Raw genomic sequence first — 51247 nt, forward strand, 5'->3', positions numbered from 1 at the left:
AAAGTTGTTGATTCAACGAAAGCCGGCGATTTACTGGAGCGTATTACTTCAATCAGAAAACAGTTTGCTCTTGATATGGGGATTTTAGTTCCGAGCATTCACATCCGCGATAATTTATCGTTAGCGCCGGGTGAATACCGTTTTATGATTAAGGGTAATAAAGTCGGCGGCGGTCACCTTAAGCCGGATATGTTAATGGCAATGGATCCGGGAAATGTGACGGCTAAAGTTGACGGCATACCTACAAAAGAGCCTGCGTTTGGTTTAGATGCTCTATGGGTTAGCCAGAACAATAAAGAAACAGCTGAGATGGCTGGTTATACAGTAGTTGATCTTCCGACTGTCATTGCAACGCACTTAACGGAAATGATCCGCACACATGCATTTGAATTACTTGGCCGTCAGGAAGCATCGACGCTTATCGATAATTTCAAGAAAACTCACCCGAAAGTGGTCGAAGATCTTATTCCAGATACATTATCACTTGGCGGTGTGGTTAAAGTTATGCAGAACCTTCTTAAAGAGCAGGTTTCCGTGCGCGACTTATACACGATCTTTGAAACTCTGGCTGACGAAGGCGCAAGAACAAAAGATCTTGATTTATTAACAGAAGCTGTTCGTAAACAGCTATCGCGCTCAATCACGGCCAAATATATCTCTGAAGACGGTGCAATGTCGGTGATGACATTAGACCCGCGTTTAGAAGAAATGGTTTCAAACGCACTACTGCAAACTGAGCAGGGAGTACAGCTGGTGATGGATCCGCAATCAGCATCGAAAATGATTTCAAACATCGCACAGCAGATCGAAACCCACCCTGAAATCGCAGGGCAGCCGATCTTGTTAACAAGCCCTACGGTTCGCCGTCATTTATTTAAATTATTATCGCGATTTATTCCGCAATTGATTGTGCTTTCGCACAGTGAAGTCGCTCCAGAAGCGCAAGTGCAGTCAGTCGCGTCTGTCGGTTTAGCTTCATAAGGAAAAGGATAGCAAATGCAGGTTAAAAAGTTCGAAGCCAGATCAATGAAAGAAGCCCTAGAGTTAGTAAAAACTCAGTTAGGGCCTGATGCCGTTATCCTGTCAGCACGTGAAGTGACTAAGGGTTTTGGTTTAGGCGGTGAAAAGTCGATTGAGATCACTGCCGCCTACTCTGAAAGTGTGCTGCAGCAAAAAAAATACGTAGAATCAAAAATGCCGGCGCATTTAAAAGAAAGTTTTTCTAAAGCGCCCGCTAAGACGCAAAAAGAGACGATGCAAAAATCCATCGAATCAAGATTAAAAATGATGCAGGCCGAAGAGCACCGTAAAAAGCCGGTTTTTCCTCCGACGATGACTCAGCGACGCTATGTTGATATCGATCGTGATGAAGAAGCGGCTCAGGCGCCGGTAGAAGCGGTAGCCCGTTACAACGGCACAACGCCGTCAAAATATAATCCAACTCCTAAACTGACCCAGCAGGCTCAAGCTACTTTCAACAACCTGGAAGTTGACCAGTTAAAGTCAGAGATCGACCAGTTAAAAAACCTTTTAGGCCAGTTTAAACAAATGCCGCAGGGCTTTGTACAGGCTCACCCGGGTGCAGAGTACGGTGTGAACTATAATTTAAGTTCGCATTTTAGTACACTGACGCATAGAGGGTTATTGCCGGAAGTTGCAGCCGAAATTTTAATTCAGGCACAAACCCAGATTACTCCGGATAAGCAGAATAACAAAGCCGTCGTAGAAGCGTATATCGCCCGCTATATTTTAAAATCTATTTCGGTAGCTCAGGAAAACTTTGAGCAGTTTCATTTGTTTATGGGTCCATCAGGCTCAGGTAAAACATCGACGATGATTAAATACGCAAGCGACTTGGTGTTAAATCACAAAAAGCGCGTGGCTTTGATTTCGACTGACACCATTAAAATCGGCGCCGATGAACAGATGAAGATCTTCGCACAGATTTTAAATCTGCCTTTTATTTCGATCCGCTCCGAAGCCGACTGGTTTAAGATTATTCCTTACTTAAACCAGGTTGATCATGTGCTGGTTGACTTTGCTTCGTTGAATTTAAAAGCGTCGGACGAGCTTCGTTATATCAAGAAAATGATGCCGCCGACGACCGAATCTGTCCGCACGCACTTAGTGTTATCGGCTACGGCTAAAGATGCGGATTTATCAGAGGTTTACAAACGTTACCAGGTATTGAATGTTTCGGATGTGATTTTTACATCTTTAGACGAAGCTTCGATGCACGGTAATATCTATAACTTAACCCAAAAAACCCAAGCTCCGTTATTTGCTTTCGGAATTGGCTCACGCACACCGGAGGACTTCGAGCGCGCGACTGCAGAACGCGTTCTGGATTTAATTTTAAACATTACCGGTGCGCGCACAGACGCAGGAATTAATTTATGAGAATTATCGCAATCAGTTCAGGCAAAGGCGGCGTCGGTAAAACAACCTTGTCTTGCAATTTAGGTTTGGCCATCGCAGAACAAGGTAAACGTGTCTTAATGATCGACGGCGATCTGGGCTTAGCAAATATTGATATTCATTTTGGTGTGCGCCCGATGCATCACTTAGGTGATGTCTTACAGGGCAGATCGATCAAAGAATGTATTACACCGTTGTTTAAAAACTTAGACCTGATCGCCGGTGGCAGCGGTCTGGTAGAATTAACTCACTTAAATGCTTTTCAAAGACGTGAGTTGATCAACCAGGTGCAGGATCTGCAGTTTTCTTATGACTACGCCATTATTGATACCTCGTCGGGTATTTACGAACACGTTTTACATTTAAACGCAGTTGCTGACGAGTGCATTATTGTACTGACGCAAGATCCGTCAAGTTTTGCCGATGCCTATGCGATGATTAAGGTTTTACACCAGAAATATAAATTGCAGAATTTTAAAGTGGTGTGCAATCAGATGAAGGGTATGCGCGGCGAGCAGTTGTTCATCAAGTTTGCCGAAGTTGTAGAAAGATTTTTATCGGTGCGCTTAAGCCTGCTGGGTTCGTTGCCATTTGATGAAAACCTGCAGAAGGTGCAGCAACAGCAGCGTACCATTATGAAACAAAGTTCAACGTCACCGTCTGCACAGATTTTCAGGCAGATGGCTGTCGAAGTGTTAGCCGAATCAGCACTGGGTGGGGCGCATAACTCATTTTCAGCGCATTTGGGGCAGGTTGGTGAGCCAACCAGCCAAACGACTAGTGGCTTAGCTGCGATTTTCAGACCAGCCACAGGTCATGCTTAGGTCAGGATTTAATTATTGGACTATCGAAAACATAAGATTTTTCGGTAAACTAAATGTGTTACGTTACGAGGGGTAAAAACTAAATGTCTAAAGCAAGCTTACTTAAAAAATACGCTAAAGATGAGCCAAAAAAAATCAAGCGCGAGCAAAAAGAAGAGCTTATCAAAGAGTATGCCCCGTTAATTCGCTTCGTAGCGCAAAAAATTGCCGTACGCCTTCCGCCGAATATTGATATCGATGATTTAATTTCTGCAGGTGCAATCGGTTTAATGGATGCCATTGATAAATGGGATCCGACCCGTGATAACAAATTTAAAACTTACGCTGAATTCCGTATCCGTGGCGCCATCTTAGATGAATTACGTTCGCAGGATTGGATCCCGCGTTCTGTGCGTGATAAGTCTAAAGCCTTAGAAAGAACAATCACGGCTTTAGAATCAGAATTAGGCCGCGCGCCGACCGACGAAGAAATCTCAGGTCGTTTAAATATGCCGATCGAAGAGTTTCATGATTTAATCAATCAGGTGCGCCCGGTAAGTCTTCTTTCTATTGATGACCAGCCTTCTTTCAGCGATTCGGATAAAAAATCTATCGTGAATCTACTAGAGGGTGCAAAATCGCATAATCCGTTTAACCAATTAAACGTCAAAGTCGTTAAAGATGTTGTTGCCAAAGCCATCGAAGATCTGCCAGAGCGCCAGCGGTTGGTGTTATCATTATACTACTTCGAAGATCTGAACTTAAAAGAGATCGGGCAAGTTTTACGCGTGACTGAGTCGCGTGTATCTCAGCTGCATGCGCAGGCGGTGTTACGCTTACGTGCAAAGCTTGCAGCTTCGATTGAAGCCGGCGAATTAGAAGCGATTTAATTGGCCAAAGTCCAGTTAATTGTAAGAGTTGTTTCGTTCTGAAACAACTCCCGCTGATCAGAGATCTTTGTCATTTTGAATGACGCAAATTGATTTTAATTTTGCGTCCACAATCTTCATAAAATCGTCAAAAAATCCGACAAGTTAAGAGTGAATAAGGTCAGAACGACGAGCTTTCAAGTTGTGATTATATGCGTGTTTATACTGTTAAACGCGATGGCTGCATTTGCTGCCCCATCGCGTACGACCTATCAAGCGCGTATTGTTAAACCGGATGGTTATCCACTCGAAGCCTCTAATGTCAATTTTCAATTTACCATTTTAGATCCATCAAGTAGCTGTATTCTCTACACCGAAACTTTTTCAGCCGTTAATATGGGTTCAAGTGCAGGCTTTGTTTCATTTTCGCTCGGTTCAGGAGTGCGTACTTTTCCGGTCAGTGGCAGCACGTTTGAACAAGTCTTTTCTAACAGCACGGCCTCACTCACCTGTAATGCCGGTGGCCCTGGAACCTATTCGCCACAGGCCAATGATACCCGTCGTATCGTTATGCAGTTTAATGACGGCGGTGGTTGGCAAACATTACCGGCCATGACTATAAATGCGGTACCGTATGCAATGTATGCCAATGACTCATTAAAATTTAACGGTCGTGATGTAACTGATTTTGTTCAGGTAGCCAGTTTAGAGATCTGTGATCCGGGTGAGGCTATGCACTATAACGGCGCAGGATTTACTTGTATTACTGCAACTGGTGGTAGTGTTACTTCAAGTTCTGTGATTACAGCTCTTGGTTATACCCCTGCAGCTGCAACGAGTTTTACATCCGTCGCTTCGGGTTTAAATGATGTGTCGGCAACGGTGTTTTCAGTATCAAGCACGGTCGCCTCGCTGACCGGTGATGTTTCAAGTTTACAATCCAGTGTAGCTGCAAGTTTTGCGGCAGTTACGAGTTCGCAGTGGGTTACCAGCGGCACCGGCATTTATTATAATTCAGGCAGTGTGGGTATTGGAACCAGTACTCCAGTGACTCTGCTGGATGTGGGTGGCTGGCCTGAGGCACCTGCAGGATTATCGACTGGTGCAAACGTTACCGGTAATTTGTATGTGGGTAATGTTGGCTCCGGTGTCGCTCGCGTTCGTTTGAGCAGTAATATCGGTGGTGGTTTTCTACAATGGAACCGCATATTAACGGCATCTGGGGCTATGCAGATTGATTCGACGAAACCTTCATTTAGCTTTGGTTTAAACGGTAACGGTGACAATTTTAATTTTCAACGATCTCCAGCTGCGAGTACAACATTAGTAAGTCTTATGACATTGACTGGCTCAGGTAGCTTAGGGATAGGTATTACAACACCCGTAACAACTCTGGATGTGTCGGGGGGTGTGCGCATCGGATTAGAATCGGCAGGTTGTACAACTGCTTTGGCCGGAACACTTCGTTATAACGGTGGTGCTGTTGAATACTGTAACGGAGTAACTTGGTCAGCTTTTGGAGTGTCGGGTTCGGGTTTAACCTTGTTAAACGGTTCGGCCAGTAACACACAGACTTTTGCTACTGGCTCGTCTGGTGTAGCACCGCTATTCAATACTGCTAATGGTGTACACACATTAAATATTCCTTTTGCTTCACAAGCTACAACTACGGCGGGATTGATTTCTCATTCTGATTATTTAAATTTTTCTAATAAACTAGAAGCAACTAGCGCCGCAGTTAATGCTGCATTAGGTTTTGCACCAGCTAATGCAGTCAGTGTAACAACCCTTACCTCGACGGTTGCAAGTTTATCGACAACAACTGCAGCAAGCTTTGCCGCTATTACCAGTTCGCAGTGGACAACCAGTGCTTCGACGATTTTTTATGATATCGGCAATGTCGGTATAGGGGTGAGTAATCCAACAGCAAGACTTGATTTAAGATCAGAGTCTAGTGATAAAATCATACGTTTACAATACAGCGGAACATCGTTTGGAACACAACCAAATATGGAAATGTTCAGATCTCGGGGAACAATCAATAACCCGACAGGCGTTTTAGCTAACGACACACTTGGTAGCATTTCGGCTGGCGGCCATGATGGGAGCTCATTTGGCCCAGGCTCTGCTGCTGCGATACAATTTAAAGCTAATAATATTTTTACACCGACAAGTCGGGGTTCTTTTATATCATTTTGGACTACAGCATCTGGTTCTACAACTAACTCTGAGCGCGTACGAATTTCTGATTCGGGCAATGTCGGTATCGGTGCCACCGTACCCACAGCGGCCTTACATGTTAAAGCGGGCACTTCCACAACCGCGCCGGTCAAATTAACTACGGGCCCGCTGCTGGCGTCTCCTGAAAATGGCGCGATCGAATATGACGGAAGTTATTATTATATTACCGATAGCACGAATTCCCGTCGGGTTATTGCCACAGTGGCAGCGCCGGGAGCTTTTGATGGGACGAATACGATTTCAAATTCATCGGGCAATATTACTTTGTACCCTAACTCTGGAGCAGGGAGTGTGATTGTGTCAGCCACTACAGCTTCAACAAATTCATCCACTGGGGCGTTGATTGTTAACGGCGGTGCCGGTATTGCCGGCGCGCTAAATGTGGATGGTAACGTGGCAGTTTCAGGTTCAATCATTTCATCGTACGGTTTGGTGAGTACGACTGCCCTCGGGCAAAATCAAGGTGATGTCGTGGAAATGCAGCGCTGGGCAGGGCAAAACGGTAATATTAATTATTTAGATGTTCGTCATCTGCGAACTGTTTCGGGCACAACTTGGTTTTCTGCAGCGTCGCGCATTCAACAAAAAGTTGATTCAACCTGGATGGGTTATCTGCAGTTCAACGGTGATGATAACTTATATGGAATATCTTTCGGTACCGGCTCCACCACCGCGGCACCTGGCAATACACCAGAGAGATTGCGAATAACCAGTACCGGAAATGTCGGTATAGGAACGAGTGCTCCAACTGCCAGGTTAGAGGTCGCAGGAAATTTAAAAGTTAACAGCAGTGGGGCTAATTTATTTAATACTGTTCGCAGTGTCACAAACTCTGGAAACTCTGTTCCTTTTGATAACGGCCTTTTTCGAATTCAAATGACAAATACGAAAGACTCAGCTGGAACCTCGAATACGATTATGGGGTATGTTCTTCACAGTACAGATGAGTTAAATGGTTCACCCATTACGAGTTTTAAATCAAGATTAGGTGGGTTCTACGGGCAATCTCACAGGGGTTTTGAGTCAGAAGTTCATTATAACGATACGAACGCTTATCACTTTTTAGGCCGCAATGGATTAAATGCCGAAGATACGTTTTGGGTAACGGCGGGATATACATCAAATATGTATGTTAAAGGCAATGTCGGTATCGGTACCAGTAGTCCTACAATGAAGTTAAATGTAAATGGTCGGGTAATGGCTGAAGGGTTGAATAATGGTTATTGGTGGAGTTCGGATGGAACTGAAGATGCTTGGCATGCACATATAGATTCAAGCCGTAATTTCAAAATAACAGAGTCGGGTGTTACAGATCGGTTTGTTATTTTAAAGGGTGGTAATGTTGGTGTGGGAACAACTACGCCGACTGAAAAATTTTCAGTTGCAGCGAGTGCAACAAATAACACGTACAACCCTGCTATCGCAACAGGAGCTGGTACGGGATTATCACAAGGTGGTACTATTGGTTCTCGAATGGCATCGTCAAATGTACGTCAAGGATTAAAACTTTATTCTCCGGTGAATCTTTCATTACATGGCCGCGGCAGTGGTGGGATTGCAACAAATCCGGCTATCCAGTTTCAAACAGGAACATTGGGAGATGAATCTACGGATGCAAATACAGTTATGACAATTTTGAATAGTGGAAACGTCGGTATCGGCACGACAGCGCCTACCGGAAAATTATTTGTAGGATCTGATTGGCGTACTACACACGGAGGCGCATCACTTTACTTAAACGCCACTCGTCCTGGCGGGGCAGCAACTCCAAACCTTGGAATCACGTATTCTGTTTCTAATTCGGGAACTACCGATCCATTAATTCCAGGTATGACGTTATACAATGACGATGTCACGGCTGGTGGTTGGACACCAATGTTAACGTTTGCAAAAGCTGAATCCGGTGTGACGCCTTTCAAAACTGCAACAGCAGCGATTGGCTCTCGATCGCCTACAGGCACAGCTAATTCAGATTCTTGGATAGACGGAGAATTATACTTTTATACTTCAGGTGCATCAACACAGGGGTTGACGCCACGAATGATCATCAGCTCGTCTGGCAACGTCGGTATCGGTACAACAACACCAACTGAAAAATTTAGTATTGCTAGCGGTAACATTGATTTAAACAAAAACTACGGTATTGGTGAATCGATCGGAACTAGCTCAGAGTATATGATTTACCCATACCGATCTGCGATTACCTCTATGGGCACGTACGGTCTATATGCGCCGTATGAATTCGGAATGTCGTTAGAAAGTGATGGTATAATTGCTTTAGTTGAAACAGATGCCAATGATCTACGCGGCTATTTTGATGTGAACGCCAATGAATTTATTTGGTCAGGAAAAGTCGGTTTTGGTACGGCGGCACCAAGCGCATCCTTGCATGTGAGCGGCACAATGAGATTAACTGACGGTAACCAGGCTGCCGGACGTGTGCTTGCATCTGATGCGAACGGTAATGCGGCCTGGAAACAAGTGATTGTAGCAAAAACCGGTACGCTCGTCGCGAACAGTTCAACAGCATCCGGGCAAAGAGTAAGTGCTGGATATTCCCTCACACTACCTCCCGGGCGCTGGAAAATAGAAGGTATGGGTATTACCACAACGACATCGTGCCGTGCTAATTTCGGCATTCGCACAACGGGTGACTCGGTTGTGAAATATACGATGTTTCCTGCTGCAACTGGTGATTTTCAAACTGCTTCAGTTATGGCGTACGTTGATATCAGCACAACGACATCGTATGAGTTGTATATTTCTTCCCGCGACAATTGCACATCGCAAATTCACACCGACCCAGCTCTTTGGGAATTCGTCGCCACCGGTGTCGCATACTAAGACTTTTGTCCAAATCCTCTACCTTAGTTTTTAAATAAAAAATAACCTAGTCCCATTGTCTCGATCTAAGACCCATGAAATTGGAGCAAAAAAAAATCTGTCGACAATATAACCAACTTTGGTCGGTTTATTAAATTGAGATAACACCGATAAGCAACTAGGGGAGATTCTCTATGAATTCATCGGTATTACTGGGTGTTGTCGCATGTGCTGTGGTCGTATACTTTGGTATCGTTCACGGTTTAAGTGCGCCAGGCATGTTACTCAACTCGCATGCCATTATTCTTGTTATAGGTGGAACAGTTGCCATCACACTGTTTTCTTATTCAATAGAAAAAATTTCTGAGGTTTGGAACTTCGTAAAAAACGGATTCTTTTTTAAGAAAACAAAAAAAGAAACTGCAATGATCGAAGATTTACTTGTCACAGTTAAAAACTGGTACAACGGAAGCTGGTATCAAAACTCGTCGAATCACCCCTTTGTAAACGACTCATTCAGAATTTTAAATGAAGGCGATATCTCCGCATCTGATGTTACGCATATTTTAAACGCGCGCCGTGAAGCGGTTGCCAGAAAATATTTCGAAGATGCCAAAGTTTTAAATAATATTGCCAAGTACCCTCCGCATTTAGGTCTACTTGGAGCTTCGGCCGGTATGATCCAGATGATGATGGGCTTAGGTAAGGGCGGTATCGAAACCATCGGTAGCGCCATGGCGGTGGCCTTAACAGCCACTCTTTGGGGTATCTTTTTAAATAACTTTATCTTTTTACCATTATCAGATTCAGCAACGAAAGCTGCTGAAGATGAAATGTATATTCGTAACATGATCGTTGAAGCCGTGATCTTAATTAAAAAAGGTCACCCGGAAAAAGTTGTAACCGAAACAGTTGTTTCGCGTCTGTCAGCTCCGCAACGTATTGCGCTTAAACATAAATTCAGACAATTGGCTAACGGTGGCGCTATCCCGGTTTATAAAGGCAAAAAAAGCTCACAGGATAAAGCAGCTTAATTATGAATTACGATGATAACAAACCTTCAGACGAACAAAGCCGGATTTCGGTAGAATCAGCAGAAGCTATGCAAGCAGCTGAAGCTGATACTTCATCGGGCTTTGAATTTGATCCGAAGCCGAAATTCGAAGTGCATGAAGGTGGCCATGGTCATCACGAGGGCCATGACGAAATTCACTTCGGCGGCGGTCATGGCGGTGCCGGTGCACACGGTGCGGGTGGCAGTCATGGCACAGAGATGGGTTGGTTAGTATCGTACGCCGACATGATGACCTTATTATTCGGTCTTTTCGTTCTGTTATACACTATGTCTTCTACGACATCTAAAGGTCAGATGGAAGAACAGATGAAAAAAATCTCGCAAGAGGCTTTTGGCGGTGCGATCAGTGCTGTTGAATTAGAAAAAGCGTCTCCGGATGAAATGATCGAAAAGCTTTTAGATAAAAATAAACAAATGGCCAAAGACTTACAAAAGTCTCAGGAAGAAATCGAAAAGAAAAAAGATCTTACTGTTTCTGAAACTGAAAAGAAAATGCTAGAGCAGAAAATCGCTGAGCTGCAAAAACGTATGGAAGAGCAGCAAACGATTGAAAAAGAGCAGACGGCTAAAGTTGAAGAACAAAAGCGTCAGATTGCATCTATCAAAGAAAACAGCGTAACGATTCAGTCGATTACTTTTGAAAACCAAAAGATCAAAGAAGAGTTAGAAAAAACCAAGCAAAAACAAAAAGAGCTTGTCGAAAAAATGAAAGACATGGTTCCGAAAGAAGATAAAAAGGTTGTTGAAAATCCGAATAACTTCTTAATGATCTCTACAACGTGGGCATCTGAAAAGCACGATATCGATTTAGAAATCGTGGATACCAACAATAAAAAATTCAACTTTAAAAAGAAAAGCTATGGCGGCATTGATGGTCAATTCGAGATCGACAGCCGTTACGGCCCGGGTTTAGAGATGTGGAAAACACCTAAACTTCATCCAGGCCAGTACAAAATCAAAGTTACACTTTACAACTCAAACGGTAATGATGCACCTGCAGAAGTGCAAACAAACGTTATCACGGTAACCGAAAACTTTAAATTTCCTGTAATAACTTTATCAAAAACAGACAAGACCAGAGAAGTCCGTTTTAGTGTAGACGAAAAGGGTAAAATAACGCTTGAGTAACGAAAGAACCATTCTTTCATTAAAATCACCGCTTTGGCAGAAGTTAAAAATTTCTGCCATCTGCCTTTTATTGGCGGTGACATCGGCTTGTTCGAACAATGCTTCAGAAGAAGAATTGTCGGAGGCCCAAGAGCAGTTGGATTGCGTGAACGTTTTAAATGGCACATCAGCGACCACCGTACTTTGCATTAACCGTACGGCGGGACACTTTGTCTACGATGATCAGTACGGCGGCCGTTACACTGCTGCTTCAACGACTATCAATGCAGCCAACGGTGCTGCGAGCGTAGTTATCCCGACCGGTTGGTATGATATCGGTGGCGGTAACGGTGGTACGGTTAACTTTGCAGATTCTAACATCGCATCGGGTGTTATTGCGGATACGGTCAATTTATTCGGTACCGTCGGTGTCGTTGTAACGGCCGCAGAAGCAGCCTGTATTTTAGTAAGTGGCGGCGGTTTACGTTCGGTAGATTGTTCGGCGGCCCGTGATGATTATTTTTATACGACAGCGTTCGGCGGTCGTTCATTAGACTGTACAAATGAAGGTCAGGCCACAACCAACACTCAGCCGTGCTGGGTTGATGCTAACGGCTATCGTATCACTACCAGCTTACCGGCAGGTGGTGGCGGTGAAGCGGCGTGTGCCGTGCAAGGTCAGCAAGGTGTAGCGTGCCGTGGTAATGCCACAACTTACTGGTATAACGATCCTTACGGTGGACGTGACCTGTTATGTACGATCGGATTTAATTCTAATGCTTGCTGGTTAGAACCAACCGGTTATTATATTACGACCTCTGCCAGCGGCAGCACTTGTGTTGACAATAACTTAAATACTGTAGCCTGTGATACGCTGCCGGGTCGTTATGTTTATAACGATGAATACGGCGGACGCGCGGCAGAATGTACGAACAATCTTTCGGGTGACTGTTTTGTGACCGGCAGTACCAAGCAGACTTTAGATGCAAATTTAGTTTCTGATAAAATCGCTAAAAACGTTTCGATCTTCGGGATCGTAGGTTCTTACTCAGGTAACGGTGACTGGGGATCTGGTGCCCACCGTAATATCGACACGTCACAAATCGGTTCAGCGGCCGAAGCAGGTACATACGCGGCCAATGGTTCTTTACCAAACTTACCGGCTGGGTATCGTTCGGTTCCTAAAATTGCGACTGATGATGACGGTTATGATACTTCAAACTTAAATGTTGAAACTGTAGATCGTAGCGGTTGGGGCACAACTACGTGTGGCCTTACACAAGCTACCGTGATCGACCGTATCGAAGATTGCAGTGATGTGTTCGGCGCAAATGCCAGATGGAACGGTACCCTTAAAGGAAATGCCGGTCAGGGAATCTGGAATTTAGTGAGCCGTTCGGGTGCTAAATCTGGAAATAAAGCCCGCGAAGTCTGGCGTGATGAACGCACGGGATTATTATGGAGTTCAGTGATCGGAACTGCGGTAAACTGGTGTCGTGCAGCGGGTAGCAGTAATGCAACTAACGTATCTGCCGGTATCAAAGAAGCCGATCCATCAAGTATCTGTGATTCAGCAACTTATCAAAATCAAACAACAGCGATCAGCGGTTGTTTCGAAGGCACTGGTTTTACGACCACTGATGCCGCAATTGATAATGCCGGTAAAGTCGGAATGAACTTGGCCGGTTCGGGTACGTCGCCAAAAGTAGCTTGGCGTTTACCAACTCTGTATGATTATGAAGTAGCTGATTCTAACGGTTTACGTTTCGTTCTGGCCGATATCGGCGCAAACGGAAACCTGGACGAGTGGACAGCGACACTTTCTTCTTCTATTCGTTCACGTGCGTGGATTTACAACGGAGCACAAGGTGTGCATTCGACAAAAGCGCGTACATTAACTTCAGCTTTCAGATGTGTGGGTAGGTAATATGAAAATTAATATATTACTTTTATCTACCGCCTTAATGTTTACGTTCTTTGGATGTTCTAAATTCCAGATTGATGAATCATCATTAGCTGAAATGACTGAGTGTGCAGAAGGTGTTGCTACAACGACTGAGCCATGCGTGGTTATGCCGAACCATTTCGTTTACGATGCAGCCTACGGCGGACGTTCAACTTTGGGAGCTAACCAAACGACAGCGAATGGATCATTATCACGTACTTTCCCGACCGGTTGGTACGAGGGTAATACCGCAACTGTGGTTGATTCTGATTTATTATCTACTAACATTACCGTCGGCACGACGATCTTCGGAGTAACCGGTGACGTCACGGGCATAGTTTACCCGTTATGTACTGCCCCTGGCCAGGTCGATGGCGAGGGCAAAATTTTAAATTCATGTGAAGCCTCAACCGGACAGTACGTTTATGAAGAATCCTACGGTGGCCGCGGCAACATCTGTGTGGAAGAAACTGTATTAAGTGCGCCGTGCTGGTTGCCGGCTACCGGTCGCTATATTATTACAGATACATTGACCGTAGCCAACTGTACGACTGAAGGTATAATCAATACGGCCTGCGTAGTGGCTGCAAATAAATACTGGTACACGTCACAGTACGGCGGAAGAACAGCCGCGTGCCCGATTGATGCCGGCACAAATGGTACCTCATGCTGGACCGGACAGCCGAATACGTACATCCGTAACGGTAATTCCTGCAGCTTGGGTTACAACGGGGCTTCGTGTTTTGTTGACGGTGATCCGGATCAATATGTCTATACAACTGAATTCGGCGGCAGAAACGTACTTTGTACTTCTAATAACGTAGGTAGCTGCTGGTTCGCCCAGCCTAAAAACGTAGTTGAAACAAATTTATCTGCAGCCAATATCAAACTTGGCGAAACAATTTTCGGTATCAACGGTACATTTACGGGAGTTCTTACGGCCTGGGGTTCAGGTATGTCGCGTACAACGTCGACTACGGTGAACGTTATTTCATATACTTCAGAGACTACAACTTACTCAGCAGTTTCAGCAACGGCGCTTCCGAGTGATTATCATCCGGTGCCGCGTATCAGTTCAAGTGATGATGCCTACAATTTAACGACACAAGTATCACTGGTAAACCGTACCGGCTGGGGTGCAACAACCTGCGGTACCGCGCAGGCAAATATCGGCGCAAGAATCGCTGATTGTGCAGTGGTCTTCGGTGCCAATGCAACGTGGGATGGCCGTCAAAAGGGACATAACGGTGAAGGTGTTTGGCGTCTTGTAACCCGTACCGGTAATGCATCGGCGGGCAAAGGCCGCGAGGTATGGCAAGATCAATCAACAGGTTTAATGTGGAGTTCGGTTGTGTCCAGCGGATTAAACTGGTGTAAAGCCTCTGGAAGTTCTAACAGTACAGAATCAAATATCATCGCCGGAAATTTCAATGAAGATGACCCGAATGATATTTGTGATAATTCTTTCTATCAAAATCAAACCACAAGCCCGATCAGTGCCTGTGAAGATGCGGTCGGATTTTCCAGCACTGACCCGGATATCGATAACGGCGGTAAAGCCGGTCTAAGCCGTTCATCAACACCAAAAGTGGCTTGGCGTATTCCTACTATTTACGATTACATGGTGGCCAATCACGACGGTCTTCGTTTTGTGATGCCGGACGCCCTCAATGCAAATACCACCGGACAGGAATGGACGGCGACAATAGACTCAACTGATCGTTTAAAAGCATGGTTATTCGATCCGACAACTGGCACGCGCAGCAAGGATGAACGTAGTTTCAATTATGCAGTTAGGTGTATAGGAAGGTAATTATGAAAAAGATACTTGCGATCTGCTTTTTATTATCTTTGTTATTCGGTTGTCAGGCTGAAATCACTGATCCTGTCATTCAGGAATCAAATACGCCTGTGGGTGATTCTGATTTTGATGAATGGGATCCAGGGCAAATCTTAGTGCCAGGGCTAAATCTGATCACCTTTACCGAAGGTGACCGTGAAACGTCATGGCCATACTACAAAGCCAATGCCTCTTATAAAGTAAAATTCCAGATCGTTTCTGGTACATCAGCGGTCGAAGGCGCAGTCGATCCGGGTTTATACTCTGTTAAATTAGAAGTTTCTGCCAACAATGGTTCGACGTGGACCACATTACCGGCTGCCGGTGCCTTACCGGCAACCGCTGGAGCGCAGGCTTCTTATGACTGGGCAATTCCGCAGGCGCAACCTGAAGGAACTCAGTACTTACTGCGGGCCACAGCGACGAATGCCGCGGGCAAATCCATTTCAATTCAATCAGCACGCACTTTTACAATCGATGGTCAGGCTCCAGTGATTAATTTCTTTGGTCTTACCGAAGGTGCCCTTGGTGTTGTGAGCGTGGGTAGTGTGAGTAATCCGGCAAAAGTGGTTAACCGTAGTTTCTTTGAAACGCGGGTGTCAGCCTCGGATACGACGACGGTGATTAAATTTATCTGCGTTAAGGCTTTTGATACAATTCAGCCGGATGTTGACGATAGCTGTTGGCAGGATCTTGAAGACGAGGCCTCACAGAATTTAGTTAAAACCGATATTTCTACTTTCGTCGGTTTCGTACAAGACACTTATAAAATCAGTGTCTGGGCGATGGACTTTGCCGGAAATATCTCAGGATTAACGGCTGGTGCAGGTCAGGAAAATAAAGATCAGGTTACAATTGCCTACAATCCGGCCGTAGCACCGACGGTAACCAACATGATCGCATCGACAAATGATTCATCTTCGTTATCACCTTCAAAAATAGAAACCACTTTTGTCGCAAACCAAGATGTTTTCGTACGCTGGAAAGTTACGGATACTGATCTGTTAACAGCGCCGATCAGCTTGTATTACACTTTAGATGAAGAAACGTTCACTGAAGTGCCGAATATGTAGAATATTACCAATGCACCGGTCGGCTGTAGCATAGACAGCAACTATACCGGTTGCCGCCGTATCCCGGCGCCGAGCTCAGGTTATTTTAAAATTCAGATTAAAGTCAAAGATCAATCAGGATTAGTTTCACTGTCAGCGACGCCGGCTTTAAACACTGATAAATTTTCGATTGTTGCCGGTAACACTGATTTAGGTATTAACGGCTCTGCGAACAAAGCCATTTTCTTATCACAAGTGCGTGCGGCCGACGTTCCTGGAGATTTTGGAACACTGGCGGTCTCTTCAAAAGGAAAAGTATATTTCATGGATGCATCACGCGGGGTTTTATTAGTAGATCCTGTTGATGGTGTACAAAAAGTTTTTATTAAAAAAGGCAATAAATCCGGTGATAACGGACCCGTTGAATCGGCGCAAACTGTTGGTAACGGTAAAATCACCATTGATTATCAGGACCGTCTATTAGTTTTTGATGGTGACCGTATTCGCCGTGTTGATCATGATGGGATTATCAGAACGATTATCGGCGGCGGTACGATTAACACGTACACCAAAGCGGTGGCCGCAAAAAGTTTAAAGTTTTCAACGACCATGAATATGTATTCGTTATTTCAGGTCTTACCGAACGGCAATATCTGGTTTACTATCGGATCGCCGACAGCGCGGGTGTATGATTACATGATCGGTATCTATAAAGCGGCCGAAGACAAAGTTTATTTCATGAAGTTATCTGGTAAAGGGCGGTACGGTGATCCAGAGTATGTTTATACGACGGATTATGTGCGTACGATCGCACTTTCATTTAACTATCGTACGTCACAACCAGAATTTTTAACATCGTATATCTGTTTTCCGGTGCCGGGTGGCTGTGGTCACTATGTGGCAAACTTCAATGCACGTAATGGTGTAGCGGTCGGTTACGGCACTCATGCGCCAAACTTCGCGTACTGGGAAACACAGATGTTTGCTTCCCGCCGTGGCGCTGTTTACTGGTTAGGAGCCCACTATCCGTTTAAATTAGGTAAATATAATGCAGCGACCAACCAATGGAACACTGTGCTCGGCGGTCATACGCAAGGATTCTGTCCTGATGGTTCAGTCGCTGCGAATTGTTTAATCTCGGGTATCGATGCGTTCGTTGATGCAACCAACACCGTATACTTTAACGATGCCGGTGTGATCCGGGTAATTTTACCGGATGGCAAAGTAAAATCTCTGTTCGGTGAAAGAAAATCCGCCGGTGACGGAGCCTCGCCATTAGCTGCGCGTATGAACGCTGTTAACTACATGGGAGTGTGGGGTGTCAGCGATACCGTTGTGGCTGCAGATAACAAAGAGTTTAATGTGCGTGAAATCACGCAGGGTTCATCAGGTCAAATCAATCGATTGGCCGGTAACTACACCGATCAAGGCGTTTCATTCGAAGCACCGTCAGCGAATCGTTATTCGCTAAGCGTTGCAACAGAGGCTTCATTTGCCAATGAATTCTGGGGTGGTATCCAGGGGGTGCAAGTCGATCCTCGTGACGGAACATTCTATGCATCACTTACGCGTAATGGAATAGTGGTTAAGTTTGAGAGAGATGCTGGAACCGGTAAAGCAAACAAGTGGAAGCTTGTGTTAGGCGCCGGAGGAACAGCATTCTTAAGTGATGCTGCTAATGGTGTTGAAGGCCGTAATATATCTATGAATGGTTACCCACTGGTATTAAATGGTATATTAGTGCCAGAAGGCAGTACGGTATCATCGTATGCCGTTGAAAACGGGACTTCGCAGGCCTACTTAATGGCATTCACTCAACGCTGGAATGGAAGCTGCCATGTGGATCCATTTTTTAAAATATTCAGTTCAACCAGTGGCACAGTTCGCAGGTTTATGGGAGCCTCAACAAATCCAACATGTGTAGGGCATCCAATTTTTGAAGAAGGTGTAGATATCAGCTCAAGTATATATATGCCTAATTGGGGATATCAGTCGACTTCATCGATTTATTTAAAAGAAGAACGGGCCGTGTTAATGGCCAACTTAAATGCGACAAAAATTATTAAAGCACCTCTGACCCGCAACGGATCGGATCAAATCACCGGTGCCGGTGTATCTTCGGTCTGGGCAACTACCGCTAAGGCCGTTCGTGCGTTTAATTATAAAAAGAATGCTTCAGGCGAGAATGAGCTATTCTACTGTGCCTCGGACGGTACGTTAAACAAAAAGAATTTAACTACAGGAGTAGAAACTGTTTTACCACTTCCGACCAGTACTACGGGTAAAAAGTTTTTTACTTGTGACGGATTATCAATTTCTTGGGATTATAATAAGCAGCAATTGTATTTCCCGTTCAGACAAAATGGTTTGTCTGGCGTGGGTAAATACTGTGTGACGACAACAGGAATATGTCCATGACGATGAGAACTTTTTTTGCAGGAATGACTATTATGATGATGTTATCATCACAAGCTATAGCCGCAGTTACGATGACCGACGAAAGAGGTCAGGCTATCGCATGGCCTGCAAAAGAGGGATTTTTCACCAACACCGAAGGCTACCGCCAGTATGGCGTAACTATCGAAGTGCCGGATGTTGCAACGGGAACAGAACTGATTACCGAAAACGGAACGACGTCACAAAATGGCGAAGCCACGACGTGGTTCTTATCGAACTTCGATGACACCCTGACTTACACAACCAAAGCCGGTGCTGAAAAGAAAATCACGGCCAAGTGGGTTCCGGTTGCAAAAAATATCGTGGTTGAGCGCTGCCAGAAAAATTCGGTGCGTTTACAGTTAAAAGACCCGAAAAAGCCATTAACGTTTCCGTTAGCGCTTTCGTGTGACAATACCCAAAAAACTTTAAATATCACGTTAAGTGCTCCGGCCCAGGTTGAGTGGATGGATTCAACTTTATTTGAAGTGGCCGGTAAAGGTGAGCCGTGGAGAAGTTATAACTTGCCGGCGACATCCCCTAAGGGTGGTGCGATCGGTACGATTTCATTACGTAACGGTCAGCAGGAATTTATTCTGGAGCTGATCACGCCGAAGAATATCGAATTAGCGAAAAAAGAAGCGCTGGAAAAGCAGAAAAAAATCCAGGCGAGCGAATTTCAGCAGTCGTTATACTTAGGAAAAATCGATTTAACATATACAGCTGATCCGGTCGTGGCAGAAGACAGTAAATATTCATTTAAATATGCAGTGCTTAGTCCTAAGTTAGTGAACTTTTTAAAGTGGGGCGGCGAATTTAAAACCAGTTTTGCGACTGGTAAAAAAGATGAAGCTATTGATCTGCTTTATTACAACGCTTTTGTCGGCTACCACTACGATTATAAAAACCAGTTAGATTTCGGTCTACGGGTGTTATTATCGGGTTTAACGTTACAGCAAAAATCATCGACAGCTAAGCTTAATTCAAACCAGGCAGGTTACGGCCTGTATTTAGACTATCTTTTTGATTCAAAAAACCGGGTGATCACGAAAGTCAATATGATCGGCATGATGTCCGAAGTTGTTAAATCCCACATGGAAATGGGTTTAGAATATCGTTATCAATTTATCGTGGATAAAAAACCGTTGTGGCTGGGTTTGGGATACAACTCTGAAACTTACAAAGCAGAAACCGCTGCGGGGCTTAGCCGTGAATTAAAAACTACAGAGATACAACTTGTGGTGGGATTTTAATGTTTAAGCTTAACAAACTTTTCATTCTGGTAAGTGCGCTGATCGTATCGACAACGGTGTTTGTCGGTTGTAATGCCACTATTCAGGATCCGGTTAATCCAGCATCTGAAAATCCGCCGTTAAACGGTGAATCACCGGTCGTGGTTGTTGAATCGTTACGCGGTAACGAATATGTCAAAGGCGGTGCCCTTTACCAGATCCACATGATAATCACTGATCCGACTTTAGATACCAATTCAAGTACGATCGAATTTTCGCGTGATAACGGAGTTACTTGGGAAGAGGCCGAATCTTCAACCGGACAAGACGGTGGTGATTTTGCAACTTTCTCTGGTGAAGAGACCGTCTTTAACTGGTCGGTTCCGCGTGAATTAGATTGTTCGGTATTAAATCCGACCAATGATGGAAGCAGCTACAAATTAAGAGTTACAACCCGTGGTCGTCCGGATGCATTTCCGACGGTTTGGGTGTCACCGGGTACATTTACGGTTGATTCGTGTGCCCCGGTTGTGTCGGGGATAAATTTCGCTTATATGAGCGAGTTAAACACCGGCTTTTCTTCGATTTCATTACCGAATATCACCGATACATTTACGTTGTCGCCGATTAAAGATATTTGTTTAAAATATATCGTCACAACAGTACCGACGGAATCAGATCCGTGCTGGTTAAATCTTAATAGCTTAACAGGTTCGCCTTATCAGACTTCGATTTCTGGTGTGAGTATCCCGTTTTTCTTTGGTTTAACCAATCTTGCAAGCACCACAGCCACACTTTGGGCGCGCGATTATGCGCACAACCAGACTGAATTATCTCTGGTTGCGTCGATGCCGGTAGGGGTATCGGGAACTGATATTACAGAAACGTTCTCACGTTCGTGCGGAGGTTCATACTGTACCAGTGCCACGGTGACCGGCGGCGCGGTTTCCAGCAACGTTACGGTTAACAGTGTAACGGTCATGACTAAATCAGATTCACCGGATGTGAACACCTCATTACTTGATCCGCAGATGTTCGTGGTGAATTCTGCAGGCATTGTGTACCTTCGTGATAAAGTGCGCGGGATCGTTAAAATTGATCCGGTTGCGGCAACTCAGACCGTGATCATTCCGTTAGCTGGCACAAGCACAGACGGGCTGTTAGCCGCAGCTACTGTCAGAAAACCGATGCGCCTTGCTCTAGACCGCGAAGAAAATCTGATCATTTTTGATTACGACCGTATCCGCCGCGTTAACTTAAATGAAGCGCCGGCATCGCAAACGATTGAAACCATCGTCGGTGGCGGCTCAGACACTTCAGGCACGGTCAAAGTGGCGACCGATTTATCGATTACTTACCATGACAATTTAATGTATTACGGAACTTTCCAGGTGTTACCGAATAACTGGATTATTTTTAACTCTGAAGATCCGGTGAAAGAGCTGGATAACTCGGCTCTGCCAGATGAATCAGACCGCTTTAGATTACGTGTTTACCGCCCTGACCGTGATACTAAAATCGTATCGATTAAATTCTCGGGAACAGGTGTGGATATTGACCCGGATCAGGTTGTGGATGAATTAGTACCGTACGGCGGTATGGCTGTTACTTACGATTCAGCAAACAAAGATATTGCCAATATCTATGCACGTCTGTGTGATGCTGCCGCAACCTGTGCGCAGCAATCACTCGGAGCCTTTGATGAAGACGGCGTTGCCGTTGCATCGTCGGTGCTGGTGCCTGGGGCCTACAGCAATAACTATATGTTCGTATCGCGCTCGGGCAATATGTATTCAATGAATCGCTATGAAGGTTTTGTTAAACGTCATAACGGTTCGGTATGGCAGACAGTGTTAGGGCGTGGCATTACCGCTTATCCGGGCACTAATTGTGCCGATGCAACCACACGCACAAGCTGTGATATCAATTTATGGGATGCATTTGTGGGCCTGCAAGAGAGAATTTATTTTATTGATAATGGCCGAATCCGGTTTGTCGATTTATTAAATGGCCGCGTTTACACTTACGTCACACTTACGCCGTAATCAGAATTAAAATTCCATTCCGATACCGGCGTGCAATGCAAATTGGCTGATCACCGGAACTTTCGGAGAGTAGTTCAGAGAGTAGTGGTATTCAAGACCCACTGGGATAAAATAATTTTTCATGATCAGGTAATCAGCGCCGCCGCTAACTATGATCGAATTCGCAATGCCGATGGCCCCTTTGTTTAACGAGGTTGATTCTTTATTCAGTGGAAACTTAATCCCTGAACCGGCAGCGCCCCATAACACTAAACGGGTATCACGGTAAAAATCATAACGGATCGAAGCCGAAGCGGCGATGTAATTGATATTGGCGTTACAGGCTGTTGATGTTTTGCTCGAGCAAGAATTGTATTTGGCCGTGCCTTTAACTTCAACCGGCTCAAGTCCTAACGAGCCACGCAGTAAAAACCAATCGGTCGGCCAGTCAAACACACCGAAGTAGCCAACACTCGTTCCGGTCATGCTGATTGTTTCTTCGTTCGGGGTCGGAAACGTCGCATCTTTTTGTTTTACAGAGATGCCGTTATTTAGATATTTAAGCTGTAACGAAACCTTGATCGCTTCTTCTCTGAAAATCGGATCAGCTAAAATTCTTTTTACACGTTCGCCAACAGTGAAATTACCATCCTGTAGTTTGGCGACAGCCTGGCCGGGACGGATCTGAATGGTAATAGCACGGCCCTGATATTCTGCGCCGGGCAGTGTTACTAAGTAATCGCCGCGCTCTAAGACCTGACCTTCAAGATCAACTAAGATTTTATTATTGCGGATTTCTAAAACTTTAAAGGCAAAAGCTTCGTGGCTTAACACGCAGAAAAATGAAAAAATAAATAAAAGGGCAGAATTTAACATCGGCCTTTTTAGTATGAAACTATTTCATCAGCTCGGCAAGTGCGGTTTTGATTTTATTGATCAAACGGGCTTCGTTCTGGCGTACAGCTTCGCGGGTAATATGATACTTTTCGCCGATTTCCTGAAGGGTCAGCGGTTCTTCATTTAAAACACGCTCTTCAAGAATGATTTTTTCTTTTTCGGTTAAACTGTCGCGGATATTTTCGATGGCATCTTTGAGGTACTTTAATTCTTCGGCCAGGGCCAGCTGTTCATCCAGGGGGAGGCTTCCGTCTTCTTTACGTAAGATACTGCCTAACGACAATGTCGGGTTGTCGTCATCCGTGGTTTTATCAAGGCTGACATCGCGGCCTGATACACGTTTGGCCATTTCTTCGACTTCTTCTTTCGGAATACCTAACTTATGCGAAAGTTGGGCGATATTTTCCGGAGAAGACATTTTTTCTAATTCGTTTTTTTGCCGCTGAAGTTGGTAAAACAGTTTTCTTTGGTTGGCGGTCGTGCCGATTCTGACCATCGAGAACTGGCGCATTAAAAATTCCTGGATATAACCGCGAATCCACCAAACGGCATAAGTAATTAAGCGGGCGCCTTTGTGCGGGTTGTATTCTTTTACCGCGTGCATAAGGCCTACGTTACCTTCCTGAATCAGATCGATCATGCGCGAAGAAAAACGGGCGTATTCGGCAGCAATTTTTACCACGAATCTTAAGTTGGCGCGCACTAAGGCCTGCGCGGCTTCGGGGTCTTTGGTTTCATAATAGCGTTTTGCTAATTTTAACTCATCTTCTTTGCTTAGTACCGGATACTTACGGATTTCATTTAAGTAAGTCGTCAGCGGATCGCGCGAGCGAACACCGTGGTGATCTGAAACCACCGTCGGCAATTGATGCGTTGGCTGCTCGATCTCAAGTTCTTCGGCGGCAAGAGCTTCATCGTTTTCGGCATCGCCGGAAATGTCATCCTGGGCATGAACATCAATCGGTTCGTCATGTTCATGATGGTCTTCGACCAGCACGGCATGTACTTTTTTGATGTCTTCTTTTGCGGCTTCTTTGGCGGCTTTCGGCGTTTTTACTTTGCTTATCACTTTTTTAACTGCAGTTTTAACTGTAGCTTTTTTAGTGACCGCTTTTTTGGCGACAACTTTCTTTGCTGAAATCTTCTTGGCCGACACTTTCTTGGTGGTGGCTTTTTTCTTAGCGGTTACTTTAGCCATGGCTTATAGTGCAAACTCTCTAGGTTAAAACCTTTTTAAAGGCCTTTTCGATCTCTTCTTTAATTTTTCCCTTAAAAAGGGCTAATGCAAAAGGGATGTCGACTTCAATGGCCACCGAACATTTGTCGTTTTCGGGCTTAATCTTTAAATCCGCTTTAAATTGCGACCCGTTGATTTGACATGATTTGTTAGACTGGTCAAAAGTCGCAGAAACCTTGGGGTCTAGCTTCTTAAAGTGATTATCTGAGTTTAAAAAGGTTTGGATCTTGGTAAACGCCTGATCGGCAGTCAGTGGCGCTGGCATTTCAAAGTTCAATTTTGGCATATTCTAATCCTCTGGATGGTACAATTTTGCCACCTAATTAAAGATGAGTTTTGACTGTGGTTTGTCAATTATTATACTCTAACTGTTCTAATCTGGAATGCCTACTATTATGTAGCCCAGAAAACCAAGAAACTAAAAGAAATTAGGTTTAGTTATGAAATTTGTGAGAGAGCTAAAAAGAACCAATTACTGTGGCGAATTAACTAGCAAGAATGTGGGGCAGAAAGTTGTCTTGATGGGGTGGGTTAATGTTCGTCGTGACCACGGAAGTCTGATTTTCATCGATCTTCGTGACCGTGAAGGTATTGTTCAAGTGGTTCTTGATCCAACTAAAGCCGACACCGCATCAGCCAAAGAATTCCGTGGTGAATATGTTGTGGCCATAGAAGGTATCGTCCGTGCCCGCCCGGACGGAATGAAAAATTCAAAAATCAAAACCGGTGAAATCGAAATTGAAGCGACACGTTGTGAAGTCTTAAACTCGGCTGCAACGCCTCCGTTTCAGGTTGACGATGAAAATGTAAACGAAGTGTTACGCTTAAAACACCGCTATTTAGACTTGCGTTCTCCGCGTTTACAGCACCACATGATTACCCGTCACAAAGTAGCGCGTTTAGTGCGTGAATTTCTATCGAACAACGGTTTTATTGAAGTTGAAACACCGATTCTTTTTAAATCAACTCCGGAAGGTGCGCGTGACTATCTTGTGCCTTCACGGGTAAATCCGGGTAATTTCTATGCGTTACCGCAATCGCCGCAATTACTTAAGCAGCTATTGATGGTGGCCGGTTACGACCGTTATTTCCAGATCGCGCGCTGTTTTCGTGATGAAGATTTGCGTGCTGACCGCCAGCCTGAATTTTCTCAGATCGATATGGAAATGTCTTTTATCGACGTTGAAGATATCATTGAAATGAACGAAAAAATGTTACGCCATATCTGGAAAGAAATTAAAGGTATCGACGTGCCTAAACTTCAACGGATGACGTATTTCGAATCAATGGATAAGTACGGCAATGATAAACCGGATACACGTTTTGAAATGCACATCGTAAAACTTGAAGAAGTTTTAATGAATTCGGGTTTCAAAGTTTTTGATGATACCTTGGCTCGTAAGGGTATCGTGCGTGGTCTTTGTGTGCCGGGCGGACAGGCTTTCTCGCGCGGTCAGTTTGATAAATTAACTGATATCGCAAAAAAGGGCGGCGCTAAAGGTTTAGTTTGGATGAAGAAAGAAGCTGACGGCACTATCGCGTCTCCGGCTTCTAAGTTTATTTCACAAGACAAACTACAGGCAGTATTTAAAACCCTGGGTTGTACAGATAAGGATTGCGGTCTTATCGTTGCTGATGATTACGATCCGGCCTGTGCGGCACTATCGGCGTTACGTAACCACCTAGGCCGCGAATTAAAATTAATCGACTTTAACAAATACAACTTCTTATGGATTGTTGATTTCCCGCTTTTAGAGTATTTCCCTGAAGAAAAACGTTGGTTCTCACGCCACCATCCGTTCACGTCGCCAACTGATGAGTATTTCCAGGATATGATTGATAACAACGAAAAAGCGTACCCGCATATGTTAGCCAAAGCTTACGACTTAGTCTGTAACGGCTATGAAATGGGTGGCGGTTCTATCCGTGTTTACAAACAGGAAATCCAGGCTGCGGTATTTCGTTTATTAGGGTTATCAGAAGAAGAAGCCAAAGCAAAATTCGGCTTCTTCTTAGAAGCGCTAAAATACGGCACTCCTCCGCATGGTGGTATCGCCTGGGGTATGGACCGTTTAGTGATGTTATTAACTCAGACGGAAGCTATCCGTGAAGTGATCGCGTTTCCGAAAACAGCACAGGCATCTTGTTTAATGTCAGATTGCCCAAGCCCGGTAAACCGCGATCAGTTAAACGAAGTCGGAGTGAAGTTAAACGCGCAGGCTGAAAAGTTCTTGGAAGAAAAAGGCTTGAAATAGTTTTTCGCATTTCGGATTTTAAAAATCTTAAGACCCGGTTAATGATAAGTTAATCGGGTCTTTTTTTTGAATCTGTATGTGATCATGGATTTAGATAGAACAGATTGTATAAAAATTTATTTTCAAATTGTCGCTCTCGTTAACGGTGGCAATAAAATAATAAATGAACAAACCGAGGCCAAGTTTTTTATTGCAGACGGTGTTCTATATTTAGGTGTAAACGAAAGACAGAAGTTGCGCTTGGTTTATAGAAAAAAATATTGGATGCAGAGTGGCACTTCTGGTCACGAAATTTTCGAAAAATTTGTTTGTAAAATTTTAAATAACGCCAAAATCATTTCAGGTGATGTTGATCGCTCAATTAAGAGCGAACTATTTAAATTGCCTAATTAGTTCTAAATATTCTTGTCTGGCTTCTTCAGCATCGACTGGCGTGTCAGGAAAAGTAATAGACGACTCGTTAGTAGCTAAATCTAATCGATAATTAAGGTTAGCATCGACATAGCGTAAGAGAGGTTTTTTAATCAACGGCGCTATCCACATATGACCATAGGGAAGATTGTCGCAATTTAGATGCGTTAACATCGTCGTATGAAAGCAATCGTCGAGCTCAGGTAAGCGAATAACCTCGTACTCCGTAGCAGAAGTAAACTTTAAGTAAACGCAGTCATTGTTAAAAAGATAGGCCATGCTTTTTACTACTTCTACATTTTTTAAACTTTGCTCAAGTGTCATGTCTAACGTATCGGACACATGGCTTAGTTCCTGACCTAAGCTTAAGTCTAGGTTTCTAACTGCTGTAAAGTAATACCGTGCTCTTCTACAGAGCAAAGTTCGTACACACCTTGCAAGCAGCGTATACCATCGCGTTTTTCAACAACCAAAATATTCTGCACCGTTAAGCCAATAAGCCGGCGAATAGACTGTAGCGACCACTGCGGAGCACCCATCTGAATCAGCATTTCTAAACGTAAGAGCGCCTCAGATGCAGTGCGCGCGTGCAGTGAGCCGAAACTGCCGTCATGGCCAGTGGCCAGAGCCATCAACAGCGCCGTGGCTTCTTCGCCGCGGATTTCACCGACACATAATCGGTCGGGGCGTAGACGCAGAGCTTTTTTGATTAATTCATTCATCGTTACATCGATTAATTTTTTCGTCGGATCAATACGCGTAAGCAGGGAGGTGTTCTGGGTATACACCGGTTGCAGCTCCTGTGTGTCTTCGATGATCACTAAGCGGTCAGCCGACATTTCTTGAATACAGGCCTGCAGTAAGCTGGTTTTACCAGAGCCAGTACCGCCAACGACAAGAAAGTTTTTTTTCTGCGCGATCAGATTTTTAATGGCCGCGATTTCGCAAGGCTGTGCCCATTGCTGAATTGCGAGCCGGTCAAAAGTCCAGCGAGTCAGAGGTTGTTTACGAATCGAAACGATGTACTCACCTCGTGCAATTTCAGGAAACAGTACTGTTATTCGCAGGTTATTGAGCTGTGCTTCTATATACGGTTTTTCGGAATTGATATAGGTTTGGCAGAAACTGCAGAGTTTTTCGATAAAATCCTTGTAGCTGTTGCGATCAAAAAAATGGTCGTCAGAACGCATAAGTTTTCCAAAACGTTCAAAATAGATCTGATCAAACTGATTAATTAAAATTTCGGTGACACTGTCGTCAGAAAGTAAGTCTGTCACCGGGCCAAAGCCGTTAAGTTCGTTTAAGATCCGCTCGCGCACCGCCTGATCAACTTGCTCGAGGTTTTCCTGTAAAGACATATTTAAACTCTGCTCTTTTAACTGCGGTGCTGAAGCGGTAAGGTTGTCTTGTGCTAAAATAGCCGTTTTTTCGCTGCGCAGTTTCTGAAATATGTTTTTGGCTTCGTTTAAGTTCACTCAAAAATCTCCGGCGTGACAAAGATCATCATTTCGGTCTCGCTTTCGCGAAAACCCTGACTCGAGAATAATTTACCAAGCATCGGAATCTGTGTTAAATACGGAAGCCCTGAGACACTCTGGCCTACGCCATTGTGAATTAACCCTGACAGCACAATGGTGCGAGCCTTCACCAGATCAAAGTGGCTTGAAACTTTATTCGAGGTCAATCCCGGAACACCGTCTACGGCCTGCGATTCATCCGGAGTTGAAACTTCGGTTTCAATCGCGATACTCATCTGTCCCAGCGGATCAACGAGTGGTTTAATCTTAAGACTTACGCCGTATTTTTTCCACACCACTTCGCGGGTTTTGTATTTGGTCAGCACGATCGGGATTTCGCCGCCGGCAAAAAAATCGCACTCTTTACCGTTACGACAGATCAGCGTCGGGCTTGCCAGGGTTTTTGAGTTGCCTGAAGATTCTTCGGCGTTTAACAGCAAATCAATGGATTTATCAATCGTGACTTTGCCATCCAGAATCTGCCCACCGATGGCTTTTTGCCAATCGATGCCCAGCTTTCTGGCGGTGGCCTTTTTGATTTCGACGAATTTAACCGCCACTTTAATATTGTCACTGATCTCAATTTTATTGGGATTATCCTGGGTAAAAAGCCCTACCTGGTGCGCCTGATTGCGACTGGTAACCGAGTTATCTTTGGCCGAAAGCACCGCTTTCCACGGCGATGAAGTAAAGATAATTTTCGGCGGGGTGATTTCGTGGGTTCTGAAGTGCTGAATATACCACTTTTCGACTTCACCGGTCAGTTTCTCGTTCATATCTAATTTCAGAAAAAGAAAAGCGTTTTTTTCTTCCATTGTTGTGATGATTTTTTTAAATTCGTCCAAAGAAAAAATTTCACCTTTGAGGCAGAGAGTCTGCTCGCAGAAAGCGACATTTAACTGCGGGCTTTTACGCACCAGCTGACTCCAGATTTTATACGAACCCTTAAACCCGGTGGGTACCGAAAGCACTGTTAGTTCGTTCTGGTCGACGCGAATTTTTGAGGCCCCTAAAGCCAGCGGTTTTAGCGTCACTGAACTTCCCTGGCCAGCAGCTGAAAAGATCTTGGGATTTTCGATCCACAGTTTTTGTGAAACGTTTCTTAAGATATGTTCGTCGCCCAGTTCAACCATCAGGTCATAACGGGCATAGGCGGGCAAGCAGAGGAGCAGGGCAGTGATAAAATAGATAAGCTTTGTCATAGACTGCAATGCAGTTCCAAGAACCGTTCCGTATGAATGTAAGCTTAAGGTAAAAGGTTAAATCCTATTTTCGGATTTCCGGAAAGACAAAACGTACACTCACTCCGGCGTCCGTATTGCTGATTTCAAGACGGCCGTGATGGGCTTTAAGCAAGGTCTGGCAGATCGTTAAGCCTAATCCCATGCCGACCGAGTGATTCATTACATTTTCGTCTAAAGTAAACGGGCTTAAAATTTTATCTAAGACGTTTTGTGAAATCTTAGGTCCTAAATTCTGAATCTCGACTATGACATTTTTATTTTCTAAGCGCGACGAAATCTGAATCGCACTTTGCGCCTGGCCGAACTTAGTCGCATTGTGCAGGGCACGCGTTACGAGAATGCGCATATGTTGCGGGTCGGCTTCAATAGTTTCGACCTGTAAATCGAAATTAATTTTTTGCCCCTTGGTGGTGATCATTTTTGAAATGTCATCTGGCAGCTGCTCAAAGACATTTTTAAGTTTAATTGTCTCATAGCGCATCGGGATCTGACCTAATTCGCCTTTAACAATTAAAAGCACGTCTTCAATAATGCCTTTTAGTTTTTCACCGGATTTGTTAATGCGGTCTACAAACAGCGCCTGCTCTTCAGATAATGAAGACTCACGCAGTAAGCCGGTAAAACTTAAAATCGAAGTCAGCGGAGTTTTTAACTCGTGATTGATCAGAATCATAAACTGCGATTTGGTCTTGTCTAAAGATTGCAGCTCTAAAAGCGCTTGTTCAAGGGCCCGGTTTTTTTCTTTTAGCTCTTTACGTAAAGATAGTTTTTCGTATGCATTTTCAAGATTCTTTTGTAAATCAACCGGATCCCAGGGTTTAGTAATATACTTATAAATCTGACCTTTATTGATGGCTTCGATCACAGATTCAATATCGGTGTAACCGGTTAATAGGATCCTGATTGAATCCGGGTGAGTTACAATTGATTTCTCTAAAAACTCAGTACCGGTGATTAACGGCATACGCTGGTCAGAAATAATAATCGCGATATCTGGATTTTGGTCGAGATGGGCAAAGGCGTCCTGCGGCGTTGAGGCTTTAAATACCGTAAAACGCTTTCTAAGCAAGCGTTCCATGGCGTCCAGGTTGTCAACTTCATCATCAAGAAACAGCAGCTTTGGTTTATCCATCAATTCATGCTAGCGAATCAGGATTTTGCGGTCAGGTCGAGATTTTACGAGCTGTCTTTTGGTCTACTGACCTTGGACTAATTCTATTTACTGGACCCTGTAACTATCGCATAGACCTGTCGAATAGTGATACGATGATCTAGGTATACGTGTATCTATATTTTAGGAGACTCTATGTCGTTGAAAAACATAATTAATTTTCTTCTTACAAGCGTGTTCACGTTCGTGATGTCTTTTAGCTTTGTAAGTGAAGAAGCTCATGCTCAGTTCAATGCATATGCGAATGCAGGCGTTAACTACGGCGGCGGCGGTGGTCTGTGGGGAACAGGCTACTGGGGCGGACAACAAGGTTGCGGTTATCCTTGGAGACAAGGTTCTGGTGCGACAAGTATGTCTGACGAAGAAAAAGAAGAGCGTAATAGAATCTCTGAATTAAACAGTGAATTAAAACGTCTCCAATTAGAAAAAAAACGTGCTGAAAAAGAAATGGAATTTGCGGCCCGCAAGTTAGAGCGACAGTTCGACGGCGAAATTTTAGATTTCTTGTTAGAGACTCATATCGAAAAAGGCAATACGTGTAACGACTACGTAACGGCTCCGGGTTTAAATTGTACAGCTGCAGGCCAAACAGGTGCTACAGCAGTAGGAACGGCGCAGATCACAATTGATCCGGCGACAGGTCAACAAGTGGTAGCAGCAGGTTCAGTCTCGGTAACAGCTTCGGCAGATTGCTCGGCAAAAGACGACGTGCCTGAGCGTTTACGTCCAAACTGGAACAATAAATACTGTGCGGCCCGTACTAAATCAGACGGCGGTAAAATTAATTCAACTATCTGTGCAGACAGAACTTTAAAAACAGAAGACCGCAGAACTTCGGCTTACTCGACCTCTGAGTGCGGTAAGCAGTTAAATGACTACCGTAAATTCCGTATCAAACGTGACGATGTTCAGGCAAAAATCGAAAGAGTTGAAGATGAAATCGAAGATCGTAAATATGCGATCTCTGATGCCAGAGAGCGCGCAGCTTTAGAGCGTGAGTACGCAGCTAAAAACCAACTAGAAGGTAATTGTGAAGAGTGCGGTAGCGGTGATCGTGATGGTGGTTACCAAAAGCCAAAACGTGACTGGGTTTCAATCTTAGGAACGATCGGTGTAGGTCTTGGTTTAGGTTATATCGGTAAACAATATGATGATAGAAACGCAGAGTACTCTGCGCAATTAGGTTACCCTCCGGCACAAGGTTACCCAACGGCAGTATCAATGGGTTTACCGTTCGTATTAGCTGGTGCTTACGGTGCTATTAACGGTGGATCGGGTCTTGGCGGATTCGGTTGTGCCGGTGGTTTAGGTGGAACAGGTTTCCCTTATGGTGCCGGTGGCGGCATGGGTGGACCATTCGGTGGTCCGATGGGCGCCTACGGTCCTTACGGCCCAGGTGGTGCGTTCGGTTATCCTCCGGGAATGTTCGGCGCTCCATGGGGCGGTGGTATGTATCCTCCAGGTTACGGCCCGGGTGGAATGATGGCTGGTCCAAATGGCGGATGGCCATACGGTTACGGTCCTGGCTTCGCAGTTAACGGTGTTGTTAACGGCGGCTTAGGTGTGCCGATGTACGGTAACGCTGTTGGTGGAATGCCAATGTACGGCGGAATGCCGATGATGGGCGGCGCGCCTATGAACGGTGGTTTAGCAATTAACGGTGGTTTAGCGATGAACGGCGGAATGCCGATGATGGGCGGAATGCCGATGATGGGTGGAATGCCGATGATGGGTGGAGCGCCAATGATGGGCGGAAACTTTGTCAATGGCGGCATCGGTATCGCAGCTAACGGTGGCATCCCGATGAACGGAAGCCAAATGATGTGTATCCAATGGCCATGTCCTGGTATCGGAACTTTTGCCAATGGTGGTTTAGCGATGAATGGCGGAGTGCCAATGATGGGTGGGATGCCGATGGGCGGAATGCCGATGATGGGTGGAGCGCCAATGATGGGCGGAAACTTTGTTAACGGCGGTATCGGTATCGCAGCTAACGGCGGGATTCCGATGATGGGTGCCTATATGAATAACCCGCAAATGCAATTGCAGATGTTACAAATGCAACAACAGCAGGCGCAAATGCAAATGCAGTATTACCAAGCACAGATGCAGGCTCAACAGCAACAGTATCAACGTCAAATTCAGGTTCAAATGCAGGCTCAGCAAGTTCAGCAAGAGATCATGAATTTACAAATGCGATTACAGATGCTTTACACTGGCGCCTATTCTGGTACCGGTACAGGTGGTGGCTATTACGGATCCGGTTCACTCGGTGGATCGACCGGCGTAGCAGCTCCTTCGGTAGGTGGTGCATCATACGGTACTATGCAATACGGTACCGCGACGTCAACACCGCCGACCTGGATCCCAGGTGGTGGCGCAACAGCGTACCCAACTTACCCAACAAATCCTGGTACGGGCGGACAAGTGACGGTACCTACGCCGACAACAAATGGTCGATAAATAAATGTAACTTGAAAATTGATGAAAGGCTGAGCGTAACACCTCAGCCTTTCTTATTTTTACGGGTAAGTTTTTGAGTTTACTTCTATTCTTTGCTAAAACTTAAACATGGCTGAAACGATTGTTAACTGTTTTGATTCACACACCCATTTTCTCGGTACCGGCCAAGTGGCGCTTGAACTGTCGCTACGTGAGCTTAAAGCACCCGGTGAGGTAGAACAGTTAAAAATCGAAAAACATCATCATCGCGGTGAGTGGCTGGTTGGCTTCGGCTGGAATCACAACAACTGGGTGCCCGCAGATCTGCCGCACAAATCGTTGTTAGATAAAATCTTTCCGGATACACCGGTGTTTTTTTCGCGTGTCGATGGTCACAGCAGCTGGATTAATTCCAAAGCGATCGCCGTCTTAAAACAACTGGGTTACGACTTTAGCAAAGACCCGCAGGGCGGAAAAATCCTGCGTGATGCCAGCGGTGAGCCGATAGGTATCTTGCAGGATCAGGCCCATATCAATGCGCTTTTCATGCTGCCTGACTATTCTGACCAGCAACTAACACAGTTTTTGCTAAAAGCCGGCGAGATTTTTAATGCCGGCGGCTTTACGCATGTGCGTGATATGTCGCTGACCTACCGCCAGTGGCAATTGCAAAAAGCTTTATGTGAACAACAAAAGCTAAAAATTTACTACGAAGGTTTCATTACCGTTGAGTCAGTGAAAGATTTAGACCGCGGCTTGAGTGAATATCAGAAATGCGTCGCTGATCCCTGTGCGCAGATGAAAGTAAAAGGGTTAAAAATCTTTATCGACGGTTCATTGGGTTCAAAAACAGCGTACTTGTCACAAAACTATACCGGCGAAAATCACCGTGGACTGTTGACTTGGTCTGCGACTGATATCAAAGCGACGATCGCTTTTTGCTGGCGCAATAAAATGGAATTTGCTGTACACACGATCGGTGATGAAGCCGTACATACGGTGGCTCAGTGTGCACGTGAGGTGTCTGCTGCCGGCCTATTAGGTAAAATTCACTTGGAGCATGCCCAGTTGCTGCGACCAGAGACGATTCCGTTATTAAAGCCGTTACATGTATACGTGCACATGCAGCCCTGCCACTGGCTATCGGATCATCCGTGGTTACAGGATTGTATCGGTGATCTCACGAAAAATTTATTTCAGTGGGAAGCCTTACGCAAAAACCGTATTCATGTTGATTTCGGTTCTGATTCACCGATTGAACCGACTAATTTGCTGTTAACCCGCAAAGCTCTGGTCGAGAGTGCCAGATCAATCCCGAATCCCAGCGAGGACTGGAAACGTTTTCACACTTATCCGACCTCAGGCTTTGGGCAATGTCAGACTGAATTTGATGACCAGGGAATAATCGCGGTCAATTTCGACGGCACAGTTATTCGCTACCGATAGACACATCGTAAGATTTTAGAAAAAACATCGTAGCGATCGCCGCAAAGCCCAGCAGGTATTTGTTCTTATTCTCTTTTAAATGCTCGGACATTAGATCTTTGCCCCAGTCGTAGCGCTGGCTTAAATTGCAGCCGTCGGCAAAATGCGGAATCACCTGGAGGTCAAGCTGGCTGATAAATTCTGTGTAACGGGGGCGGTCACATTCACCGTTTAAGTAATATTTTTTATCTCCGTCTAACGTAAGACTTATATAATCCAGCTCAACATGTTTGAGCTCCTGTAGGTAAGGATCAAGCAGTAAGCGATTACGCAAGTTGTTTGCCACGGTTTTTCCCAGAAGATAAAGCATTTTATCTGCCGGTTCACTGTCAAGCTCGGCTAACAATGTATACAGTTTTTTAAGGCGCTTTACTGTCTCTGAAAGTTTGGTTTCTTTGTTCTGTGCTATTTTTTCACCGGCTAAAATCAGGTTTTTTAACTGTTCCAGGTTAAGATCGTCGTCTTTAAGACTTAAATGTAATTTTTTACTGAACTGAGAAACATAATCCTTGTTGTCCAAATCAAAGTTTTCGATCAGGTCATTAAAGTGCGGTGTACGGGCGGGAGCAATGGCCGCATACCCTTGCGGTAGACAAAGATAATTATTTTTCTCGCAGATTTTTTTGTAATCTGAAAGCGGAGTATCTCTATGAGCAACGAGCAAGATGCGTTCTTTCGCCTGGGCCTGGCTCAAGTAAAAGCTCATGGAAAGGATTACTAATAATAACTTTTTCATTCTAGCCTCCGTTGTATTCGATCTTTACGCTTTGCTTTTTTTGCGCTTGTTCATGCACGCTCGGGTTTTCTGCCGCCTCGGCTTTATTCTGAATCACGGCAAAAAATGGTCCTTCATGTTTTAACAATTCACTGGATAAGTTATCCGGCAGCAGCACGGCATATGCGTTGGGGTTGTTCGGTGCGCGCAGAATTTTTACTTTCTGAAAGAGTTTTTTGGCATTACGTGAATTGTTTTTGCCGAGATAAATATCAATGACGCCGTAGCCTTCAATCACGCTGGCAATGGCCGAGATATTTTCAAGCTCGATTGGAACCAGCGCGTAGCCGTTAGGGATAAGGGTATCGACGGTTAACAGTTTTTCCGGTGACTTCGGGCCACGTTCATCGAGTGTCGTGTAGATATAGACGAACACAAAAAAGATAAACATAAAGACAAAGTACTTATGCTGCAGCAGGGATAGTTTGAGTTTGTTTTTAAGATCCATATTTAATCCTTAACTGATTTGGAGATTTTATATTTATCTGAGATCGCGCGTTGTCTTTTGCTCATGGTTAAGATGGCGGTAGTCAGTGCCGTAAACAGCACGAAGGTTAAAATAAATTCGGTAATCACTTGTCCGCGTTGATTGTTAAGTGCCATTTTTTATCTCCTAGTCTTGGGCTTACCTTGCACGTAAGACTCAGCACATTGGTCCACGTGAAAAAACTTTGATAAGATGCAAGCGTTGCAAAGGCCATATTCCAAGCATAGGCCAGCGATTGTTTATGTTCGGCATTTTCTTGCCATTCGTAGTTCGGGCCTAAGCCGCCCTCCGAATCGGGCCGGATGGCCAAGATCGGTGTCGAGCGAGGCACCACATAAGTTGACAGGCGCAGCATAAACCGCCAAGGCAAACTTAGCTGCTCTTGGCCGCCTTGAAGTTTTGCGATCAGGGCTAAATGTTTGCTCAGTAATTCAAGCTGAGTTTTGCTGATTAAAGTGCGCTGTACACCATCCAAAGTGTTCTGCGCTTGGTGTAGGGCGTTTAACTTATGCTCTAACACCGGCACTAATTCTAAGTTCATGGTCGCGATCGCCACTGCAAGTGCGGCCTGGGTGGCTTTAATATCCAGGCGCAGTGCCGTTGAGGCCGGGTTTAAATTAAACAGCTGACGTACATTTTTTAAGGTGGCGCTTTGAATGGCCGTGGCTTCGGTTACGCAGGTGCTGCGCACATAATCGCGCTGCATGGATAGCGCAATCGCAAAAGTGGCCGTTAAATATAGGCTGGTAAAGGTCATTAAGATAAACACAAAGCTAAGACTGACGAAGGCCTCAGAATTCTTGCTTAAATTTTTCATAATCAAACTCGCGTGTAACGGACAAGGTTGCTAAATGGCTTGCGGTAACCGAAAGACTGATTTTTTGCGGCGCTCTGCGCACCTGAATCACAACCGCGCGCAGCTGGTTCTGCTGCAGACGCTGTTCGAGGCGCTGTTGGCAAAACGGTTTACCGGCCAGTTCACAGTAAAAATAGTCTTCGACCATAGCATCAACTGCGACGGTGAAAATCACAACTAACAGTGCTCGCAGCATAAAATACAGAAACAATAACGCCGTCAGCAGCATAAGCAGCGCTTCGGTCAGGGCTTGGCCGCGGTTATCACGCAGTTTATTTTTTCGAGTTAGCTGTTTTGGCGCCATCTAAAAAGTTAGATAAATCTTTTTGAGCTAAAGCACCGTCGCTGGCATTTACGGCATGTAAGGCCTCGCCATTGGCTCCAAGGGCCCGATTGATGTTTTCATATTTTTTACCCAGGTTGTGACCCACTACCTTAACCACACCGATAGTGGCAACGGCAATTAAGGCCACCAGCATTAGGTATTCAATTAATCCCTGACCGTTTTTATTTTTTAGAATTTTAGACATAAAAAAACCTCCGCTCGGGAGGTTTTGCAATCGCGAGCGCTTAAGCCGGCCACGATTAATAATCGGTAACATCCGAGATCCGGTTAAACCGGAGCTGGCGGATTACTTTTTCGCTTTTTTCTTTGCGGCTGGAGCTGGTTTGGCTGCCGGTTTTTTTGCTGCCGGTTTAGCCGAAACTTTAGCAGCAACTTTAGCTGGAGCTGCTTTAGCCGCCGGTTTAGCCGCCGCTTTGGCTACGGGTACAGCCTTAGCTGCTTTAGTTTTTGCTTCTGCAGCTGCTTTTAATGCTGCTGCGGCCGCTTGGGCTTCAAGTTTTGCCGCCTGTTTAGTTTCAACTTTTTGTGCTTTTTTAGCTGCTTTGCGGGCGGCTACGATGCGGTCTAAAATTTCGTAAGCTTCTTTTTGCAAATCATTTTCGAAAATAAAACGGTAAAAACCTTCGATTTCTGGAGACTGGCGGAATTTTTTTAACGATGTTGGTAAGCTTTCAGATTGAACGAAATCAATTGAGTTACCATCTTTAGAAAGTTTAACTTTATCAGCCATTGTTTAGACCTCTTTGTTTAAATCGATTTTTTTAAGGACAGACCTTGCAATCTAGTAGAAAATAGCTTCTGGGTCAAGAAACCATTGATTGTGTTGCTCTTTGTAACCTATTGAAATCGCTCACTATTTTGATAGTTTTAAGACTCACAGATAAACGAGCACGAAATGGGGTTAAGCATGAAGCTTCTTAAAGGCCAACCGGTCAGTGAAAAAATCCAGGCGGATATCAAAAACGAAATCGCTTCTTGGCCGCAAAAAGGATTAGCTCTCCCGCACTTAAGTGTCATCCTGGTAGGCAACGATCCGGCAAGCCAGGTTTACGTTGGTCACAAAGCCCGTATGTGTGAGGCCTTAGGTTTTTCTTCAGAAGTCATCAGATTAGATGAAAAAATCACGCAAACCGAACTGTTGGCAAAAATTGAAGACTTAAATAAAAACCCAAAGGTTGATGGTATCTTGGTGCAGTTACCGCTACCGAAACATATACACGAGCGCACAGTGTTGGAAACCATCACGCCGATGAAAGATGTCGATTGTTTAACAAAAACTAACATCGGTTCGATGGTGGTCGGCGATGCGATTGTTAAACCCTGCACACCGGCTGGGATCGTTGAAATCTTAAAATATTACGACATTAAAATCGCCGGCCAAAAAATAGCGGTCATCGGCAGAAGTCAGATCGTGGGAACACCGTTGGTGCATCTGTTAACCCAGGAAAATGCCACGGTGACCTTGTTTCACTCAAAATCAGAGAACCTGATGCAGGAGATAAAAGCCTTCGATATTGTCTGTGTGGCGATTGGCAAATCAGAGTACTTCAAACAGGCCGATTTCAAACAAGGCGCCATCGTGATTGATGTCGGGATTCACCGTGCTGACGGACATAAACTGACCGGAGATGTGACTAAAGCTGTGGAAACCGATACTTGGTTATCGGCGCAAACACCGGTGCCGGGCGGCGTTGGTGTTACGACGATTGCCATGTTAATGCAAAACACTTTACAGGCCTGCAAAGCACGTAGACAATCGTAACGCCTATGAGACTTTTACTTTTATTATCATCGTTATTTTTGGCATTTCCTGCACCGGCTGCGCCGAAATTTACTTTTAAAAAAGGCTGGTCAATTCCCGGCCAGACTAAGTTTCAGAATTATTCAGTCGGTGGCTTATCCGGCTGCAGTAAAGTCGGCGATGAAATTTATTTTGTCTCGGACGACCGCGGTAATCAGGGGCATCCGCGTATTCTGGTTTTAAAATACGATGCGCAAAAAGCTGAGTTAAACACCAGCGATCTTAAGTGGCTAAAAGTGGCCAAACCTGCCGACAATATCACGTTTTTAGATATGGAAGGTCTGGCGCAGATCAATCCTGAGCAGATTTTGATTTCCAGTGAAGGCGATCAAAACCAGAAGCCGCGCCAACCGGTATCGTTATTCTGGATTAACGGAAAAGGTGAGCGTATTGCCGATGTGGCCTTGCCGCAAAAATTTATCGCTAACGGTTCAGGCTTACAGATCCGTGGCACGCAAAACAACAAGGGCTTTGAAGGTCTAAGCATTGACCGTGAGCTGGGCTTATGGGGCGCGATTTTAGAAGGCACTCTGGTGCAGGAGCGAAATAAACTGATTATGATCGAAGGGTCGGCTTCCGGTGGAACCGCGGTGTTAAACGAGTGGTCATACCCACTGCCGCAGTTTATCGGCGACGGGCTCGGAGCCGAAATGGGCGTGACTGATTTTGTCTACGACAAAGACCGTAGCCTTATCGTGATTGAGCGCGGGGTAAGTCTTAGTTTAAACGGGATTCAGTTCGATGCGCAGATGTGTGTGGCGGAAAAGAATCAGGCCACCAAGTCGATTAAAACCAACTGTCTCTACGATTTTGCCAAAGATAAAGCCCTAAAAAGCTTTGTTAAAGAAGTGCAGAACTACGAGGGTATCTGCTGGCTCAATGACCAAAAAACCCAGTTTATGGTCATCAATGATAATAATTTCTCAGCTAAAGAAAATAACCTTTTTCTTTTATACCAAATCGATTAAAAAAAGCCTCTAAGTCTATAGAGGTCCCCGATGAGAATTTGGAAGTTAAAAAAAGGTTCTGACCAGCGTCTGCGCTCGCGCCATCCGTGGGTATTTTCGAACGAACTGATGGATAGCCCACGTGGCCTAACCCCTGGCGAACTGGTTGAAGTGCACGATCATCAGGGACATTTTATTGCGCGCGGCTACGGTAACCCGCATTCGTTAATCGCCTTTCGGGCGATGACTTTTGAACTTAAAGATTTTGAAATCGGCAGCGTTACTTACGTTTCGTCAAAACTGTATGCAGCGTGGGAAAAACGCATTCATTTAGGTTTTCAGGATTCATTCCGTATTTGTTTTTCTGAAGCCGATGCGCTGCCAGGGTTGATCTTAGACCGTTATGTTTTTGAAAAAAACGGCGAGCGCTTTCAGGTGTTATCATACCAGCTATTGACGTTTGGTATGAACCGCATTTTTGAACAAGCCGAAGCGATCTACCAAAAGTTAGTCGAAGGTGTGTTTGCACAAAAACTTTCGGATATCGACTGGGAGCACACCATCTTACTTCAGCGCAATGACGTAAATATTCGTAAGCTAGAAGGTTTAGAAGTCGAAGAACCAAAAGTCATTTATAATCCAAAAGATATTTCGCTGGCGGATTTAACAATTTTGATCCCATCGGTGATGGCGACAACCCTAAACACCACTGAGACATTAAAATTTAATGTAAACTTAATCGAAGGCCAGAAAACCGGTTTTTTTCTGGATCAAACCCATAATATCCGTTTACTGATTCAGAGCTTAGAAGGCTTAATCCGTGTTAAACAATTTAGCAAAGAAAAGCCGCTTAAGATTGTCGATCTTTGTTGTTATATGGGGCAGTGGTCAGCCCAGATCGCCTTTTATTTAAAACAAAAAGAGATTCCGTTTGAAGTTTTATTGGTCGATGTTTCAGAGCTGGCCTTAGAAAAGGCCAAAGAAAACCTTAAACAGTACACTCACAAAGTCACTGTGATGAAAGGTGATGTGTTAAAAGATTTAATCAGCATCGAGGCCAACAGCTACCATGTGGTGATCTCGGATCCTCCGGCCTTCGTGAAAAACAAAAAAGATATGGAATCTGGTTTACACGGCTACATGAAACTAAACGAGCAGGCATTTCGCATCGTAGCCGCAAAGGGCGTAGTGGCTTCATGCACATGTTCCGGTTTAGTACAGACATCGGATTTTAAAAACGCATTACGTAAATCGATTTTACGCTCGGGCAAAAAAGCGCAGCTGATCTGTGAAGGCGGCTTAGGCTGGGATCACCCGCAGCTGATTCAGTTTCCTGAAGGCCAGTATTTAAAGATGCTGCTGCATAAAGTAGACTAAAAATAGCGAACGGGGTTTTGTTCTGCGATGACAACAAAAACCCCGCTCTTTAGGTAACTTAATTTTTTATTCTGTAATTATCTTTGCTGTGTAGCCGCTGCTTGTCCAGCGGTTTGTTGCGCGCTTTGGGCCGGGTGGCCCTGGGCTGCAAAGATCTGCTGTTGGAACGCCGTCATTTTATTGATGTAATCTTTAAGTGCTACATTTTCTTTCTTTAATATTTCAGTCTGCGTTTTTGATTGTTCGTACTGGCCGCGCACGTTGTCTAGTTCAGCCTGAATTCGGTCAGAATCAAGCTTCAATTCAACGATTTTGTTTTCGGCTACGGTCATTAAGTGTTTGATGGTTTCGGCTTGTTCCTGGCTGTGGCTTTCGACTTCCATCATACCGGATTCTAATTCGTTGATTTTACTTTCTAAAGTTTGAATCTGTTCGGCTTTTTCTTTTAATTCGTTCGCTAAACCCTGATTCATCTCTAATAAGCGGCCTTTTTCTTTCTGGAAATCAAACTGGATATTTTCGTAGTTTTCTAAGTACTGTTTGCGGTCATCCATCTGTGCCTGAATCGCTTTGGTTTTGATCTCCTGGATTTCAAGCTGCAGTTTTAATGAAAGATCCAATGATCTGGCCAAATCAGTCGACAGTTTTGAGTTGTGATGTCTTTCCTGGTTTAAAAGATCAGTTAATTCTTTTACTTTTTGCGTAAGGTCAGAGTTAGACGTGGTCATTTTCTCTAACGTCTCGATTTTCAGTTTCATGTCTTCGTGGTTTGAAACCAGTTCAATTTGAAAATTTTTCAGCTGGTTCTGCATTTTGTCTAATTGAACCACGCGGTCTTTCGAGTTCTTATGGTCCTCGTCCTGTGATAATTCGTTCAGCTTGTGACAAATTTCGTTAAATATTTTCTCGTGCTCTGGGATGTTTAATGTTTCCATTGTAAAGTGTTCCTCGCTTACAGTACTTTCATCTTATTGAACGACCTAGTGGTTGACCATAAGTCCTGTTTTGGTTTTAAATAATCCAGTATTAAGTCCAGAGAAATAGACAAAGGTTGGTGAATCTTATGTTAAAAAGTCGAGTTTTAACCGTAGCGATCGCAGTGATTTTTTTAAACGCCCAGTTGGCACAGGCACAGAGTTCTTACTTCGACGTCAAAGAACCAAATCGTGCCGCCGAGTATATCCACCGTTCTTCACCGAAAGAATCACTGATCAGTGTTCAGCTTTTTGGTGCGGTTAAAAATCCCGGCATTTACTATGTGCCGCCACAGACTGATTTGTTAAAACTTGTCACCCTGGCCGGCGGACCTGCCGATGCCGATTTAACTGAAGTGATCGTGCGTAAAACCGATCCGTCTCAAAAAGGTGTGTATGAACTTGATTTAAATAAACTGATGAAATCAACTGCTGATGTAAAGCCATTTAAACTTACGCAGGATGATTTTGTTTACGTGCCGAAAAAACAACCGTGGATCTCAAGTGATATCGCGCAGTCAGTAACGATCGTTTCGTTAATCACCAGCATAATCTTAACCAGTGTTCTCATCGAAAAGAACTCTGACTAGAGCTGCATGTTATTTTTAATCGCACTGATTTTTTTATCGAAGATTTCGTTCGGTTTTATTCCGGGATTCCCTTATCAGGAATCCTTTTTTATTTTTCAAAAGGGCTTACATCCGTTTGCCAACATTTTCTTTAACATAATAATTGGTTCGGTTCTGATCATTAAATTTTTCTGGAAGAGTCAGCACCATTACCTGCAGAACCGCTTTTTTAAATTCTATCTGTTTATCTTCTGTCTGTTTTTGCTCACCGTAACGGCCATGCAGGTCGTGTTAAACGAGGCAACGAATCCGTGGTATGTGCAATTGGCAGCCGCAATCTCGGCCTGCTTTACCGTGATTCTGTTTGCGCGGGTTATTCCAAGCGAATTATCGGTGGCTAAGTTTATCAGCTTTACCCGCAAATGCAGCGTGGCACTTTGTTTTATCAGTTTAATATTGCTGGTTATAATGCCGGCAATTACTTTTAAAGGCGGCCGGTTTATCGGTGTATTTAAACATATTCCGTATATGGTAACCACGGCTACGCTTGCCAGTATTTTTTTAATTTACGAAATGTTTGCCAAAGAAAACTCGCGCCCGCGCAAGATTTTTCTGGTTATCAGCGCCGCGGTGGCTTTAACCGCACTGATATTAACCGGCACACGGTCGGCGTTGTTTGCAGTGGTATTAAGTTATTTTCTGGCATTTTTGTTTTTTCCGGCAAAAAAAGCGGCCAGCCAGTTTATTAAGGTGTCGCTGGCTTTTTCACTGCTCATTGCAACGGTGCTGTTCGGGCACAGTATCAGCCAGTACGCCATCGGTATTGCCCGCGGTGAATCAGCAGTCGGTTTACGTGCGGCGCAGGACGGGGTGAGCTCACGCTTTGAAGAGTTCGAGCGCGGTTATGAAATTTTTATGAAAAGCCCGGTGATCGGCCAGGGGTTGTTATCGAAATTCGGCGAGATCAATGAAACCGAAGTGGGACAGTATAATGCCAATAAAGACCCGCATAATATTCTCGTGTCGGCCGGTGTGATCGGTGGCCTGGGTTTTGTGGTTCTGGTTGCGATCGGCTTTGTCGGCTTAATTGTGGCAAGCTTTAATAAACTGCGTTCAAGTCCCCCAGAGTTTAAAATTTTAGCTATTTATCTTCTCACTCATATTCCGATATTGTTTATTTATCACATGCATCTTTCAATCGGTGGTATGGCCGATCGCTTCTATTGGATTGTGATTGGCTATATGCTGATTAATGTGAGAAAACAAAACGCATGAACCCATTAAATCTAATTTTGGCGTTAGCACTTGGGGCCGCAGCGGCGGGCTTAAGTTATACCTTTCAGGCCGTTGTGAATTACACCGAAACTTTGCGTTTGCAGTACCCGCAGCTCGTACTTGGGTTGCCGGTGCTGTTTATCCTGACGGTGCTGTTAAAGAAAAAAACACTGTATTATCCGCACAAAGTTAAAGATCTGCATGAAATGACCGAGCAGAAAAATTTTTTCTGGAACCGCTGGAAGGCGTTTTATCATTTTTTCGGCGCGGGTTTAAGTCATCTGTTCGGGGCAAGCGTTGGCCGTGAGGGTGTTATTGTGCTGGCCACGACCGGAATCGCAAGACTGTTTAACCTTAGCCTGCCTTACTGGGGCCCGGTGGCGGCCAGTATCGGTTTTGCGGCGATCACCGGCAATAAGTGGGTAAGCCTGATTTTCCTGATCGAAATGTACTCGACCCGGTTTTCACAAAAAGTGTGGACTTTTTTCGGTGCCTGGGCCGCGGTGTTAATTCTGCAATCACTTAAGTTTCCGCATCTGTTGTCGGCAGTAACGATTCCTGACAGCGATTCATGGCTTAAGCGCTTTTTCTTTATCTTTTTACTGGGTGTGATTATCGGTTACCTTTCACGCGCCTATAAAAAAAGTTATTTTTTTCTGTCAGATTTTTTTGCGGCTAAACATATTATCTGGGCGGTGGCGATGTCGGCTGCCCTTGGCTACGCGCTTTACAGTCCGGATGTACGTGGGCTGCAAAGTTTAAGTCTGGATCTGGTCGAACGATTCAGCAGCGGAAGTTTACTGACTGCCTATGATATGCAGTTAATTGTACTAAAACTGGTATTTACCTTACTGTGCGTGTCGCTCGGATTTTTTGGTGGCGAGTACGTGCCGTTAGTTTTAGTTGGTTTAGGAGTCGGAGTTACCGGCGCCCAGTTTTTCGGCGAGAGTTTATTGCTCGGTGGGGTATTAGGGGCATTTGCCGTGTTTGCCGGGGTTACGCGCCTTAAGTGGACGGCAGTGGTATTGTGTCTTGGGCTACTGGATTACACTATGTTTATCTGGGTTTATATTTTCTATTCAGTGGTTCATAGTTTTTCTGGCGAAAAAAGTATTTACTTACAGCCACGTACGCAGAATTTTAATTTTATGAATTTTAAGTTCGGCACTTTTCCGGGGGGAGCGGGCGGTTTTACCGGTGGTTTTAGCACCGGTGGATTTAACCCAGAAAACTTCAGACGTGGTGAACGTGATGTTGGCTCTTCTGCTGGTGAAGACCCGAAAAAAAACGGCGGCTTAATCGAATAAAAGAATTAACCTTGCGGCGGCTGGTTTCGCATGAAATCAGCAATGTGCGCAAAACTTTTTTTCAGATCACTCTTAAGCTGTTCTGATTCAACCACTTCTTCTAAAGCCTTAAACATGCAGTAGAGCCACTGATCGCGTTCTTTTTCGCCGATTTTAAACGGCATGTGGCGCATGCGAAGTCTCGGGTGACCGAATTTTTCAATATAAATTTGGGGCCCGCCGGACCAGCCGGTTAAAAACATCACCAGCTTTTCTTTGGCTTCGCTCAAATCCGGAGCGTGTTGGTCACGAATATCTTTGACCTCGGGTAAGGTATCCATGTGGTGGTAAAAACGTTCGACCAGTTTTTCGATGGTGGCTTTTCCGCCGAGTTGTTCATAGAGGGTATTTTCATCAACCGACATGATTAAAACCTGAAGTTCTGGTTTCTGATTTTTGAATTAGTCGATAAAAGCGACTGAGTTTCATCGGACTCATCGTAAATATCGCCGATGATTTCTTCGAAGATATCTTCCATAGTGATGATGCCGAGAATTTTTTCACCTTGGCGTACGATAGCCAGGTGGCTCTTGCGCTGCTGTAAACGTTTAAGGGCGTTGATGATCGGCTCGTTCGGGGAAAGGTATTCGGCTTTGCGGATTAATTTGCTCCAATCCATTTTAGCCACTTCCGGTTCGGCGATAAATTCTTTGGTGTAGAGGATGCCTTCGACCTTATCTTCGTGCATCACCGGCAAACGGGTGTTTTTATGCGATTTAATCATCTCAAAGACATCATGGGTATGATCAAGCAGATTAATTTTATTAACCTGATCCCACGGTAACATCACATCTTTAACCCGGCGCTTGTCGACGCCGATAAGGTTAAAAACAAACTGCTTGTGGGTTTCGTTTAAGTTGTCGAGATCGACTTCCTGAGAGGTGTCGACATTTTCTTTGGTCTGATATTTGGCAAATAAAATTCTGGTAATAAATTTTGTCGAATATTCAAAGATCACAACCACCGGTGCAAACACCCGGTCCATCATCAGCAACAGTAAACCGCCGGTCAACGCAAGCTTTACCGGAAATTTCAGGGCGATGGATTTTGGCACTAATTCACCGATCACAACGCTGGCATAAGTTAACGGTAAAACGACAGTGGCGATACTGATCGATTCGGCGAATTCTTCACTGAGCAGCGGAAACTGCGCCATAAACCACGGGCTTAAATGCTCTTCGGCACTGGCACCGGAGACGGCCGCAGAAATGGCTCCCACTAGCGTGATGCCGACCTGTAATACCGAAAGTGTCCGTTCAGGGTTGGATTTTAATTTAAGTACGCGTGCTGCCGAGTTTGAACCTTCGGCCGCTAATTTTTTTAAATGCGCTTTCGATACGGTGACAAACGCCATTTCTAATCCGGATAATACGGCGTTTGCTAAGATACTGAATATGACGACTAATAATTCTAACATTATTTACAGACTACTGTGTTAAAGATTTTGGGGTTTGTTTTTGAGGCTTGCGACGTGCAAGCCGCTGGAATTTTTGCAAACCTTTTAACGAATAATTGTTTGCTGTTTTTTCCGTAGTAACAAACTAACCACGGAATAATCGCTTTTGGTTTTTCACTTGTCGCGTTTTGCCAAGCCGGAACGTTTTCGTCTTTTTTCTCTTCAGGTGGTTTGATCGTCCACGTGTGCGGAGGTGGGGCATCACCGTTATCAGGCTTTAATGACATTTTCTTTTTTGGATCCTGGTCAAACATCTCTAAGCGCTGGAATTCGATTTCATCAGTCTCAAAATCACGAAATTGCATCGTAGGGATACTTTTTTCAGGTTTAAAACTTACAGTCATTTTCAGTGGGCATTCAATAACCTGCGGTTTTTCAGGTAAGGCGTAAGCTGGCGCAACGATAAATGCTGGCAAGCCTAACAGCAGGGCAAAATGTGATTTACGCATGAAGTTCCTCTCGTACGTAAAAGCATTTCAACTGGGATAAAAAATCTTGTCAAGGCGAGCAGTGCTGTGGTTAATTACGCCCATGAATTTAGCCCCTATTTCAGTCACAAAAACGACGCAGCCCTTAAAAAAACCTGACGCGAATAATTTAGGCTTTGGCCAGTACTTCACTGATCATATGTTTGTGGCGAAATATAGCGAAGCTAAAGGCTGGTATGACTCTCAGATTCTTCCTTACGGCCCGTTGCCTATGGATCCCGCAGCTTCTGTGCTGCACTACGGACAAGCTCTTTTCGAAGGCATGAAGGCATTCCGTCAGCATAATGGCGATGTGGCGTTATTTCGTATGGAATACAACTGGAACCGCCTGTGCCAGGGTGCTGAACGCCTTTGCATGGTAGCGCCGCCGAAAGAATTATTTCTAGAGGGCATCCGCAAGTTGGTTGCTATCGATCAAGACTGGATTCCCGAAAATAAAGGGTCAGCGCTTTACATTCGTCCGACCTTAATTGGAACCGAAGGGTTCTTAGGTGTGCGTCCGTCGCGTGAGTATATTTTCTTTGTTATCTTATCGCCGGTGGGTTCGTACTACAAATCAGGCCTATCACCGGTAAATATCTGGGTAGAAGAAGAGTTCTCACGTGCTTGTCCGGGCGGACTTGGGGCTACTAAAGCTGCGGCAAACTATGCTTCAAGCTTAAAAGCCGCGTACGAAGCCAAAAAGAAAGATTATTCGCAGGTTCTGTGGCTTGATACCACCCGCACTTATGTTGAAGAAGTCGGTACCATGAACGTGTTTTTCGTTTTTAAGAACGAAATTGTAACACCATCGTTAGAAGGCACCATCCTGGCTGGTGGTACGCGTGATTCGGTGATCCAGGTGTTAAAAGCCATGGGTAAACCGATCGTTGAACGTAAAGTTAAATTATCCGAAATCCGCGAAGGCGCACAGAGCGGTCATCTCATTGAAGCATTTGGTACCGGAACTGCGGCTGTCATTACTCCGGTCGGGGAATTAGCGGCAAAAAACTGGACAGTTAAAATCAATAACGGCCAGATGGGCGAGCTGACGACCAAGCTGTATCAGGAATTAACTGATATCCAGTACGGATTTAAAGCCGATACCTTAAACTGGATTGAAAAGTTAAAATAATCTTTTATTAAGCGTTAAGATAAACAGGAATGCGTGAGACGCATTCCTGTTTCAAATAGGTTAGCTAATTAGTTAGCCTGGATTTTTTCTTTAACTTCGATTGACGTTAAGATTTCGCCATCACAGAAGTCACCACCGCAAGCTTCACGTTTTTTATTTTCGTCAGCAAACATTTTTGTGGCATCAATAGTTAACGTTACTTTTTCTGAATAAAGACCATCACGGTATCGATCAACAACAACTTGGTATATGCCGGCCGACACACGTTTTGCCGACTCAACACTCATGGCCTCATCGGTAATTAAGAAGTCAGCTGATAAATTTCCCATCTCGGCATTTGATTGATAGCCCAGATAAACCGAATAACGGGGTGATACGTCAGTACTCATACCTTTATCAGCGACGATGATAGATAGTTTCTTCTGGCCCTCATCGCCGTTTTTATCAACCAGGCGAAACGTCTTATCGATTGAAGACGGAGCGATCGAAAGCTTTTCAGATTTAATTGAAGAAGCTTGTGCGAAAGTTGCTGTTAATAACACGATTGAAGTTAAGATCATTTTTTTCATAAAGTGAATGGCTCCTTTTTGATTTGGGTTAGGGATTTGATTCGGGTGCAATAATAAACGAATAACTTTAAAGGTGGCGAAAAATCGAATTTTTAGGGGAAAGCGGCATCTAAGGGGCTTTGGCAGCCCTTTTTAAGGTTATCATAAAAATAATTGGCGAATTAGGGGGTTAGGAGCTGCCGCTGTCAAATCAGCTGACAGAGTGACAGTAAAGGCCCAGGCAAGATTTGCAAAAACTATTTCTTGTTAAGGCTGTTTTCGCGGTCTTTTAATAGGCGCTGTGAACCATCGACGTCATCGATTTCAAGCAAGGCACGGCGGGCCCGTTTGCCACCGACGGTGTCATGGCCGCGGTTTGACGGCAAGTACTCAAGATCATCATCATTAATCCGCGATAACTCACCAAACGATTCTCCCTGGCCGTAGCTGTTGTTATCAGCGTAAAAGCGCAGAGCTTCAAGGGCGATCTCAAGTTTGGTTTTAAGTTTATCGTAATCAGACATCATTTAAGACTTACTTGAGCTGCGACTTTTAGCCAAGTTTAAAAGAAATGCGTTTTCAGCTTTTTTGTTGGTTTTGGCTTTTTTCTTAGCCGTTTTCACGGCTGGTTTTACTTTTTTTATTCCGGCTTTTTTCTTGGCCGCAGGCTTTGGTGCATCGGTATTAAATAAGCTGGGCTTACGCATATCTGCATCTTCTGCAGTGGCTTCTAAGCGCGCCCGTTTTTCTGCGGCTGTTTCCTTAACCGCAATACCAAACAGCGGGTTACCTTTTAAGACTTCACGGAGTACAAGTTTTACTTCGTCTTCAAAGTTTTCGTTTTCGGCAGGGATGTACAGCCACTCTTTTTTAACCGGATGATTTTCTAAAAACGGAAATTTAGCGATTACAGCATTGTGTTTGATTTTAACAATCGGAAAAAATGCGCCGAAGTATAACTGAAACTGGTAGGCTTTGCCGCGGTGAACGGTGGTCTTACTGTCTTCAGTTAAAAACAGCACGAATTTATCACCTAAGTAATAGCCGATACCGTCCTGCATATTTTTCTGCATGACTTCGATGGGTAGAAGCTCTTCGATCCAGGTTAGTACGTTCATAGCTAACCGTGATTAAAGCACAAGGGTGAAAAAATGCAAAGGCGATCAATGGCAGATGCGCGCATGCACGGGCTGGGCTAAGCAGACCATGAAGTAGGATAGCGGATCCGTCCAGCTCTGCAGCGCGGTGAATCCCGCTTTTTGCAGAAGGTCTGCAAACGTCTCAGGTGTGTATTTGTAGCTGCTCTCGGTGTGGATGGTTTCGCCTTTTTGGAAGGTTCGTTCACCACCAGGCCATGATACTGTTACGTTGTGGCGGGCGATCAGCTGCATTTCAATCCGGCTCAGTTGCGGATTAAAAACAGCCCGGTGTTTCCAGTCCGAAATCACAAAGTCAGTTCCTGCGATGCTATTGAGATGGTTTAAAATATTCAGATTAAATGCGCCTGTAATTCCTAACGAGTCATTGTAAGCAGCCTCTAAGACTTCAGGTTGTTTAACCAGATCAACACCGATCAGAAGTTGCGAATCAGCTTCGCAGTTCGAGAATATGTCTCGTAAAAATCTGCAGGCTTCATCCGGGGTAAAGTTTCCGATCGATGAGCCGGGGTAAAAGAAAAGTTTTTTCATTAACGAGAACTCATCTGAAAGCCTGAAGTCGGTTGAAAAATCCATCGCGAGCGGATTTATTTCAATATCTGGAAACTGCTGGCGGAGTGACGTTGCCGCCTGCACTAAAAATTCAATCGAAAAATCAATGGGTATATATGAACGCGGTTTTAACACTGGAAACAGGGCAGCTGCTTTTTCGCAGTTTCCAGCCCCTAAGTCGATGATCGATGAACCTGTGCCGATGTATTTTTTTAGTTCGTGAAGATGCTGATCCAGAATAAATTTTTCAGTGCGGGTCGGGTAGTATTCAGGAAGATCGCAAATCGCTTCAAAAATCTTCGAACCTAATTTGTTATACAGAAATTTTGCCGAAAGACTTGCTTTAGGTTGCGTCAGCGATGTGACAATTTCATTTTTAAGTGCCGGTGGGTGACATTTCGCCACAAAATCGTGGTGATTTGTCCGAAAATTTTGCTCTGCTTGGGTATGCGACGATATAATCATAGGACAAACCAAAACTGCAAAGCCTGTACTAAAGATCGAATGTAAATGAGATTAAAGGTGCCCAGTGAGACGTGAGCCAAAGGCGAACCAACTATATAACGACTGAACAAGTGATCGAACGTGAGTGAGATAAATGGTGCCCAGTGAGACGTGAGCCAAAGGCGAACCAACTATATAACGACTGAACAAG

At 44.6% G+C, this 51247-nt stretch carries 47 protein-coding genes (1 of these 47 only partly in view); 24 read left to right on the forward strand and 23 right to left on the reverse strand.

What is annotated here, in order from left to right; genetic code table 11:
• From flhA to AC04MM_RS11675, 10 genes are all read left to right on the forward strand, one after another.
• On the forward strand, window positions 1-981 hold the 3' portion of the coding sequence (gene flhA / locus AC04MM_RS11630; protein ID WP_475380532.1) for a flagellar biosynthesis protein FlhA. The gene continues 1110 nt to the left of window position 1, outside the view; only the last 981 of its 2091 coding nucleotides appear in the window; its start codon lies beyond the left edge, outside the window; it ends in the stop codon at window positions 979-981.
• Window positions 982-996: 15 nt separating this feature from the next.
• A complete protein-coding gene (flhF, locus tag AC04MM_RS11635) occupies window positions 997-2400 on the forward strand; it encodes a flagellar biosynthesis protein FlhF (RefSeq protein WP_475380533.1) in 1404 nt (467 codons plus the stop codon).
• Complete coding sequence (locus AC04MM_RS11640) at window positions 2397-3242, forward strand: MinD/ParA family protein (RefSeq protein ID WP_475380534.1); 846 nt, start codon at window positions 2397-2399, stop codon at window positions 3240-3242. Before flhF ends, AC04MM_RS11640 begins: the two co-directional genes overlap by 4 nt.
• A gap of 83 nt (window positions 3243-3325) precedes the next feature.
• Window positions 3326-4111 carry a FliA/WhiG family RNA polymerase sigma factor gene (locus AC04MM_RS11645; RefSeq protein ID WP_475380535.1) on the forward strand — a complete coding sequence of 262 codons (786 nt, stop codon included), beginning with the start codon at window positions 3326-3328 and terminating at the stop codon, window positions 4109-4111.
• Between the two features lie 195 nt (window positions 4112-4306).
• Complete coding sequence (locus AC04MM_RS11650) at window positions 4307-9175, forward strand: beta strand repeat-containing protein (RefSeq protein ID WP_475380536.1); 4869 nt, start codon at window positions 4307-4309, stop codon at window positions 9173-9175.
• Window positions 9176-9348: 173 nt separating this feature from the next.
• On the forward strand, window positions 9349-10188 hold the full coding sequence (locus AC04MM_RS11655; RefSeq protein ID WP_475380537.1) for a motility protein A: 840 nt from the start codon (window positions 9349-9351) through the stop codon (window positions 10186-10188).
• A gap of 2 nt (window positions 10189-10190) precedes the next feature.
• On the forward strand, window positions 10191-11357 hold the full coding sequence (locus AC04MM_RS11660) for a flagellar motor protein MotB (protein ID WP_475380538.1): 1167 nt from the start codon (window positions 10191-10193) through the stop codon (window positions 11355-11357).
• Entirely contained in the window at window positions 11350-13263 is a 1914-nt protein-coding gene (locus AC04MM_RS11665; protein WP_475380539.1) for a hypothetical protein, read from the forward strand. The genes AC04MM_RS11660 and AC04MM_RS11665 overlap by 8 nt, the downstream gene beginning before the upstream one ends.
• Before the next feature lies 1 nt (window position 13264).
• Window positions 13265-15094 carry a hypothetical protein gene (locus AC04MM_RS11670; protein ID WP_475380540.1) on the forward strand — a complete coding sequence of 610 codons (1830 nt, stop codon included), beginning with the start codon at window positions 13265-13267 and terminating at the stop codon, window positions 15092-15094.
• Between the two features lie 2 nt (window positions 15095-15096).
• On the forward strand, window positions 15097-16194 hold the full coding sequence (locus tag AC04MM_RS11675; RefSeq protein WP_475380541.1) for a hypothetical protein: 1098 nt from the start codon (window positions 15097-15099) through the stop codon (window positions 16192-16194).
• Between the two features lie 110 nt (window positions 16195-16304).
• On the opposite strand, the gene AC04MM_RS11680 is transcribed toward AC04MM_RS11675, so the two are convergent.
• Complete coding sequence (locus AC04MM_RS11680) at window positions 16305-16499, reverse strand: hypothetical protein (protein ID WP_475380542.1); 195 nt, start codon at window positions 16497-16499, stop codon at window positions 16305-16307.
• Between AC04MM_RS11680 and AC04MM_RS11685 the strand changes: the two genes are divergently transcribed.
• Genes AC04MM_RS11685 through AC04MM_RS11695 form a run of 3 tightly spaced genes read left to right on the forward strand, consistent with a single transcriptional unit; the run spans window position 16498 to window position 21886 of the window.
• On the forward strand, window positions 16498-18591 hold the full coding sequence (locus AC04MM_RS11685; RefSeq protein ID WP_475380543.1) for a hypothetical protein: 2094 nt from the start codon (window positions 16498-16500) through the stop codon (window positions 18589-18591). The two genes, AC04MM_RS11680 and AC04MM_RS11685, sit on opposite strands and share 2 nt — an antisense overlap.
• Window positions 18588-19862: a hypothetical protein gene (locus tag AC04MM_RS11690; RefSeq protein ID WP_475380544.1), complete on the forward strand. Its 1275-nt coding sequence runs from the start codon at window positions 18588-18590 to the stop codon at window positions 19860-19862. Before AC04MM_RS11685 ends, AC04MM_RS11690 begins: the two co-directional genes overlap by 4 nt.
• Window positions 19862-21886 (forward strand): hypothetical protein, encoded by a 2025-nt coding sequence (locus AC04MM_RS11695; RefSeq protein WP_475380545.1) that lies wholly within the window; start codon window positions 19862-19864, stop codon window positions 21884-21886. Before AC04MM_RS11690 ends, AC04MM_RS11695 begins: the two co-directional genes overlap by 1 nt.
• Window positions 21887-21892: 6 nt before the next feature.
• On the opposite strand, the gene AC04MM_RS11700 is transcribed toward AC04MM_RS11695, so the two are convergent.
• The 3 genes from AC04MM_RS11700 to AC04MM_RS11710 are packed head-to-tail and all read right to left on the reverse strand — an operon-like array spanning window position 21893 to window position 24285.
• On the reverse strand, window positions 21893-22741 hold the full coding sequence (locus AC04MM_RS11700; RefSeq protein WP_475380546.1) for a hypothetical protein: 849 nt from the start codon (window positions 22739-22741) through the stop codon (window positions 21893-21895).
• 19 nt (window positions 22742-22760) lie between these two features.
• Window positions 22761-23960: an RNA polymerase factor sigma-32 gene (locus AC04MM_RS11705; protein ID WP_475380547.1), complete on the reverse strand. Its 1200-nt coding sequence runs from the start codon at window positions 23958-23960 to the stop codon at window positions 22761-22763.
• Between the two features lie 19 nt (window positions 23961-23979).
• Complete coding sequence (locus tag AC04MM_RS11710; protein ID WP_475380548.1) at window positions 23980-24285, reverse strand: polyhydroxyalkanoic acid system family protein; 306 nt, start codon at window positions 24283-24285, stop codon at window positions 23980-23982.
• Between the two features lie 154 nt (window positions 24286-24439).
• Between AC04MM_RS11710 and aspS the strand changes: the two genes are divergently transcribed.
• Window positions 24440-26254 (forward strand): aspartate--tRNA ligase, encoded by a 1815-nt coding sequence (gene aspS / locus AC04MM_RS11715; RefSeq protein WP_475380549.1) that lies wholly within the window; start codon window positions 24440-24442, stop codon window positions 26252-26254.
• Between the two features lie 84 nt (window positions 26255-26338).
• Window positions 26339-26647 (forward strand): hypothetical protein, encoded by a 309-nt coding sequence (locus tag AC04MM_RS11720; RefSeq protein WP_475380550.1) that lies wholly within the window; start codon window positions 26339-26341, stop codon window positions 26645-26647.
• Here the strand turns inward: AC04MM_RS11720 and AC04MM_RS11725 are convergent.
• The 4 genes from AC04MM_RS11725 to AC04MM_RS11740 form a co-directional block, all read right to left on the reverse strand.
• Window positions 26627-26989 carry a hypothetical protein gene (locus AC04MM_RS11725; RefSeq protein WP_475380551.1) on the reverse strand — a complete coding sequence of 121 codons (363 nt, stop codon included), beginning with the start codon at window positions 26987-26989 and terminating at the stop codon, window positions 26627-26629. The two genes, AC04MM_RS11720 and AC04MM_RS11725, sit on opposite strands and share 21 nt — an antisense overlap.
• Before the next feature lie 47 nt (window positions 26990-27036).
• A complete protein-coding gene (locus AC04MM_RS11730) occupies window positions 27037-28140 on the reverse strand; it encodes a CpaF family protein (protein WP_475380552.1) in 1104 nt (367 codons plus the stop codon).
• On the reverse strand, window positions 28137-29384 hold the full coding sequence (locus AC04MM_RS11735; protein WP_475380553.1) for a type II and III secretion system protein family protein: 1248 nt from the start codon (window positions 29382-29384) through the stop codon (window positions 28137-28139). The genes AC04MM_RS11730 and AC04MM_RS11735 overlap by 4 nt, the downstream gene beginning before the upstream one ends.
• A gap of 64 nt (window positions 29385-29448) precedes the next feature.
• Window positions 29449-30558, reverse strand: coding sequence for a histidine kinase dimerization/phospho-acceptor domain-containing protein (locus tag AC04MM_RS11740; RefSeq protein WP_475380554.1), 1110 nt, complete (start codon window positions 30556-30558; stop codon window positions 29449-29451).
• Between the two features lie 174 nt (window positions 30559-30732).
• Between AC04MM_RS11740 and AC04MM_RS11745 the strand changes: the two genes are divergently transcribed.
• Both AC04MM_RS11745 and AC04MM_RS11750 read left to right on the forward strand, forming a co-directional pair.
• Complete coding sequence (locus AC04MM_RS11745; protein WP_475380555.1) at window positions 30733-33060, forward strand: hypothetical protein; 2328 nt, start codon at window positions 30733-30735, stop codon at window positions 33058-33060.
• A gap of 108 nt (window positions 33061-33168) precedes the next feature.
• Window positions 33169-34485 (forward strand): amidohydrolase, encoded by a 1317-nt coding sequence (locus tag AC04MM_RS11750; RefSeq protein ID WP_475380556.1) that lies wholly within the window; start codon window positions 33169-33171, stop codon window positions 34483-34485.
• Here AC04MM_RS11750 and AC04MM_RS11755 read toward each other — a convergent pair.
• From AC04MM_RS11755 to AC04MM_RS11785, 7 genes are all read right to left on the reverse strand, one after another.
• On the reverse strand, window positions 34469-35260 hold the full coding sequence (locus tag AC04MM_RS11755; RefSeq protein ID WP_475380557.1) for a hypothetical protein: 792 nt from the start codon (window positions 35258-35260) through the stop codon (window positions 34469-34471). The two genes, AC04MM_RS11750 and AC04MM_RS11755, sit on opposite strands and share 17 nt — an antisense overlap.
• Window position 35261: 1 nt before the next feature.
• Complete coding sequence (locus AC04MM_RS11760) at window positions 35262-35747, reverse strand: hypothetical protein (RefSeq protein WP_475380558.1); 486 nt, start codon at window positions 35745-35747, stop codon at window positions 35262-35264.
• A gap of 2 nt (window positions 35748-35749) precedes the next feature.
• Window positions 35750-35902, reverse strand: coding sequence for a hypothetical protein (locus AC04MM_RS11765; RefSeq protein WP_475380559.1), 153 nt, complete (start codon window positions 35900-35902; stop codon window positions 35750-35752).
• The gene (locus AC04MM_RS11770) at window positions 35872-36603 is read right to left on the reverse strand and encodes a hypothetical protein (protein ID WP_475380560.1); all 732 of its coding nucleotides are present in this window, start codon (window positions 36601-36603) and stop codon (window positions 35872-35874) included. Before AC04MM_RS11770 ends, AC04MM_RS11765 begins: the two co-directional genes overlap by 31 nt.
• Entirely contained in the window at window positions 36578-36946 is a 369-nt protein-coding gene (locus AC04MM_RS11775) for a hypothetical protein (RefSeq protein WP_475380561.1), read from the reverse strand. Before AC04MM_RS11775 ends, AC04MM_RS11770 begins: the two co-directional genes overlap by 26 nt.
• Window positions 36915-37172, reverse strand: a complete 258-nt coding sequence (locus AC04MM_RS11780) for a Flp family type IVb pilin (RefSeq protein WP_475380562.1) — start codon at window positions 37170-37172, stop codon at window positions 36915-36917. Before AC04MM_RS11780 ends, AC04MM_RS11775 begins: the two co-directional genes overlap by 32 nt.
• 102 nt (window positions 37173-37274) lie before the next feature.
• The gene (locus tag AC04MM_RS11785) at window positions 37275-37718 is read right to left on the reverse strand and encodes a hypothetical protein (protein ID WP_475380563.1); all 444 of its coding nucleotides are present in this window, start codon (window positions 37716-37718) and stop codon (window positions 37275-37277) included.
• Between the two features lie 177 nt (window positions 37719-37895).
• Here AC04MM_RS11785 and AC04MM_RS11790 point away from each other — a divergent pair, with 177 nt between their 5' ends.
• From AC04MM_RS11790 to AC04MM_RS11800, 3 genes are read left to right on the forward strand one after another with little or no spacing between them, the layout of a single operon-like run.
• Window positions 37896-38750, forward strand: a complete 855-nt coding sequence (locus AC04MM_RS11790) for a bifunctional 5,10-methylenetetrahydrofolate dehydrogenase/5,10-methenyltetrahydrofolate cyclohydrolase (RefSeq protein WP_475380564.1) — start codon at window positions 37896-37898, stop codon at window positions 38748-38750.
• 5 nt (window positions 38751-38755) lie between these two features.
• Complete coding sequence (locus AC04MM_RS11795) at window positions 38756-39757, forward strand: esterase-like activity of phytase family protein (protein ID WP_475380565.1); 1002 nt, start codon at window positions 38756-38758, stop codon at window positions 39755-39757.
• A gap of 30 nt (window positions 39758-39787) precedes the next feature.
• Window positions 39788-41113, forward strand: a complete 1326-nt coding sequence (locus AC04MM_RS11800) for a class I SAM-dependent rRNA methyltransferase (RefSeq protein WP_475380566.1) — start codon at window positions 39788-39790, stop codon at window positions 41111-41113.
• Window positions 41114-41190: 77 nt separating this feature from the next.
• On the opposite strand, the gene AC04MM_RS11805 is transcribed toward AC04MM_RS11800, so the two are convergent.
• Window positions 41191-42048 carry a hypothetical protein gene (locus tag AC04MM_RS11805; protein WP_475380567.1) on the reverse strand — a complete coding sequence of 286 codons (858 nt, stop codon included), beginning with the start codon at window positions 42046-42048 and terminating at the stop codon, window positions 41191-41193.
• A gap of 128 nt (window positions 42049-42176) precedes the next feature.
• Here AC04MM_RS11805 and AC04MM_RS11810 point away from each other — a divergent pair, with 128 nt between their 5' ends.
• The 3 genes from AC04MM_RS11810 to AC04MM_RS11820 are packed head-to-tail and all read left to right on the forward strand — an operon-like array spanning window position 42177 to window position 45238.
• Window positions 42177-42677: an SLBB domain-containing protein gene (locus AC04MM_RS11810; RefSeq protein ID WP_475380568.1), complete on the forward strand. Its 501-nt coding sequence runs from the start codon at window positions 42177-42179 to the stop codon at window positions 42675-42677.
• A gap of 6 nt (window positions 42678-42683) precedes the next feature.
• Window positions 42684-43931: an O-antigen ligase family protein gene (locus tag AC04MM_RS11815; RefSeq protein WP_475380569.1), complete on the forward strand. Its 1248-nt coding sequence runs from the start codon at window positions 42684-42686 to the stop codon at window positions 43929-43931.
• Window positions 43928-45238 (forward strand): chloride channel protein, encoded by a 1311-nt coding sequence (locus AC04MM_RS11820; RefSeq protein WP_475380570.1) that lies wholly within the window; start codon window positions 43928-43930, stop codon window positions 45236-45238. The genes AC04MM_RS11815 and AC04MM_RS11820 overlap by 4 nt, the downstream gene beginning before the upstream one ends.
• A 5-nt stretch (window positions 45239-45243) precedes the next feature.
• On the opposite strand, the gene AC04MM_RS11825 is transcribed toward AC04MM_RS11820, so the two are convergent.
• Genes AC04MM_RS11825 through AC04MM_RS11835 form a run of 3 tightly spaced genes read right to left on the reverse strand, consistent with a single transcriptional unit; the run spans window position 45244 to window position 47182 of the window.
• Window positions 45244-45642: a group II truncated hemoglobin gene (locus AC04MM_RS11825; RefSeq protein ID WP_475380571.1), complete on the reverse strand. Its 399-nt coding sequence runs from the start codon at window positions 45640-45642 to the stop codon at window positions 45244-45246.
• Between the two features lie 2 nt (window positions 45643-45644).
• Entirely contained in the window at window positions 45645-46694 is a 1050-nt protein-coding gene (locus AC04MM_RS11830; RefSeq protein ID WP_475380572.1) for a hemolysin family protein, read from the reverse strand.
• Window positions 46694-47182, reverse strand: a complete 489-nt coding sequence (locus AC04MM_RS11835; RefSeq protein WP_475380573.1) for an STY0301 family protein — start codon at window positions 47180-47182, stop codon at window positions 46694-46696. Before AC04MM_RS11835 ends, AC04MM_RS11830 begins: the two co-directional genes overlap by 1 nt.
• 82 nt (window positions 47183-47264) lie before the next feature.
• On the opposite strand from AC04MM_RS11835, the gene AC04MM_RS11840 reads away from it, so the two are divergent.
• Window positions 47265-48335: a branched-chain amino acid aminotransferase gene (locus tag AC04MM_RS11840; protein ID WP_475380574.1), complete on the forward strand. Its 1071-nt coding sequence runs from the start codon at window positions 47265-47267 to the stop codon at window positions 48333-48335.
• Between the two features lie 68 nt (window positions 48336-48403).
• Here AC04MM_RS11840 and AC04MM_RS11845 read toward each other — a convergent pair whose 3' ends face one another.
• The 4 genes from AC04MM_RS11845 to egtD all read right to left on the reverse strand — a co-directional run bounded on the left by AC04MM_RS11845 (window position 48404) and on the right by egtD (window position 50997).
• Window positions 48404-48904: a hypothetical protein gene (locus AC04MM_RS11845; RefSeq protein ID WP_475380575.1), complete on the reverse strand. Its 501-nt coding sequence runs from the start codon at window positions 48902-48904 to the stop codon at window positions 48404-48406.
• 236 nt (window positions 48905-49140) lie between these two features.
• Complete coding sequence (locus tag AC04MM_RS11850) at window positions 49141-49410, reverse strand: hypothetical protein (protein WP_475380576.1); 270 nt, start codon at window positions 49408-49410, stop codon at window positions 49141-49143.
• A complete protein-coding gene (locus AC04MM_RS11855; RefSeq protein ID WP_475380577.1) occupies window positions 49411-50001 on the reverse strand; it encodes a hypothetical protein in 591 nt (196 codons plus the stop codon). It abuts the gene before it with no gap.
• Window positions 50002-50046: 45 nt separating this feature from the next.
• Window positions 50047-50997: an L-histidine N(alpha)-methyltransferase gene (gene egtD / locus AC04MM_RS11860; protein ID WP_475380578.1), complete on the reverse strand. Its 951-nt coding sequence runs from the start codon at window positions 50995-50997 to the stop codon at window positions 50047-50049.
• Between the last annotated feature and the right edge of the window lie 250 nt (window positions 50998-51247).

The organism is Bdellovibrio sp. SBM16 (assembly GCF_056175625.1).

What these genes read in the sequence shown, in the direction of transcription:
- AC04MM_RS11660 (WP_475380538.1), top strand. Translation starts at nt 10,191, where the DNA reads ATGAATTACGATGATAACAAACCTTCAGACGAACAAAGCCGGATTTCG.
- AC04MM_RS11745 (WP_475380555.1), top strand. Translation starts at nt 30,733, where the DNA reads ATGTCGTTGAAAAACATAATTAATTTTCTTCTTACAAGCGTGTTCACG.
- AC04MM_RS11805 (WP_475380567.1), bottom strand. Translation starts at nt 42,048, where the DNA reads ATGGAAACATTAAACATCCCAGAGCACGAGAAAATATTTAACGAAATT.
- AC04MM_RS11815 (WP_475380569.1), top strand. Translation starts at nt 42,684, where the DNA reads ATGTTATTTTTAATCGCACTGATTTTTTTATCGAAGATTTCGTTCGGT.
- AC04MM_RS11850 (WP_475380576.1), bottom strand. Translation starts at nt 49,410, where the DNA reads ATGATGTCTGATTACGATAAACTTAAAACCAAACTTGAGATCGCCCTT.
- AC04MM_RS11670 (WP_475380540.1), top strand. Translation starts at nt 13,265, where the DNA reads ATGAAAATTAATATATTACTTTTATCTACCGCCTTAATGTTTACGTTC.
- AC04MM_RS11710 (WP_475380548.1), bottom strand. Translation starts at nt 24,285, where the DNA reads ATGCCAAAATTGAACTTTGAAATGCCAGCGCCACTGACTGCCGATCAG.
- AC04MM_RS11685 (WP_475380543.1), top strand. Translation starts at nt 16,498, where the DNA reads ATGGATGCATCACGCGGGGTTTTATTAGTAGATCCTGTTGATGGTGTA.
- AC04MM_RS11795 (WP_475380565.1), top strand. Translation starts at nt 38,756, where the DNA reads ATGAGACTTTTACTTTTATTATCATCGTTATTTTTGGCATTTCCTGCA.
- AC04MM_RS11810 (WP_475380568.1), top strand. Translation starts at nt 42,177, where the DNA reads ATGTTAAAAAGTCGAGTTTTAACCGTAGCGATCGCAGTGATTTTTTTA.
- AC04MM_RS11675 (WP_475380541.1), top strand. Translation starts at nt 15,097, where the DNA reads ATGAAAAAGATACTTGCGATCTGCTTTTTATTATCTTTGTTATTCGGT.
- AC04MM_RS11775 (WP_475380561.1), bottom strand. Translation starts at nt 36,946, where the DNA reads ATGGCGCCAAAACAGCTAACTCGAAAAAATAAACTGCGTGATAACCGC.
- AC04MM_RS11680 (WP_475380542.1), bottom strand. Translation starts at nt 16,499, where the DNA reads ATGAAATATACTTTTCCTTTTGAAGAGACCGCCAGTGTTCCAAAATCT.
- flhF (WP_475380533.1), top strand. Translation starts at nt 997, where the DNA reads ATGCAGGTTAAAAAGTTCGAAGCCAGATCAATGAAAGAAGCCCTAGAG.
- AC04MM_RS11740 (WP_475380554.1), bottom strand. Translation starts at nt 30,558, where the DNA reads ATGGATAAACCAAAGCTGCTGTTTCTTGATGATGAAGTTGACAACCTG.
- AC04MM_RS11835 (WP_475380573.1), bottom strand. Translation starts at nt 47,182, where the DNA reads ATGCGTAAATCACATTTTGCCCTGCTGTTAGGCTTGCCAGCATTTATC.
- AC04MM_RS11705 (WP_475380547.1), bottom strand. Translation starts at nt 23,960, where the DNA reads ATGGCTAAAGTAACCGCTAAGAAAAAAGCCACCACCAAGAAAGTGTCG.
- AC04MM_RS11770 (WP_475380560.1), bottom strand. Translation starts at nt 36,603, where the DNA reads ATGAAAAATTTAAGCAAGAATTCTGAGGCCTTCGTCAGTCTTAGCTTT.
- AC04MM_RS11655 (WP_475380537.1), top strand. Translation starts at nt 9,349, where the DNA reads ATGAATTCATCGGTATTACTGGGTGTTGTCGCATGTGCTGTGGTCGTA.
- AC04MM_RS11760 (WP_475380558.1), bottom strand. Translation starts at nt 35,747, where the DNA reads ATGGATCTTAAAAACAAACTCAAACTATCCCTGCTGCAGCATAAGTAC.
- AC04MM_RS11840 (WP_475380574.1), top strand. Translation starts at nt 47,265, where the DNA reads ATGAATTTAGCCCCTATTTCAGTCACAAAAACGACGCAGCCCTTAAAA.
- AC04MM_RS11700 (WP_475380546.1), bottom strand. Translation starts at nt 22,741, where the DNA reads ATGTTAAATTCTGCCCTTTTATTTATTTTTTCATTTTTCTGCGTGTTA.
- AC04MM_RS11780 (WP_475380562.1), bottom strand. Translation starts at nt 37,172, where the DNA reads ATGTCTAAAATTCTAAAAAATAAAAACGGTCAGGGATTAATTGAATAC.
- AC04MM_RS11825 (WP_475380571.1), bottom strand. Translation starts at nt 45,642, where the DNA reads ATGTCGGTTGATGAAAATACCCTCTATGAACAACTCGGCGGAAAAGCC.
- AC04MM_RS11765 (WP_475380559.1), bottom strand. Translation starts at nt 35,902, where the DNA reads ATGGCACTTAACAATCAACGCGGACAAGTGATTACCGAATTTATTTTA.
- AC04MM_RS11735 (WP_475380553.1), bottom strand. Translation starts at nt 29,384, where the DNA reads ATGACAAAGCTTATCTATTTTATCACTGCCCTGCTCCTCTGCTTGCCC.
- AC04MM_RS11820 (WP_475380570.1), top strand. Translation starts at nt 43,928, where the DNA reads ATGAACCCATTAAATCTAATTTTGGCGTTAGCACTTGGGGCCGCAGCG.
- AC04MM_RS11695 (WP_475380545.1), top strand. Translation starts at nt 19,862, where the DNA reads ATGTTTAAGCTTAACAAACTTTTCATTCTGGTAAGTGCGCTGATCGTA.
- AC04MM_RS11855 (WP_475380577.1), bottom strand. Translation starts at nt 50,001, where the DNA reads ATGAACGTACTAACCTGGATCGAAGAGCTTCTACCCATCGAAGTCATG.
- AC04MM_RS11690 (WP_475380544.1), top strand. Translation starts at nt 18,588, where the DNA reads ATGACGATGAGAACTTTTTTTGCAGGAATGACTATTATGATGATGTTA.
- aspS (WP_475380549.1), top strand. Translation starts at nt 24,440, where the DNA reads ATGAAATTTGTGAGAGAGCTAAAAAGAACCAATTACTGTGGCGAATTA.
- AC04MM_RS11845 (WP_475380575.1), bottom strand. Translation starts at nt 48,904, where the DNA reads ATGAAAAAAATGATCTTAACTTCAATCGTGTTATTAACAGCAACTTTC.
- AC04MM_RS11720 (WP_475380550.1), top strand. Translation starts at nt 26,339, where the DNA reads ATGGATTTAGATAGAACAGATTGTATAAAAATTTATTTTCAAATTGTC.
- AC04MM_RS11800 (WP_475380566.1), top strand. Translation starts at nt 39,788, where the DNA reads ATGAGAATTTGGAAGTTAAAAAAAGGTTCTGACCAGCGTCTGCGCTCG.
- AC04MM_RS11755 (WP_475380557.1), bottom strand. Translation starts at nt 35,260, where the DNA reads ATGAAAAAGTTATTATTAGTAATCCTTTCCATGAGCTTTTACTTGAGC.
- AC04MM_RS11725 (WP_475380551.1), bottom strand. Translation starts at nt 26,989, where the DNA reads ATGACACTTGAGCAAAGTTTAAAAAATGTAGAAGTAGTAAAAAGCATG.
- AC04MM_RS11830 (WP_475380572.1), bottom strand. Translation starts at nt 46,694, where the DNA reads ATGTTAGAATTATTAGTCGTCATATTCAGTATCTTAGCAAACGCCGTA.
- AC04MM_RS11645 (WP_475380535.1), top strand. Translation starts at nt 3,326, where the DNA reads ATGTCTAAAGCAAGCTTACTTAAAAAATACGCTAAAGATGAGCCAAAA.
- AC04MM_RS11750 (WP_475380556.1), top strand. Translation starts at nt 33,169, where the DNA reads ATGGCTGAAACGATTGTTAACTGTTTTGATTCACACACCCATTTTCTC.
- AC04MM_RS11785 (WP_475380563.1), bottom strand. Translation starts at nt 37,718, where the DNA reads ATGGCTGATAAAGTTAAACTTTCTAAAGATGGTAACTCAATTGATTTC.
- AC04MM_RS11790 (WP_475380564.1), top strand. Translation starts at nt 37,896, where the DNA reads ATGAAGCTTCTTAAAGGCCAACCGGTCAGTGAAAAAATCCAGGCGGAT.
- AC04MM_RS11640 (WP_475380534.1), top strand. Translation starts at nt 2,397, where the DNA reads ATGAGAATTATCGCAATCAGTTCAGGCAAAGGCGGCGTCGGTAAAACA.